Source organism: Brevibacterium sp. HMSC08F02, from assembly GCF_001807555.1.
Classification (GTDB): domain Bacteria; phylum Actinomycetota; class Actinomycetes; order Actinomycetales; family Brevibacteriaceae; genus Brevibacterium; species Brevibacterium ravenspurgense.
Genome location: NZ_KV789345.1, coordinates 1 through 49,300, shown reverse-complemented (window position 1 = coordinate 49,300; position 49,300 = coordinate 1). Strand labels below are relative to the sequence as shown.

At 63.6% G+C, this 49,300-nt stretch carries 44 protein-coding genes and 1 rRNA gene; 26 read left to right on the top strand and 19 right to left on the bottom strand.

Annotated features, from left to right (window positions below; all coding sequences use genetic code 11):
• The first annotated feature begins 375 nt into the window (after positions 1-375).
• Together HMPREF3172_RS01965 and HMPREF3172_RS10355 are read left to right on the top strand one after the other, a co-directional pair.
• Entirely contained in the window at positions 376-1,161 is a 786-nt protein-coding gene (locus HMPREF3172_RS01965; RefSeq protein WP_070515011.1) for an exodeoxyribonuclease III, read from the top strand.
• 12 nt (positions 1,162-1,173) lie between these two features.
• Positions 1,174-2,031, top strand: a complete 858-nt coding sequence (locus tag HMPREF3172_RS10355; RefSeq protein WP_141741553.1) for a hypothetical protein — start codon at positions 1,174-1,176, stop codon at positions 2,029-2,031.
• A gap of 72 nt (positions 2,032-2,103) precedes the next feature.
• On the opposite strand, the gene clpB is transcribed toward HMPREF3172_RS10355, so the two are convergent.
• Complete coding sequence (clpB, locus tag HMPREF3172_RS01955; RefSeq protein ID WP_070515007.1) at positions 2,104-4,701, bottom strand: ATP-dependent chaperone ClpB; 2,598 nt, start codon at positions 4,699-4,701, stop codon at positions 2,104-2,106.
• Between the two features lie 129 nt (positions 4,702-4,830).
• On the opposite strand from clpB, the gene HMPREF3172_RS01950 reads away from it, so the two are divergent.
• The 4 genes from HMPREF3172_RS01950 to HMPREF3172_RS01935 all read left to right on the top strand — a co-directional run bounded on the left by HMPREF3172_RS01950 (position 4,831) and on the right by HMPREF3172_RS01935 (position 9,790).
• The gene (locus HMPREF3172_RS01950; protein ID WP_070515006.1) at positions 4,831-5,652 is read left to right on the top strand and encodes an enoyl-CoA hydratase; all 822 of its coding nucleotides are present in this window, start codon (positions 4,831-4,833) and stop codon (positions 5,650-5,652) included.
• A 53-nt stretch (positions 5,653-5,705) separates the two neighbouring features.
• Positions 5,706-6,626: an NAD-dependent epimerase/dehydratase family protein gene (locus HMPREF3172_RS01945; RefSeq protein WP_070515004.1), complete on the top strand. Its 921-nt coding sequence runs from the start codon at positions 5,706-5,708 to the stop codon at positions 6,624-6,626.
• Positions 6,627-6,818: 192 nt separating this feature from the next.
• Positions 6,819-8,264 (top strand): APC family permease, encoded by a 1,446-nt coding sequence (locus HMPREF3172_RS01940; protein WP_070515002.1) that lies wholly within the window; start codon positions 6,819-6,821, stop codon positions 8,262-8,264.
• A 2-nt stretch (positions 8,265-8,266) separates the two neighbouring features.
• Positions 8,267-9,790: a serine hydrolase domain-containing protein gene (locus HMPREF3172_RS01935; protein WP_070515001.1), complete on the top strand. Its 1,524-nt coding sequence runs from the start codon at positions 8,267-8,269 to the stop codon at positions 9,788-9,790.
• A 50-nt stretch (positions 9,791-9,840) separates the two neighbouring features.
• Here the strand turns inward: HMPREF3172_RS01935 and HMPREF3172_RS01930 are convergent, their stop codons facing one another.
• The 6 genes from HMPREF3172_RS01930 to HMPREF3172_RS01905 all read right to left on the bottom strand — a co-directional run bounded on the left by HMPREF3172_RS01930 (position 9,841) and on the right by HMPREF3172_RS01905 (position 15,135).
• The gene (locus tag HMPREF3172_RS01930) at positions 9,841-10,359 is read right to left on the bottom strand and encodes a hypothetical protein (protein WP_070514999.1); all 519 of its coding nucleotides are present in this window, start codon (positions 10,357-10,359) and stop codon (positions 9,841-9,843) included.
• A 228-nt stretch (positions 10,360-10,587) separates the two neighbouring features.
• Positions 10,588-11,406, bottom strand: a complete 819-nt coding sequence (locus tag HMPREF3172_RS01925) for a MetQ/NlpA family ABC transporter substrate-binding protein (protein ID WP_070514997.1) — start codon at positions 11,404-11,406, stop codon at positions 10,588-10,590.
• Positions 11,407-11,450: 44 nt separating this feature from the next.
• Entirely contained in the window at positions 11,451-12,206 is a 756-nt protein-coding gene (locus HMPREF3172_RS01920) for a methionine ABC transporter permease (protein ID WP_061941505.1), read from the bottom strand.
• Complete coding sequence (locus HMPREF3172_RS01915; protein ID WP_070514995.1) at positions 12,203-13,204, bottom strand: methionine ABC transporter ATP-binding protein; 1,002 nt, start codon at positions 13,202-13,204, stop codon at positions 12,203-12,205. Before HMPREF3172_RS01915 ends, HMPREF3172_RS01920 begins: the two co-directional genes overlap by 4 nt.
• 105 nt (positions 13,205-13,309) lie before the next feature.
• Positions 13,310-14,254, bottom strand: a complete 945-nt coding sequence (gene pheA, locus HMPREF3172_RS01910; protein ID WP_062022599.1) for a prephenate dehydratase — start codon at positions 14,252-14,254, stop codon at positions 13,310-13,312.
• Positions 14,251-15,135, bottom strand: coding sequence for a DUF5926 family protein (locus HMPREF3172_RS01905; RefSeq protein WP_070514993.1), 885 nt, complete (start codon positions 15,133-15,135; stop codon positions 14,251-14,253). Before HMPREF3172_RS01905 ends, pheA begins: the two co-directional genes overlap by 4 nt.
• Before the next feature lie 107 nt (positions 15,136-15,242).
• On the opposite strand from HMPREF3172_RS01905, the gene HMPREF3172_RS01900 reads away from it, so the two are divergent.
• The 6 genes from HMPREF3172_RS01900 to HMPREF3172_RS01875 all read left to right on the top strand — a co-directional run bounded on the left by HMPREF3172_RS01900 (position 15,243) and on the right by HMPREF3172_RS01875 (position 21,599).
• Entirely contained in the window at positions 15,243-15,830 is a 588-nt protein-coding gene (locus tag HMPREF3172_RS01900; protein ID WP_070514991.1) for a GNAT family N-acetyltransferase, read from the top strand.
• A 67-nt stretch (positions 15,831-15,897) separates the two neighbouring features.
• On the top strand, positions 15,898-16,341 hold the full coding sequence (locus tag HMPREF3172_RS01895) for a thioesterase family protein (protein ID WP_070514989.1): 444 nt from the start codon (positions 15,898-15,900) through the stop codon (positions 16,339-16,341).
• Positions 16,342-16,526: 185 nt separating this feature from the next.
• The gene (locus HMPREF3172_RS01890; protein WP_256173106.1) at positions 16,527-18,104 is read left to right on the top strand and encodes an ABC transporter substrate-binding protein; all 1,578 of its coding nucleotides are present in this window, start codon (positions 16,527-16,529) and stop codon (positions 18,102-18,104) included.
• A gap of 8 nt (positions 18,105-18,112) precedes the next feature.
• Positions 18,113-19,057 (top strand): ABC transporter permease, encoded by a 945-nt coding sequence (locus tag HMPREF3172_RS01885; protein WP_061941491.1) that lies wholly within the window; start codon positions 18,113-18,115, stop codon positions 19,055-19,057.
• 2 nt (positions 19,058-19,059) lie between these two features.
• On the top strand, positions 19,060-19,953 hold the full coding sequence (locus tag HMPREF3172_RS01880) for an ABC transporter permease (RefSeq protein ID WP_256173104.1): 894 nt from the start codon (positions 19,060-19,062) through the stop codon (positions 19,951-19,953).
• The gene (locus HMPREF3172_RS01875) at positions 19,953-21,599 is read left to right on the top strand and encodes an ABC transporter ATP-binding protein (RefSeq protein WP_070514986.1); all 1,647 of its coding nucleotides are present in this window, start codon (positions 19,953-19,955) and stop codon (positions 21,597-21,599) included. The genes HMPREF3172_RS01880 and HMPREF3172_RS01875 overlap by 1 nt, the downstream gene beginning before the upstream one ends.
• 83 nt (positions 21,600-21,682) lie before the next feature.
• On the opposite strand, the gene dctP is transcribed toward HMPREF3172_RS01875, so the two are convergent.
• Genes dctP through HMPREF3172_RS01860 form a run of 3 tightly spaced genes read right to left on the bottom strand, consistent with a single transcriptional unit; the run spans position 21,683 to position 25,100 of the window.
• A complete protein-coding gene (gene dctP, locus HMPREF3172_RS01870; protein WP_070514984.1) occupies positions 21,683-22,984 on the bottom strand; it encodes a TRAP transporter substrate-binding protein DctP in 1,302 nt (433 codons plus the stop codon).
• Positions 22,984-24,510, bottom strand: coding sequence for a TRAP transporter large permease (locus HMPREF3172_RS01865; protein WP_070514982.1), 1,527 nt, complete (start codon positions 24,508-24,510; stop codon positions 22,984-22,986). The genes dctP and HMPREF3172_RS01865 overlap by 1 nt, the downstream gene beginning before the upstream one ends.
• Positions 24,507-25,100 carry a TRAP transporter small permease gene (locus HMPREF3172_RS01860; RefSeq protein WP_070514981.1) on the bottom strand — a complete coding sequence of 198 codons (594 nt, stop codon included), beginning with the start codon at positions 25,098-25,100 and terminating at the stop codon, positions 24,507-24,509. The genes HMPREF3172_RS01865 and HMPREF3172_RS01860 overlap by 4 nt, the downstream gene beginning before the upstream one ends.
• 251 nt (positions 25,101-25,351) lie before the next feature.
• Between HMPREF3172_RS01860 and HMPREF3172_RS01855 the strand changes: the two genes are divergently transcribed.
• The 5 genes from HMPREF3172_RS01855 (at position 25,352) to HMPREF3172_RS01835 (ending at position 30,035) form a co-directional block, all read left to right on the top strand.
• The gene (locus HMPREF3172_RS01855; protein WP_070514979.1) at positions 25,352-26,596 is read left to right on the top strand and encodes an acetyl-CoA C-acetyltransferase; all 1,245 of its coding nucleotides are present in this window, start codon (positions 25,352-25,354) and stop codon (positions 26,594-26,596) included.
• Positions 26,597-26,764: 168 nt separating this feature from the next.
• Positions 26,765-27,556, top strand: coding sequence for an electron transfer flavoprotein subunit beta/FixA family protein (locus HMPREF3172_RS01850; protein WP_026022851.1), 792 nt, complete (start codon positions 26,765-26,767; stop codon positions 27,554-27,556).
• Between the two features lie 33 nt (positions 27,557-27,589).
• The gene (locus HMPREF3172_RS01845) at positions 27,590-28,540 is read left to right on the top strand and encodes an electron transfer flavoprotein subunit alpha/FixB family protein (RefSeq protein WP_070514977.1); all 951 of its coding nucleotides are present in this window, start codon (positions 27,590-27,592) and stop codon (positions 28,538-28,540) included.
• Between the two features lie 97 nt (positions 28,541-28,637).
• Positions 28,638-29,735 (top strand): YihY/virulence factor BrkB family protein, encoded by a 1,098-nt coding sequence (locus HMPREF3172_RS01840; protein WP_070514975.1) that lies wholly within the window; start codon positions 28,638-28,640, stop codon positions 29,733-29,735.
• A gap of 63 nt (positions 29,736-29,798) precedes the next feature.
• The gene (locus HMPREF3172_RS01835; RefSeq protein WP_061941477.1) at positions 29,799-30,035 is read left to right on the top strand and encodes a YtxH domain-containing protein; all 237 of its coding nucleotides are present in this window, start codon (positions 29,799-29,801) and stop codon (positions 30,033-30,035) included.
• Between the two features lie 103 nt (positions 30,036-30,138).
• Here HMPREF3172_RS01835 and HMPREF3172_RS01830 read toward each other — a convergent pair whose 3' ends face one another.
• The 3 genes from HMPREF3172_RS01830 to HMPREF3172_RS01820 all read right to left on the bottom strand — a co-directional run bounded on the left by HMPREF3172_RS01830 (position 30,139) and on the right by HMPREF3172_RS01820 (position 32,743).
• Positions 30,139-30,675 carry a hypothetical protein gene (locus HMPREF3172_RS01830; protein ID WP_141741552.1) on the bottom strand — a complete coding sequence of 179 codons (537 nt, stop codon included), beginning with the start codon at positions 30,673-30,675 and terminating at the stop codon, positions 30,139-30,141.
• A 17-nt stretch (positions 30,676-30,692) separates the two neighbouring features.
• Positions 30,693-32,174 carry a cardiolipin synthase gene (gene cls, locus HMPREF3172_RS01825; RefSeq protein WP_070514971.1) on the bottom strand — a complete coding sequence of 494 codons (1,482 nt, stop codon included), beginning with the start codon at positions 32,172-32,174 and terminating at the stop codon, positions 30,693-30,695.
• Between the two features lie 110 nt (positions 32,175-32,284).
• Complete coding sequence (locus HMPREF3172_RS01820; protein WP_070514969.1) at positions 32,285-32,743, bottom strand: MaoC family dehydratase; 459 nt, start codon at positions 32,741-32,743, stop codon at positions 32,285-32,287.
• Positions 32,744-32,859: 116 nt separating this feature from the next.
• Between HMPREF3172_RS01820 and HMPREF3172_RS01815 the strand changes: the two genes are divergently transcribed.
• Positions 32,860-33,567 (top strand): NUDIX hydrolase, encoded by a 708-nt coding sequence (locus HMPREF3172_RS01815; RefSeq protein WP_141741551.1) that lies wholly within the window; start codon positions 32,860-32,862, stop codon positions 33,565-33,567.
• Positions 33,568-33,632: 65 nt separating this feature from the next.
• Here HMPREF3172_RS01815 and HMPREF3172_RS01810 read toward each other — a convergent pair whose 3' ends face one another.
• From HMPREF3172_RS01810 to HMPREF3172_RS01800, 3 genes are read right to left on the bottom strand one after another with little or no spacing between them, the layout of a single operon-like run.
• Positions 33,633-34,379, bottom strand: coding sequence for a TSUP family transporter (locus tag HMPREF3172_RS01810; RefSeq protein ID WP_070514965.1), 747 nt, complete (start codon positions 34,377-34,379; stop codon positions 33,633-33,635).
• Positions 34,379-35,599, bottom strand: a complete 1,221-nt coding sequence (locus HMPREF3172_RS01805; protein ID WP_070514964.1) for an alpha-hydroxy acid oxidase — start codon at positions 35,597-35,599, stop codon at positions 34,379-34,381. The genes HMPREF3172_RS01810 and HMPREF3172_RS01805 overlap by 1 nt, the downstream gene beginning before the upstream one ends.
• Before the next feature lie 52 nt (positions 35,600-35,651).
• Complete coding sequence (locus HMPREF3172_RS01800; protein ID WP_070514962.1) at positions 35,652-36,983, bottom strand: MFS transporter; 1,332 nt, start codon at positions 36,981-36,983, stop codon at positions 35,652-35,654.
• 85 nt (positions 36,984-37,068) lie between these two features.
• Here HMPREF3172_RS01800 and HMPREF3172_RS01795 point away from each other — a divergent pair, with 85 nt between their 5' ends.
• The 8 genes from HMPREF3172_RS01795 to HMPREF3172_RS01760 all read left to right on the top strand — a co-directional run bounded on the left by HMPREF3172_RS01795 (position 37,069) and on the right by HMPREF3172_RS01760 (position 46,745).
• Positions 37,069-37,638, top strand: coding sequence for a dienelactone hydrolase family protein (locus HMPREF3172_RS01795; RefSeq protein WP_070514960.1), 570 nt, complete (start codon positions 37,069-37,071; stop codon positions 37,636-37,638).
• A gap of 134 nt (positions 37,639-37,772) precedes the next feature.
• Positions 37,773-38,801, top strand: coding sequence for a 3-oxoacyl-ACP synthase III (locus HMPREF3172_RS01790; RefSeq protein ID WP_176746118.1), 1,029 nt, complete (start codon positions 37,773-37,775; stop codon positions 38,799-38,801).
• 33 nt (positions 38,802-38,834) lie between these two features.
• Positions 38,835-41,564: an alpha/beta fold hydrolase gene (locus HMPREF3172_RS01785; protein WP_070514958.1), complete on the top strand. Its 2,730-nt coding sequence runs from the start codon at positions 38,835-38,837 to the stop codon at positions 41,562-41,564.
• Positions 41,564-42,538 carry an NAD-dependent epimerase/dehydratase family protein gene (locus HMPREF3172_RS01780; protein ID WP_176746117.1) on the top strand — a complete coding sequence of 325 codons (975 nt, stop codon included), beginning with the start codon at positions 41,564-41,566 and terminating at the stop codon, positions 42,536-42,538. Before HMPREF3172_RS01785 ends, HMPREF3172_RS01780 begins: the two co-directional genes overlap by 1 nt.
• 301 nt (positions 42,539-42,839) lie before the next feature.
• The gene (locus HMPREF3172_RS01775; protein WP_070514953.1) at positions 42,840-43,577 is read left to right on the top strand and encodes a hypothetical protein; all 738 of its coding nucleotides are present in this window, start codon (positions 42,840-42,842) and stop codon (positions 43,575-43,577) included.
• Positions 43,578-43,744: 167 nt separating this feature from the next.
• Entirely contained in the window at positions 43,745-44,284 is a 540-nt protein-coding gene (locus tag HMPREF3172_RS01770) for a peptidoglycan-binding protein (RefSeq protein ID WP_370919337.1), read from the top strand.
• A gap of 34 nt (positions 44,285-44,318) precedes the next feature.
• Entirely contained in the window at positions 44,319-44,678 is a 360-nt protein-coding gene (locus tag HMPREF3172_RS01765; protein ID WP_308313783.1) for an ArsR/SmtB family transcription factor, read from the top strand.
• Between the two features lie 111 nt (positions 44,679-44,789).
• Positions 44,790-46,745, top strand: coding sequence for an acetate--CoA ligase (locus HMPREF3172_RS01760; RefSeq protein WP_070514951.1), 1,956 nt, complete (start codon positions 44,790-44,792; stop codon positions 46,743-46,745).
• 94 nt (positions 46,746-46,839) lie between these two features.
• Here HMPREF3172_RS01760 and HMPREF3172_RS01755 read toward each other — a convergent pair whose 3' ends face one another.
• The 3 genes from HMPREF3172_RS01755 to rrf all read right to left on the bottom strand — a co-directional run bounded on the left by HMPREF3172_RS01755 (position 46,840) and on the right by rrf (position 49,209).
• Positions 46,840-48,117 carry a pyridoxal phosphate-dependent aminotransferase gene (locus HMPREF3172_RS01755; protein ID WP_256173100.1) on the bottom strand — a complete coding sequence of 426 codons (1,278 nt, stop codon included), beginning with the start codon at positions 48,115-48,117 and terminating at the stop codon, positions 46,840-46,842.
• 17 nt (positions 48,118-48,134) lie between these two features.
• Positions 48,135-48,851, bottom strand: coding sequence for an SIR2 family NAD-dependent protein deacylase (locus HMPREF3172_RS01750; protein WP_070514949.1), 717 nt, complete (start codon positions 48,849-48,851; stop codon positions 48,135-48,137).
• 244 nt (positions 48,852-49,095) lie between these two features.
• A 5S ribosomal RNA gene (gene rrf / locus HMPREF3172_RS01745) occupies positions 49,096-49,209 on the bottom strand.
• Positions 49,210-49,300: the final 91 nt, after the last annotated feature.

Genomic DNA, 49,300 nt, shown 5'->3' with positions numbered 1-49,300 from the left:
CGCCACGAACCTCAGGAAAACCACGAGGTGCCGCACCCCTGGCACCGGACCTCACCTCGGCGACACCCACCAAACGATCGAAGGCCCGGCCGTCAGTGGCCGGGCCTTCGGAGCACTCCCCTCGAGTACCTGGACGCATCCCCATACGTCCGTGATGTCCGCTCGATCCCCACCGAGCCGACGTGATCAAGCTTACATAAATAATAATTCCTCTGCATGCATATTTTCACGATACGGACATTATTTTTGGAAATTCGCCTTTTTCGCAGGCCAGACGGCTGTTCTTCAGGCCCTCTCATGCTTTCCACAGACCCGCGCACGTTTCCTGATAACAAGACCCGTGACCGTGTCAGTGCAAGCCGTTAGGGTGGACTCGTGCGAATTGTGAATTGGAATGTCAACTCGATCCGAGCCCGAGCCGAGCGCATCGGGGCTTTTCTTGACCGCTCAGACGTCGACGTCTTGGCCATTCAAGAACTCAAGTGCCGTGACGACCAGTTCCCGGAAGACATCTTCTCGTCCCGCGGCTACGAAGTCGCCTACCACGGCCTCAACCAGTGGAATGGCGTTGCCATCGCCAGCCGCGTGGGCCTGGAGAACGTCGAAATCGGCTTTGCCGGAATGCCGGAATTCAATGAAGCACTCGAGGCCCGCGCACTGTCCGCCGACACGGGCGGGGTGCGCGTCTATTCGCTCTACGTGCCCAACGGTCGGGAACTCGACCACCCGCACTACCACTACAAGCTCGATTGGCTGGGCCACCTGCGCGATGTCGCAGCGAACCGGCTTGCCGCAGACCCCGACGACCGCTTCGTCATGGTCGGCGACTTCAACGTCGCCCCGCTCGACGAAGACGTCTGGGACATGGAGGCATTTGACGGTCTGACGCACGTGTCCGAACCCGAACGCGAAGCGTTCCGCAGCCTCACCGACGCCGGCCTGCAGGAAACCACCAGGCAGTTCAATCCGGGCCCCGGCGTCTACACCTACTGGGACTACCAGCGCCTGCGCTTCCCCAAGAGGGAGGGCATGCGCATCGATTTCCAACTGGCCTCACCGGCTCTTGCCGCCACCGCTGTCGATGCCCACATCGACCGCGAAGAACGCAAGGGCAAAGGAGCATCTGACCACGCGCCCGTTTGGGTGGACTACCGCATCTGACAGGGAGTTCTCATGCCAGCTCAGCCGCCGACAAACCCACCGCCAGGACCCTACGGACATAGGCCGCAGCCGCCACAACACGGCGGTGGTGGGCAGCCCCCGCAGTACGGCGGCGGCCATCAGCCCCAATACCAGAGCGGCGGTGGGCAGCCGCAGCACCACACCGGCGCGCCGCAGGCGTCACCCTACGGTGGCGGCCAGCAGCATCCCTACCCCGGCGGACCACAGCCTTCGCCCTTCGGGGCACCTCCACCTCCGCCTAAAAAGAAGAACACGGGGCTGATCATCGGGCTTGTCGGCGGCGGACTGGTCCTGGTGCTCATCATCATCGGCGCGCTGGGGCTCGGCCTCTTCGGCTTCTTCGCCTTCAAGAAGGACCCGGTAGCAGAACCCGCACCCGGCACCTCGTCACCTGACAGCAAACCGGCACCTCTGCCGGAGAACACAGGAGACCCCAACGACCCGGGATCGCAGGACGATGGTGACGCGCCTCCCCCGGGCAGCGATATCGCAACCAGCCTGGGAAAGCTCAAAGCCGGTGACTGCGTAATCAACCTTTCCACTGCCGGCCCACCGGCAACCGTGCCCTGCAGTGAACCCCACGTTCACCAGATCTTCTCGGTCGGCCGAACCTCCGACCAGTCGGATACCTATCCCGGCTACAGCGCACTGAGCAAGGACGGCGAAAGCTACTGCAAGTCCGCGCGCTTCGAACTCGACACCGATCGCGCTGTCGCGGACGACCTCAAAATGGTCTTCTTCACCCCCAATGCAACGGGCTGGAAGGACCCCGACAACAGGCACATCGTCTGCGCGGTCCAGCGCCAGGACGGCTCAAAGATGTCCGAGGACTACAGCAAGACCGCCTGACCTGCTTCTGAAACACAGGAAAAGAGGGGCGCGGAGAATTTCTCCGCGCCCCTCGCGTGTGAACAGCCCGCGTCAGTCGGCGTGCTCGACCGGAACGATCGACAGACCACCGGATTCGGCGGTGTCGACGCGCACGGTGTCGCCATCGCGCACTTCGCCGGCCAGGATTTCCTTGGCCAGGCCATCGCCGATCGTGCGCTGCACCAGACGGCGCAGCGGGCGAGCGCCGAACGCCGGATCGTAGCCTTCCTGCGCCAAGTAGTCCGAAGCAGCCGGCATGATGTCCAGAACGATGCGGCGGTCGCTCAGACGCTGCTGCATCGCATTGATCTGCAGGTCGACGATCCGAGCGAGGTCCTCGCGGCTGAGAGCGTCGAACATGACGACGTCATCCAGACGGTTGAGGAACTCCGGTTTGAACGCGGTGCGCACCACGTCCATGACCGACTCTTCCTTCGTCTTGGCATCGAGAGTCTGGTCCACCATGAACTGGCTGCCCAGGTTCGACGTCAGGATGAGCACCGTGTTGCGGAAGTCAACCGTGCGGCCCTGACCGTCGGTCAGGCGGCCGTCATCCAGCACCTGCAGCAGAATGTCGAAGACGTCCGGGTGAGCCTTCTCCACCTCGTCAAGCAGGACCACCGAGTATGGCCGGCGGCGGACCGCCTCGGTCAGCTGACCACCCGTTTCGTAGCCGACATAGCCCGGGGGCGCACCGACCAGACGAGCCACCGAGTGCTTTTCGCCGTATTCGGACATGTCGATCCTGATCATGGCGCGCTCGTCATCGAACAGGAAGTCAGCCAGGGACTTGGCCAGTTCCGTCTTGCCGACACCGGTCGGACCCAGGAACAGGAACGAACCCGTGGGACGGTTGGGGTCGGAAACCCCGGCGCGCGCACGGCGGATAGCGTCCGACACGGTCTCAACGGCCTTCTTCTGGCCGATGAGCCGCTTGCCGATGTGCTCTTCGGCGTGCAGCAGCTTCTCGCGCTCACCTTCCAGCAGACGGCCGGCGGGAATGCCCGTCCACGACGACACGACTTCGGCGATGTCGTCGGCCGTAACCTGCTCGCCCACCATCTGCTTGGTCTGGCCGGCTGCCGATTCGGCTTCTTCTGCCGCGGCGATCTCCTTTTCGACCTGCGGTATTTCGCCGTACAGCAGGCGCGAAGCAGTTTCGAGGTCCGTGTCACGGCGCGCGATCTCCGCCTGACTGCGCAGATCGTCGAGTTTCTGCCGCAGTTCACCCAGGCGGTTCAAACCCGCACGCTGTGATTCCCACGCAGCGGTCAGACCGGACAGGGTTTCCTGCTTGTCTGCAAGGTCTTCGCGCAGAGCGGCCAGGCGTTCCTTCGAGGCTTCGTCGGTTTCGGCCGACAGGGCCATTTCCTCCATTTTGAGGCGGTCAACATCGCGCTGCAGCTGGTCGATTTCGACGGGTGCCGAATCGATTTCCATGCGCAGGCGGCTGGCGGCCTCGTCAACGAGGTCAATCGCCTTGTCCGGCAGCTGCCTGTCGGTGATGTAGCGGTTCGACAGCGAAGCGGCGGCCACGAGAGCCGAGTCTGCGATCGTCACCTTGTGGTGAGCTTCGTAGCGCTCCTTCAGACCGCGCAGAATCGCAATCGAGTCCTCAACACTCGGTTCACCGACGAACACCTGCTGGAACCTGCGCTCCAGAGCGGGATCCTTTTCGATGTTCTCGCGGTACTCATCGAGCGTCGTCGCACCTACCAGCCGCAGTTCGCCGCGGGCCAGCATGGGCTTGAGCATATTGCCCGCATCCATTGCGGAGTCCCCCGTGGCACCTGCGCCGACGAGCGTGTGGATCTCGTCGATGAAGGTCACAATCTGGCCTTCGGAGTTCTTGATCTCCTCAAGAACGGCCTTCATGCGCTCTTCGAACTCGCCGCGGTACTTGGCACCGGCGACCATGGCCGACAGGTCGAGGCTGACCAGCTGCTTGCCGCGCAGACTTTCAGGGACGTCGCCTGCGACCATGCGCTGCGCGAGACCTTCGACGACAGCGGTCTTACCCACACCGGCTTCACCGATGAGCACCGGGTTGTTCTTGGTGCGGCGCGACAGAACCTGGATGACCCGGCGGATCTCAGAGTCACGGCCGATGACGGGGTCGAGTTTGCCGTCGCGGGCCTGCTGGGTCAGGTCGAGGCCATACTTTTCGAGAGCCTGGAAGGTGTCTTCCGGGTTTTCGCTGGTGACCTTGCGACCACCGCGAACCTCCGGAAGAGCGGCCAGCAGTGCATCGCGGGAAATGCCTTCGGCACTGAGCAGCCGACCGGCTTCACCGGAATCAGCGGCGATACCCAGAAGGAGGTGTTCGGTCGACACGTACTGGTCGCCGAGTGCCTGCATTTCCTTTTCAGCACTGCTGATGACCGACAGTCCGGCGCGTGAAAGCTGCGGCTGGCTGACGGAGGATCCGCTGGCGGACGGCAGTCCGGCAACGATGGCCTGGGCACGGCTGCGAATCTCCTGGGGGCGTCCACCCAGGTGAGTGATGAGAGCGCCGGCAATGCTGTCTTCGCCCTCGAGCAGAGCAGCGAGGAGGTGTGCAGGCTCAACCTGCGAGTTTCCGCGCTCCGCGGCGTCCTTGATCGCGGTGGAAAGAGCCACCTGCGACCGTGACGTGAATTTGGTGTCCATGGGGACACCTCCCTTCGTGCAAAACTACGTTCATACAGGTAACTTCAATAAGGTTGAGTCTATTCCACTCAACCCATAATTTCTGACATATTCTTTCCGCACCGACACGGACTTTGGCAGACTGAACACATGTCTGAAGAACTGGTCACGCTCGAATACGACGGCCCCGTTGCCTTCGTAACCCTCAACAGCCCCGGAAACCGCAACTCCATGTCGCGGAAGATGATGCACGAACTGATCGACGCCTTCCGCACGGTCGGCAAGGACACCGACGTACGCGCCGTTGTGCTGGCGTCCACCGGCAAGGTGTTCTCCGCCGGCCACGATCTGCGCGAAGTCCAGGGCAGCGACCACGCAACACAGCAGAACATCTTCGACACCTGCACCCTGCTCATGCGCATCATCCAGTCGATTCCGCAGCCGGTCATTGCCGAAGTGCAGGGCCTGGCCACCGCTGCGGGCTGTCAGCTGGTGGCCACGTGCGATCTCGCGGTGGCTTCCGAAAGCGCTTCCTTCGCCACACCCGGTGTGACCATCGGCCTGTTCTGTTCCACCCCGATGGTGGCCCTGTCACGTGCGGTCAACCGCAAGGCTGCCATGCGGATGCTCCTGACCGGCGAGCCGATGAAAGCCGAAGAGGCATTCCAGCGCGGCCTTGTTTCGCACACCGCACCGGCATACGCCCTGCGCGAGCGCACACTCGAAGTGGCCCGCACGGTCGCCCAGTCGTCATCGACCACGGTCTCAATCGGCAAGCGCGCCTTCTACGAGCAGATCTCCCTGAGCGCAACCGAGGCCTATTCGCGCATGGGCCGGGTCATGGCCGACAACGCCGTGCTCAACGACGCCCAGGAGGGCATCACCGCTTTTCTCGAAAAGCGGTCCCCCGAATGGAGCCACGACCATTCCGAGGCCGAGGGGCTGGTCAGCAAGAACGTCGACCGCGACTAGGCGACACTCGCGGCTTCCCGGGCAAAGCGGTCTAAGCGCGCTAACCTACGCGTATGACCGTTCTTGTCACCGGCGCTTCCGGATGCATTGGGCGCGCCGTCATCTCCGCACTGCGCGCAGCCGGCCACACTCCGGTGAGCGCTGGGACGTCTGCACCGCTCGATGATTCCGTCGAACACATCGAATGGGACATCCGCACACCCGCTGATAACCGTTTCGCCGGGCGTGACTTCACCGCTGTCATCCACGCTGCCGGAGTGAGCGGCGCTCACCTGTCGCGGGACGATGCCCACGGCACCAATGTCACGGGGACCCGCAATGTTCTCGATGCCTTCCCCAAGGCGCGTTTCATCTACCTGTCGTGCGCCGATGTCTATGATCCCCGCCGCGGCTACAAGGACCTGTACGAAGAGCGTGGCCCCGCGGAACTCGACTGCTTCACCACCGAGTACGAACGCTCCAAGGTCGAAGCCGAAAACGTCGTCACCCGCCTGCGCCCGGACGCCCTCATTCTGCGCCCCGCCCCCGTCTACGGACCCGGCGACAGGCGCAATTTCCCCTTCATTCAGTCGCTTGCCAGCAAGAAGGGACTCGTCGAACTTCCGGGAGGCGGCCGCCAGAAAACAGCGCTGGCCAGTTCCGACAATGTGGCCGCCGCCGTGCTCGCAGGTCTCAAGCACCCCGAGGCCTACGGGCCGATCAATGTGGCCGACCCCGAACCCTATGTTCTGCGTGACGCCATCAACACGTTCATGGCACGCGCGGGGCTCGTGCCGTTCCGCTTTGACGAGCGCGCCGCCGACCTCGCCCTGACGACAGCGTGGATGCGCGAAAAGACCGGCCGCAAGCCAAAAGACGGCCTCGACCGCTTTGCCGTGCGCAAGCTCTCCCAGTCCCGCAGCCTCAACCTGGGGCGCCTGAGCAGACTCCTGGGAGTTGAGCCGGTTCAGGGGCTTGCCCGCAGGGACAGCTGAACCGCCCCCGCCCCGCCATAGCACCACACAGGCCCAGCCTCCGGAGCAAAGCCCAGCAGGCACCTCGTGCCCCGTCCTTCTACCGCCGTGAGACACATTGGCGCAGGTCACAGCGGTAGCCGTAGCATGAAGTGAACCAATCGTCTGGCGCTGCGGCACTGAGAGCCCGGCGCTCTTCCCCGGAAGGACATCGTGGCTGAACTCAAAAAGTCGCTCGGTCTTTTCCAGCTTCTGGCTTTCGGCGTGGCCGGCGTCATCGGAACAAGCTGGATCTACACCAACTCGAAACTCATGGACGCCTACGGCGCCGGCGGTATGGTCTTCGGCCTGCTGCTCGGCGTTCTGCTGGCCTCCTTTGTTGCTCTGGCATATTCAGAGCTGACGTCCGCTTTTCCTCGTGCCGGCGGTGAGGTCGTTTTCTCCTACACCACCATGGGTCGCGGCCCCGCCTTCTTCACCGGCTGGATGCTGTTGGGTGCCTACGTGTCGTCGCTGGCGTTCTACGTCACGGCTTTCGGTTTCCTGCTGAGCAACTTTGTGCCGGCCATGAAGACGATGCCGCTTTACACCATCAACGGCGAAACCGTGTATCTGCCGGTTCTGGCGGTCGGCGTCATCCTCACTCTGCTGATGTTTGCGCTCAACTGGTTCGGCGTTGAGATCGGCGGGCGCGTGCAGATGTTCATGTTCGCAGCGATTGTGCTGATCGGCGCAGCACTGATCGTTGTGGGCTTCGCCACCGGTTCGCCTTCGAACTTCTTCCCTGCCTACGCCGAGGGCGCCGCCCCGGTGTCTGACACTCTGCGCTTCATCATTCCGGGCATGACCTTCCTGGCGGGCTTCGGCCTTGTTGCCGTCCTTGCCGAAGACGCAAAGATATCGCCGAAGCGGGTGGGCCGTGCGGTGGTCCTCACCGTCATCACCGCGGGCCTGTTCTACACCGCGGTTCTTGCCGCAACCGCGTGGGTTATGCCGTGGCAGGACGTCGCGAAGATGGACCTGGGCACCGTGTCGGCGTTCACTGAGGCCGGCTTCCCCGTTCTGGGCACCGGTGCCTACGCAATCGCGTTCCTGGGCCTGCTCACCAGCTTCCTCGGCCTGTTCGTAGCCAGTTCGCGCATCATCGTGGCCATGGCCCGCGGCCAGCTGCTCCCGCCGAGCCTCGCCGTCATCAACCCCAAGCGGCAGACTCCCGGCCGCGCTCTCATCGTGACGACCGTTGTCACTCTGGCTCTGGGCTGGCTCGGCCCGGGTGCCGTCGTGTGGTTCCTCGACACTGGCGGCGTGTACCTGGGTGTTGTGTGGTTCATGGTGGTGATCGCCAAGTACCTGCTGCCGCGCAAGTACCCGAATGCGGTTCGCCGTTCCAAGCTGTCGTTCCTGCCCGCGCTCGGTGGTCTGGGCGCTATCGGCGTCATCGTGTGGGCGCTGGTTCCCGGAACATCGTCGTCGCTGGTGTGGCCGGCGGAGTACATCATTCTGGGCGCGTGGATGCTTCTGGGCATTGTCATGTACGTCTTCGCGGCCAGCCGCCGCACGATCGGCTACGACGCAGGTCTGCATGAAATCCTCGGTGATTCCTATGCCAACCTCCACATTGACGACGCCGGGGCCGAAACTTCGAAGAAGGAGCTGTGAGAATGCTTTCGCAGACTGCACGCGAAGCCATTGTTCACACCATCCGCCAGGAGACCACCCGGGTGCCGGAAACGGCGTTCGGGATCATTTCAGACGGTCAACTTCACGAGGTGGAGGGCCGGGACCGGATCTTCCGGGTCGCCTCGATCACGAAGTCGTTCACGGCAGCTGCCCTGACCGGTTTGGTCAGGGGTCTCATTCCGGGAAAGCCGGTGAGGATGGACGATCCTGTTCTCGACTGGGCGCCCGAACTCGCCGAGGCGGGGTGGGCTGAGGACGTTGTCATCGACGACCTGCTGCGCATGTCATCGGGCCTGCCGACGGACGATCCCTGGGCAGACCGCCAGGAGTCGATGTCGCACGAGGGCTTCCTGCGGCTGCTCGGGGAACCAGTCATTCGCGACTTCCCCGCGGGAACGGCCTACCGCTATGCCAACCTCGGCTATGCGGTCGCCGGACTCATCATCGAGCGCGCCGCGCAGAAACCCTTCGCACAGCTCATTGACGAAGTCTTCCTCACTCCCCTGGGTATGACGTCCTCAGGTTTCGATGTTCGCAAACTCGATGCGGATCGGCTGGTCACGGGATACCGGCGCAACCGCGATGGCGAGCTCGAACCGCAGGCCGTTTCGCTGCCCGGCGCGTTTTCGGCCATCGGCGGGCTGGCTTCGACCGTGGGCGACCTCGCCGTGTGGGTGCAGGCGCAGATCGACGCTGTCAGCCCTGGTGGCGACGATTCGGCTTTCCGTGCGATAGCCGCAGCCACGGGCGAAGACACTCCCCGGCGGGTACGCCTGTGGCGGCGAGTGCTGGCCGACCAACAGCAGCCGGTGCGAGCCATGGAAATCACGCACGGGACGTCTGAAGCCGCTCATGGCGGCCCTGAGCTCTTTGCCGTCAGCGGCGGCTACGGCCTGGGCCTGCGCTGCTATTTCGACACCCGCTTCGGCAGCTTCGCCGGGCATTCCGGCGGCTACCCCGGTTTCGGCCTGCACATGCGATGGCACGCGGCCACCCGCACGGGAGTCATCCTGTTCACCGCGCTGACCGGCTACCCTACGGAAGCCGTCACCGCCAAGGCCCTCGAAGCTGGGCTCGCCGTGCAGCGCCACGAGGCCCCCTCCAGCCCCGTGTGGCCGCGCGCAGAGGCACCAACCGCGACCCCCACGGGGCCGGGAGCAGGGATGGTTTTCCCCGTTCGCTCTGTCAGCGCATTCGGACCCAGCGATCGCGCTCTGGAGCTGGTCCGCATTGCTGAGAACATGATCCGCACCGGCGACGACAGTGCGGCTGACGGGGTTTTCTCCATGAATGTCGACCTCGACCAGCCGCGCCAGGAGCGCCTAGCGGCGTGGGCGGCAGCCCGCGAGCACACGGGAGACACCGAAAAGTCGCTCATCGAGCCTCACTTCACAGGCGCCTCGTCAGCTCAGTGGACCGTGACCGGAACGCTCGGCAGCCGCACCGTGACGATGACGCTCAACCCCTACGAGCAGATCCAGGGGCTGAGCATCAAGCTGCACTGACAGACCGGCGTGAGCTCAGAGCCGGGTGTTGAGTCCTGAAGATGATCCGGCTATTCCTGGGCTTTCACCTCAGCGTCTGCACGTTGAATCAGCACTTCAAGTCGATCAGAATTGGAGTGCAGTTTCTCGACGACGGCTTTCAGTGGTTCGCAGGTTTCAGCTTCGATGGCTTTAACAAACTTCAATCCGAAACTGGCGTCAGGATTTCGTCCCAGATCTCGATTAGAAAGAAGTTCGGACCTGAGGGCCTCAATTGCGCCAGGACAATTATGTAATGTGCGCAATAAGATAATGTCCTCCGCGTGTGGCACATCCACGAGATCCAACAAATAAAGGTGGGATATCTCAATAGATGCCGCTAGTTTTTGTATAGGCTCCAAGCGATCAAGCCACTGCTCAATGAAACGATGGCAGAGAGCTGAGTCGTTGGGCGCGATTTTCTCCTCAAGAGCCTCTCGCACATGAGCAATTGACATACCCTCCGAAAGTTTGAGCGCATCAGAAAAATTATCATACGGTGCTGCCGAGATCTCACGAGCCAGCTGACTCTTACTATCTAACCCATCCATTACTAATCTCCCCTCCTTTCAATGCGTAGGCGACCACAACAGTATGCCTCTTCCCTTTATATTTATACTTGTAGACGGCTTGCTTTGCACCACCTCCCTTATAGGGCGAATACTTGCTGTTTTGACTTTGCTCCCTACTTTCTTCCTTCAGCCCGTAGGGAGCACACAGAAAGGGGCCGCGGGAAAACTCCCGCGGCCCCCTTTCCGTCGCTTCTGACAGCGAGTGTCTTACTGAACGTTCGGCAGGATGAGGCCGTCCCACTTTTCGTTGATGAAGTCAGCCATGTCCTGCGAGGTCAGGATCTTGTGGAGCTTCTGAATACGCTCGTCATCCTTAAGCTCGGGACGAGTGGCAAGCACGTTGTAGTACTTCGAACCCTCTTCCTCGGTCGCGATGATGGTGTCCTTCGTCAGCTTCGCCGGGATGGCGTAGGACGAGGTGACAAAGGCGGCGTCATCGTCTTCAAGCGTGCGCGGAAGGCTCGCGTTGTCGACTTCCTGGAACTTGAAGTTCTTCTTGTTCTCGGTGATGCCGTCGGGCTTGGTTGCTCCGTCCTCAATCTTGATCGCGCCGGCTTCCTGCAGCAGTTCAAGGGCGCGGCCCTCGTTGGTGGGGTCGTTCGGGATCGACACGACAGCACCATCAGGGAGTTCGTCGAGCGACTTGTACTTCTTCGAGTGGAAGGCAGCCGCCGGCAGGTAGATTTCGCCAACCGATTCGAGGTCACCGCCGGCTTCCTCGTTGTAGGTGTCGAGGAAGTCCTGGTGCTGGAACAGGTTCGCATCAATCGAACCGTCCGACAGTGCAGGGTTGGGAGTGTTGTAGTCGTTAAACTCGACGAACTCGACGTTGATGCCTTCCTTTTCGGCGAGTTCGTCAGCCACGTGGGTGAGCATTTCACCGGCCGGGACGGCCAGAGCGCCGACCTTCAGCGGGGTGTCAAGCGATGCGTCTTCCGCATTCTGTGCACCGCCGCCGCAGGCGGACAGTGTGAGGCTGAGAGCAGCGACTGCGGCGATGATGCCGCGGCGAGCCGATACCTTCATGTTTCTCCTTAGGTGGGTTTTTCTGTGTGTTTGTCTGCGCGCCGTCAGATCTGACGGCTGAAGAAGCCGCGGTGGCGGGGCTTGGCGCGCCCGTACCGCTTGGCAATAAAGCTCAGGGCCGTCTGGATGATCTGCACGAGCACGAACAGGATGATGATGACGGCGACCATGTGGATCGGCGAGTACATCTGGTGTCCGTACGTGATCGCAACCTGGCCCAGACCACCGCCGCCGACCGTGCCGACCATCGCCGAGAAGTTGATGATCGAGGTCAGGGTCGTCGCTGTGCCCAGAATGATCGACGGTGTCGCTTCGGGCATGATGACGCGGCGAATGGTCAGCCACCGGGACGCGCCGAGGGATTCAGCGGCTTCCAACAGGCCGGGATCGACTTCGCGCACCGCGATTTCGACCATGCGGGCGAAGAACGGGATGGCCACCAGCGTCAGCGGAACCGTTGCAGCTTCCGTGCCGATGAACGTCGCCCGACCGGTCAACACCTGCATGACGAAGCGCGTTGTGGGAATGAGCGCGATCATGAGCACGATGAACGGCACGGAGCGGCCGACGTTGACGACGAATCCGAGCACCCAGTTGATGATTGCGCCCAGCCAGCGCTGGCCGAACGGTGCAGCGAGGAAACCGTCCTTTTCGGTTGCCACAAGCACAATGCCCAACGGCAGCCCCACCAGGAGGGTGAAGAACATTGCCACCGACCCCATGAACAGGGTTTCCTGGGTGCCCTTCCACAGCACGCTGAACAGCTGAGGCCAGAAATCGGGGTTGTTGATGTCGGTCATGCCGCACCCCCCTGTTCCTGCGCACGCCAGGCCACGAGTCCCCGCGAACGGAAGTTATCGACGACCGCCTCGGCCTGCCGAACATCACCGGGCACCGCCAGGCGGGTGCGGCCAACCTGCTTGCCGTCAACGGTTTCCAGAGCCGCCCCGAGGATCGACACGTCGATGTCGAGTTCGCGAGCGAGTTTGACGACCGCACCGTCGGTGGCTTCGCTTCCGAAGTAGGTCACGTCGACGATTTCGTGTCCCGGAACCGGCGCGTAGGCGCCGACGGGGAACAGTTCGTCTGCAATCCGACTGCCGGGCGAGCTGATGAGCTCCGGCAGAGTTCCGGTTTCCTGCACAGCACCGTCTTCCATGAGCGCTGCGGAATCGCAGATGCGCTTGACGACGTCCATCTGGTGGGTGATGAGGAGGACCGTCAGGTTGAGTTCGACGCTGAGCTTTTTGATGAGGTCGAGAATCGACCGGGTGGTTTCCGGGTCGAGCGCACTGGTGGCCTCGTCGCTGAGCAGAACTTTGGGCTCAGCTGCCAGCGCCCGGGCGATGCCGACGCGCTGGCGCTGTCCGCCGGACAGCTGGCGGGGATGGTGGTCTGCGCGGTGAGACAGGCCCACGAGCTCGAGGACCTCCCCGACTCGCTGGCGGCGCTTGGCGCGCGGCTGGCCGACAGCTTCGAGCGCGAAGTCGACGTTGTCGGCCACGGTGCGGTTGCCCACGAGGTTGAAGTGCTGGAAGACCATTCCGATGTCGTGGCGCGCTTCCGAAAGCCTGCGCCCGCGCAGGGAGCTGATGGGGTGATCCCCCACTGTCACGGTCCCGCTGTCAGGACGTTCAAGCGCATTGACGCAGCGCAGAAGAGTGGACTTGCCTGCGCCGGACTGGCCGACAACACCGAAAATGCTGCCCTGCTCAACGTGCAGGGAAACATCGCGCAGCGCGTGGACCGCGGATTCCCCGCTGCCATAGGTGCGACTGACACCGTCGATTGTGATCATGAAACCTCCGGCGACGATTGTGGGCCACCGGATGAGGCCTCATGAAATCATGTGACGGTTTAAGACAGCGCTGTGGCGGAGATTACACGCGCGTGTTTGGCCTGCTCAGCTGAGGTAGGAGCGGATTCCTTCAACCCACGCGTCGGCCGCCTCGAAGCAGTCTGCGGTCATTCGCGGATCCACCGGCTCGACCGAGGACTCCGCCGCTGGATAGGACCCAAGGAACTGCACACGCCTGGCAAGCCTGTGCACACCGGCGAGCGCCTCCGAAATCCGCGGTTCAGCCACGTGCCCCACGAGGTCGAGCGAGAACTGGTACAGGCCCAGTCCGTCGCCGGTCGGCCGCGATTCAATGCGGGCGAGGTTGACTCCGCGAGTGGAGAACTGTTCGAGCAGTTCGAGCAGCGATCCCGCACGGTCTGATGCCAGTGCTGCGACGATCGTGGTCTTGTCTGCCCCCGTGGCCGGAGGCATTGCGGCAGGCTTGCGCACCAGAACGAAACGAGTGACGGTGTCGTGACGGTCGCCGATGTCATCGGCGAGGACCTCAAGCCCGTACCGCTGGGCGGCAAGAGCCGGGCATACGGCCGCCTGATAGTCACTGCCGTCTTCGGCGGCGGTCTGTGCGGCGGCAGCGGTGCTCGAAGCCGGCACGTAGGTTGCACCGGGCAGGTGCCCAGCCACCCAGCCGCGTGTCTGTGCTTCCGCGTGGGGGTGCGTGCCGAAGGCAGTGATGTCGCTCAGCTGCGTTCCGGGGCGCGCCGCGAGAACAAAGCGGACGTCAATGAGGGTTTCCGCGACAATCTGCAACTCTCCGTGCCGGGTGAGCGCATCAAGCGTTGCGGGCACCCCGCCTTCGACCGAGTTCTCCATGGGCACAACCGCCCCCGAAAGGTCGCCGGCGGCCACCGCCGCGAGCGCTTCGTCCACACTGTGTGCGGGGATGCGCTGCGCGTCGGCAAAACCGCGATCGGCGATCAGGCGCAGGAGCGCGGCTTCCGTGAAGGTTGCCGCTGGGCCCAGGAACCCGAAGCGCAGGGTGTCTGTCATCGGATGGTCAGCTGACGCGACACGACTCCGGCACGCGCACGGCGCTCATCAGCGCTGAGCGGTTCCGTGTTCTTCAGCGCCTGGGCCAGGATTTCGGCGAATTCGCCGAGGACAGCGTCGACGTCGTCAGCCGTGACATCGCTGCCGACTTCCCACACCGGGATGACGATGCCCTGTGTGCGGAAAGTGCCCAGGTAGCGGCCGATGCCGCCGAGGGTGTTCTTACCGTCGGCGTGCAGGCGAGCCAGGGCGTCCATGACGGTGTCTTCGTTTTCGCCGATTGCCCAGCGGACGTAGCGGCCGTCACCCATTTCGGTCCAGTAGGCACCCTCGGCTTCGACGAGCTTGTCGGTGGGGCTGATGAGGTTGTTGGCCTGTTCGATGGCCGCCTGGGTGTCTTCGTCACCGTCAAGCGAACCGTCCTGCGGAAGCCAGTAGTCGAAGGTTTCGTGGACGCGCACCTTGAACGGAGCGTCAAGGTCGAGAATGTCCTGCAGGCGCGGGCCCTGGCCGGGGCTGCTGGTCGCGGCGACGAAGCCGCCGGGTTCCATGTCCTTGACTTCCAGCAGAGCCGCTGCGAGGTCGCGCGAAGGGTCTGGGCTGGACACAGCCACCTGAAGGCCCCCGAGGATCACGCCGTCGTGGCGCTTGTGCGCCTGCCAGGCGGAAGGAAGGAGTGAGGCGATGACGACTTCGTCGCCGCCGAATTCGTCTTTCAGCTTGGCCGTGGCGGTTGCCGCCGGCACGAGCTCCTTGAGGCTGACGATGTCGACCTCAAACGGCAGACCCTCGTAGGGGCGAGGAACAAAGGCTGCGGCCTGGGCTTTTGCGAGGCGCTTGGCAATAACGTCTTTTGATGACTTCCTGGACTTCTTTCCCATGCCGCACAGTCTACGTGTGCACTGGCGCTGCTTATACCACTGGGCGCTCAGAACCTGAGGGGCAGGCCCCGCCTCAGTGCACGCGGCTCACGCCGTAATCTCGAAGCATGCTGTACCCCGGACTGCAGGCAGATAAGGTCGCCGCGCGACACCGCCGCTACGCGGAGGCGCTCATGGCGGCCAGCTTCACCTTCGAGCTGCTCACACCCGAACTCAGCGATGACGTCGAAGCACTCATCACGGGTCTTGCGCCAACGCCCGACCCAGATTCGAAGACGCTCGTGCCGTTCCACGTGGGAGAGCAGGACGCAGGTCTCGTAGCGCTCAACGACGCCGGTGAGATCGTCGCCGCTCTCGTTGTCACAGCCGTTGACTTCAGCTCCGGCAACCAGCAGGAGCAGACCCCCACAGCACTGTTTATCCGCGGCCTGGCAACCGATCCGGACTTCCGGGGCAAAGGCCTGGGCACCGTTCTTCTGGGCATGGCCCCGCAGATCCTCAAACAGGCGGGCCTGCCCACACGCTGCCGTCTGATCACGCACATCCCGCAGGAGCGCGCCACGTTCTTCCACCGCGCCGGCTTCCAGGTGTGGGAGCACGGTACGGAAACCCCGCAGTCCGTGACCGACATGATGGAAACCCTCCTGCCGAAGGTCGCCGACGAACCCTGCCTGACCTTCCGTGAAGTAGCCTGAGCAGACCCGGGCAGCTGGCACCTCGTGATTTCCAGCAGACCCACCCGACCTGCACCCAGGAGGACGCATGACCGCGATCACCCCGTACCGCACCGAGATCAAGCAGGAATGGATCGACTACAACGGGCACCTGTCAGAGGCCTACTACGTGCTCATCTGCGGTTTTGCCACGGATCAGCTCATGATCGACATCGGGTTGGATGAGGAGTACCGCAAGAGCACGGGATGTTCGCTCTACACGGTTGAGACCCACCTGCGGTATCTGCGGGAAATCGGCTTGGGCGCGGAAGTCGATGTACGTCCGCGCGTGGTCGGCGTCGCCGGCAAGAAGCTGCACATCGCCTACGAAATGTTCCACGGCAATGACCTCCTGTTCACAGAGGAAGTCATGTGCCTGCACGTCGACCAGAAGGCCGGACGCGCTGCCGACTTCCCCGACGAGGTGCTGAAGCGCCTGCAGCCGCTGATCGAAGAATCGCCCGCCTGGCTGGGCCGTTCAATCTCGATGTGAGGCTCCAGCGCTGATCTTTGATACGCACATCGCGCCTGAAAGCAGCGCCCGTCGGACGGAAACGGCCGGCGGGCGCTTTTCGTGCAGTGACTTCCGAATGGCCGGAAGCCTCACCCGCGAAGCCGCCTATCGTGTTACCGTGATTTTCGCCAAGGTAACTCAGATAATGTGAAAGCAGGCGGATGATGGCGACCAAAAACGGCACAGAGCTCTTTGGCCGTCGTATCAGCCGTCGCCGCCTACTCGGAACAGCAACAGCCGTCGGTGCGGCCGGCATGCTCAGTGCCTGCGGCGTGAATACGACTCCTGAGTTCGACCTGTCCAAACCCGTCAAGGGCGGCAGACTGCGGGTGGGGCTGACAGGAGGAACCTCAGCCGACACCGTGGATGCACACATCTCTGTCAACACCACCGACATCTGCCGCCAGCAGAATATGTACGAGGGCCTCATCGCCCGCGGCCACGACTACGAAGTCGAATACCGCCTGGCCACATCGGTAGACCCCAACGAAGACGCAACCGTGTGGACGGCCAAGCTGCGCGAGGGCGTGAAGTTCTCCGACGGTCGCGAAATGACTGCCGAAGACGTCATCGCCTCCTATGACCGCATTCGCGACCCCGACGACCCGAAGACGAACGCGGCCGTGCTCTCAACGCTCGACACAATGCACGCCAAGGGCAAATACGAAGTCGAGTTCCGCTTCAGCGCACCCAACAGCGTCTTCGACGACCCCATGTCGCACTACGCCACATCAATCGTCCCGGCCGACTACGACCCGAAGAAGCCCGTCGGCACGGGTCCGTTCATGCTCAAGTCCTTCGAACCGGCACTGTCGACCGTGCTGGAGCGGAATCCGCACTACTGGGACGGAACACCCCACCTGGATGAAATCGAACTGCTGAACTTCAACGACACCGACGCCGTCATCAACGCCCTGCTGTCCAACCAGGTGGACTGTGTGGCACAGATCCCCGTGTCGCTGGTCGAGGTCATCGAAGCTGACGAGCGCATGAAGATCCTCAACTCCGAGACCGGCATGTGGCTTCCCTTCACCATGCGGGTGGACAAGGCGCCGTTTGACGACAAGCGCGTTCGCCAAGCCTTCCGCTTGGCTATTGACCGCGAGCAGATGGTCAACCAGGTGCTCTCCGGCTACGGCCAGGTGGGCAACGACATGTTCGGCGTCTACGACCCCGACTACCCCAAGCAGTTCCCTCAGCGGCGCCGCGACGTCGAGAAGGCCAAGAAGCTGCTAGCTGAGGCCGGGCATCCCGACGGTCTCACGGTTGAGCTGGTCACCGCGCCCATCCAGTCCGGCACTGTCGAAGCCGCCCAGGTCTTCGCCCAGCAGGCCCGCGACGCCGGCATCGACATCAAAATCCGCCGGGTGGACACCACCACATTCTTCGGCGACAACTACCTGAAGTGGGATTTCGCGCAGTCGTTCTGGTACACCCGCAACTTCGCCCCGCAGGCGGATCAGTGCCTCATGGACAATTCGCCGTTCAACGAAACCAACTGGGCCAGCGAAAAGACAAACGACATCGTCAAGCGAATCCAAGCCGAAACCAATCCCGAAAAGCGCAAGAAGATCATCCAGGAGGGCCAGAAGCAGCAGTACGACGAAGGCGGATACATCATCTGGGGCTTCGCCAACCAGGTCGACGCCTACCAGAAATACGTCGGCGGCCTGAAGGAAGACGCCACCGGCATCCCGCTTTCCGGTTTCCGGTTCCGCGACGTGTGGATTGCGCAGGCATAGGCGACACCATGGCACAGCTCATCTTCAAACGACTGCTCATCAGCATTTTCGTGCTGCTGGCGATCTCCGTCATCATCTTCGCGGCCACCCTGCTCCTGCCGGGTGACCCCGCCCGGGCCATCCTCGGCCAGCAGGCCACACCGGAAAGGCTCGCCGCACTGCGCGAGCAGATGGACCTCGACAAGCCGGCCGTCGTCCGGTACTTCCTGTGGCTGGGAGGCCTCTTCACCGGAGACTTCGGCACGTCAGCGGCCACCGGCGGTCCGGTTTCACAGCTGCTGGCTCCGCGCATCGGCAATTCGATCATCCTCATGCTGCTGGCAGCCGTCGTGTCCGTCCCGGTCGGCCTGTTCTTCGGCATTGTGTCGGCCATTCACCGCGGCAAGCGCCGCGATTCGGCCATCACGTGGGTCACGCTGATCCTCGCGGCCATGCCGGAGTTCGTTGTCGGTGTTGGCCTCATCACCATTTTTGCAACGACAGTCTTCCCCATTCTGCCGGCAGTGACGATGTCTCCGCCGGGAACACCGGTCTGGAAGCTGCCGCTGCAGCTGATCCTGCCCACACTCACCCTGGCCTTGGTCGTCGCACCGTATATCGCCCGCATGATGCGAACGACAATGGCGGAGGTGCTTGACTCCGGCTACGTCGAAATGGCCAGGCTCAAGGGCGTTCCCGAACGCACCGTCATCCTGCGCCACGCAGTACCCCACGCCATCGGCCCGGTCGCGCAGGTCATCGCCATCCAGCTGGCCTGGCTGGCCGGCGGCGTTGTGGTCGTGGAGTTCCTCTTCCGCTACCCCGGCATCGGACAGGCGCTCATCGACGCGGTCACCTACCGCGACGTCCAAGTGGTTCAGGCCATCACCCTGCTCGTGGCAATCGTGTACATCGTGGTCAACCTGTTGGCTGACATCGTCGGCATCGTCACCAACCCGAAGCTGAGGAAGTGATCATGTCAGATCAGCAGAGCCTCACGCCGGCAGACGAAGGCGTCAAAGAATCCCTCAGCCGTCCCCCGCACGTCCTCAAGCGCATCTGGGCGCAGCGCGAGGGCAAGATCGGCGTGATCATCACCGTTACCGTCGTGGCGCTGGCACTCCTCGGACCGCTGCTGGCAGCGCCCATCACGGGCGTGACCCCGTACGAGTTCGTCGGCAAGCCCTTCTCGAATCACGGACTGTTCGGCACTGACAACCTCGGCCGCTCGGTCGGATCGCGCTTCCTTGCGGGCGGCCTGCTGCTGCTCGTCTACTCCGTTCTGGCAACGGCGCTCGGCATGCTCGTCGGCGCCGTGTTCGGCATGCTCGCCGCCTACGCCGGCGGGGCCGTCGATTCGCTCATCATGCGCATCAACGACGTGTTCCTCGCCGTACCGCAGCTGGTCTTCGCCCTGCTGGCCGTGACGATCGCCGGGCCGAAGGGCTGGGTGCTCGTGCTCGTCATCGGCCTGACCCACGCTCCCCGCATTGCCCGCGTAGCCCGCTCCGCAACCCAGAGCGTCATCAGCGAGGACTACATTCGGGCGGCGGAAATGTACGCGGTGCCGCGCTGGAAGATCATCGGGCGCGAAATCCTGCCGAACATCACCGGTCCCATGTCCGTCGAAGCCGGTCTGCGCCTGACCTACTCGATCGGCGCAATCGCATCGCTGTCCTTCCTGGGGCTGGGCATGCAGCCGCCGCAGGCCGACTGGGGCCTGATGATCAACGAAAACCGGATCGCCCTGACCGTCCAGCCGTGGGGAGTTCTGCTCTCCGTCATTGCCATCGCGGTTCTGACGATCGGCACCAACCTGCTGGCGGACGCGATTGCCCGCGCCACGGCCTCGACGAATGTGGAGCAGTGATGACGAAACATCCCAATGTTCTCGAAATGCGCGGCCTGCGCGTCGAAGCCGTCGGCGGCAAGGAGATCCTCCACGGCATCGACCTGACGGTTCGCCGAGGTGAAATGCTCGGACTGGTCGGCGAGTCCGGCTCGGGCAAAACCACCGCGGGCCTTGCTGCTATGGGGCATTTCCGGGCAGGTCTGCTGCAGACCGGCGGAACGTCCACGATCTACCCGAACACGCCCAGCGAAGGCCGCGAGAAGATCGTGGTCGAAGAGCTGAACGATGACGAAACCCGGTTCCTGCGCGGCGAGCGCATCGCCTACATTCCCCAGGACCCCGCGCTTTCGCTCAACCCCGCGATCCGCGTGGGTGACCAGATCCGAGAAGTGCTCGACATCCACGGCTACGGGGATTCCGAACGGGAGCGGGCTGCCCGTGTTGCCGAAGTGCTCGAAGACGTCGGCCTGCCTTCGGACCGGGAATACCAGAAACGATGGCCGCACCAGCTGTCCGGCGGTCAGCAGCAGCGCATCGGCATTGCGATGGCGTTCGCCATGTTCCCCGACGTCCTCATCCTCGATGAGCCGACCACCGGCTTGGACGTGTCCACGCAGGCTCACGTGCTCGACACGATTCAGCAGATGACCAAGCGACACGGGGTTGCCGGCATCTACATCACCCACGACCTCGCCGTCGTCGCCGATGTCACCGACCGCGTGGCCGTCATGCTGCGCGGCGACATCGTCGAGGAGGGCCCGGTCGAGCAGGTTCTGCACGACCCCCAGCACCCCTACACGCAGCGACTGCTGGCATCGGTGCCGGACCTGGCTGGCCGCAAGACAATCGGCGGGACAGATGCGAGCACCGCAAGCGGCGGCATCCCCACCGCGGCGGAAGCCGACGCTGCCGAGGTTCCAGCCCTCGAGGTCCGCGATCTCAAGCTCTCCTACGGTTCGAACATGGTGCTGCGCGGCATCAACATGGAGCTTAAGCCGGGGCGATGCACCATGCTCCTGGGTGAATCGGGCTCCGGGAAGACCACGCTGTCACGCTCAATTGCGGGCCTTATCGACCACTACACCGGCTCGGTGAGTCTAGACGGTGATGTCCTGCCGAACAGCACCCGCAAACGCTCCGTCAAACAGCTCCAGGGCCTGCAGTACGTGTTCCAGTCGCCCTATTCTTCGCTTAACCCGCGCCGCACGATCGGCGAATCGCTGACGGTTCCGCTTGAGATGAACCGCGACCTGACACCGGCGCAGCGCCGCGGCTTTGTCGAGGAGGCACTTGACGCGGTGCGGCTGGGCCGGACGTTCTACGACCGCCGGCCCGGCGACCTTTCCGGCGGTGAGCGTCAGCGCGCGGCGATTGCCCGTGCGCTCGTCAACGCACCGAATGTGCTGGTGTGCGACGAGGTCACGAGCGCCCTCGACGTGTCGGTTCAGGCTTCGATCATCGGCCTGCTGCGCCGGCTCAAGGTGGAACGCGGTCTGGCAATGCTGTTCGTCACCCACAACATCACACTCGCCCGGCACATTGCCGACGACATTGCGGTGCTCAACAGGGGCGAAATCGTCGACTTCGGTCCCGTCGACGAGGTTCTGCGCTCACCTTCGCACGCCTACACGAAGGCGCTCCTGGAAGACGTCCCCACCCTCTGAACCAAGCAGCCCGCAGCAGAATTGCCCGACGCGACGATAAAGGGCGGTGTGCACTCAGCACGCCGCCCCTTACAGTCCGCGCTCTATGACTTCGCGTCTTCTTTTCCGCTGATGCCGCCGGGTCGGTGCGGCAGAATGACTTCTTCGTACACGGCTTGGCCGAAAGGCACGTAGTCCGTTTCCGGGTCGTACCACTCATCCATCGTGCCGAACTCACCCCCATCGGTGTAGCCGAGCTCGTCGGCTTTCTTCTGCCATTTTTCGAGCACTTCGGCGAAGCGCTTCTCGGTTCCCTGCTCGAGCAGACCGGCCTCTTCGACGTTGCCTGCAAGCTCCCGGTTGAACGCTTTGAGTTTCGCCTGCAGCGGCTTTTCCAGCGGTTCGATCTTTCCACCCTGGGCGTGGATCGTCTTGACGGCCAGGTGGTTGCCGCCGATTGAGCGGTCCATCTGTCCCTGGAAGGACCCGCTGTAGCTGTCGAAGATGATCTGCCTGTACGCCAGCGGCAGGGTGCTGAACCGCTGTCCGGCGATGACCGCACCAACCGCACGGGGTGCCGAGGTGTCTGTCAGGTATCCCGTGTACTGCGCCACTTCGAACAGCCCGGCTTCTGCCGACGGCACCATCTGTCCCAGGGTGCAGTCGATTGTCTTGCGCTGCAGGGCTTCGTAGGTTTCCGTGTAGTCCAGGGACAGCGGTGTGCCGCCGAGTGCTTTGACGTAGCCGACCTGCGAGCGCGAGCCCACGCGGATTTGGCGGCCGCCGTAGTCGTCTGTCCCGAAGCCGTCGGTGTTGCACTGGCTGGAGTAGCTGCCCGAGGCGGAAACCGGGTTGAGCGGGTACACGCCCTTCTTTGCGTACTGCTCCAGCACTTTCTGGGAGCCCCAGCCAATCTCAGTCGAGGCGGCATTGGCGACCATCTCGCCGACGAATGGCGACGGGTCGGCTTCTGACAGCAGGTCGCCGACCGCCCCTGCTGCGGGGAATTCCTGCGGCAGATAGGCCGGCAGCGTGTAGGCCAAATCGAGGCGGCCGTCCGCCAGTGCGTCGAACACTTCGCCGTAGCCGGCAATCGCCTGTCCGTAGACGATTTTGATCGTGATCTTGCCACCGGAGCGTTCGCTGATTTCCTGCGCCCACTGAGGGGCTGACTCAATCTCTTTGAGCTTCGGCGAGGCTTCCGACGGCTGGTAGGTCAGCGTGACGGGAGGGAGGTCTGCAATCGCCTCGAGCACCTCGTCCTGGGAAGCCCCGTAGGCGTAGCCGGTGCCCGACCCCTCCCCTGACAGCGCGCCTCCGGCAACCGAACCGGCGCACCCGGTCAGGACCACAGCCCCAACGGTGCAGACCGCGGCGAGCATCCTCATCGTGCGGGAGCGTGTCATCATCGTCCTCCTGCGGACTCAAGCAGGCCGGGCAGCCATTCGGCGACCTGCGGAAACGCGATCATGAAAACCAAGAACAGCAGCGGGATCGGCAGGAACCACACGAGCGACCGGAAAACATCGCCCAGGGTGATCTCAGTGCCGAGGTTGACGTCCGGTTTCTTCGCAATCGTGTGCACGATGTAGGACAGGATGCCCACCGGCGGGGTGATCATGCCGATTTCACCGAGCAGCACCACGAACACCCCGAACCACAGCGCGTTCACGCCCATCGCCTCAACAGCCGGAAGCAGGATCGGCACTGTCAGCAGCATCATCGCCAGGGTGTCGAAGAACATGCCCATCACCAGGTAGACCCCGATGAGAACCACGAGGAAGCCCACGCGCGACAGTCCCAGACCGGTGACGAAGCCGGTGAGGATCTCCGCCAGGCCCGTAATCGCCAGCAGGCGGGTGAGCATTTCCGCCCCGATCATGATGAAGAAGATCGCGGCGGACGCGCTGACGGTGGTAAGCGCGGCCCTGCCAACACAGGCAAAGGGCTTGTTTCCACGCTGCTCGATGAGGGTGAGGATGAGAGCCGTGAGTGCCGCTGCGGCGCCGGCTTCCGTCGGGGTGAAAGCACCTGAGAACATACCGCCGAACAGCACCACGAGGATGACGGGGAAGCCCCACACTTCACCGAGCGAGCTGAGCCGCTGCGCCCATGTGGCGGAGGGACCACGATCGCCGCCCCTGCCCACGAGCTTTGGCGACACGATGCCGAGCAGAAGGATGAACAGCGCGACGAACACCGCAACCAGCAGGCCGGGCACCGCACCGGCCACCAGCTGTGGGCCGACGGGGACCGAAGCGATGCCGGCGTAGACCACCAGAAGGATGGACGGCGGAATGAGGTTGCCGGGCAGACCCGCAACAATGACCGAACCGAGCGCTACCCGCTTGTCGTAGCCGGCGCGCAGCATTTCCGGAATCGCGGCCCGTCCCAGGGCGTAGGTCATGCCGATTGTCGACCCTGACACTGACGACAGTCCAGCACCGGCCGCGGTTGTGCCGATTGCCAGACCGCCGGGCAGCCATGAGAACCAGCGGTCGGTAGCCCGGTAGATCTTCTGCGTCAGCCCCGACTGCGACAGGAGCATGCCCATGAAGATGAACAGCGGCAGCACCGAGTAGGTCCATTTCGCGGTGGCCGTGTACGGGGTCGTGGCGAGGATGTTGACGGTCGCGGGAATCCCGGAAAGACCGTAGACGCCGATGATCGACGGGATGGCAAGCGCTGCTGCCACGGGAACCCCGAGGAACATGAGCACCAGCATCATTCCGATGCACCACGCGCCGGCAATCGGCGCGGTCGGCGACAGGAAGAAGCCGACAATCGTGCCTATCAGCAGCGCCGTGCCGACGAGCATGACTCCCATGCTGCGCGGCCTGAAGCGCGTGTTGCGCGGAAGGAACGAGGTGCCGGGACCGGCGCTGATGCGCGGTCGGCCGGCTTTTTCGGGCAGGGGTGTTGTCATGGTCATGACCGAACCTCCGTGCTGCGCTGCTCGGTCTCGCCGTGCTCGACCCCTTCGGCGTGCTCGACTTCCGCGATTTCCTTTTCGACTTCAGAAACGTAGACCTGTTCAGGTTCGTCTGACAGCACAGCGCGGAAATAGGTGATGGCCTCAAGGACGCAGATGAGCGTCATCAGTCCGAACACAACGGGCAGGAGGAAGAACACCGGCCACGTGATGATCGTGGTCACCCCGGCTGTCGCTCCGAGCTCCATCTGCTCGACTGCGCGGTGCAGGCCGAACCACGCAAAGCCCGCACACACTGCCGCTGTGGCCAGACTCGCCAAGAGCATGCACCAGCCGGCGGCACGAGCACTCATGCGGTCCAGCAGAAGCGCCACAACAATGTGCTCGCGCTGCAGCTGAGCGACCGGTATGCCCAGAAGGGCAATGATCGGCAGATACCAGAATCCCGCGATCTCATTCGTGCCGTAGATGGGTGTGGAGAAGAAAAAGCGCGCAAGCGCGTTGATGACGACGTGCAGCATCATGACGATGATGACGAGCGCAGTGATGACACTCAGCACTCTGCCGAGCAGCTTTGACAGCTGTTCCATGCGCAGACCCCTTCATTGCGGTCAACGGAAACTTGAGTCATCCTCTCAGACAACCTGGCCGAGCGGAACAGCTCTGCGAAAGATTCTTGACATTCGATACACAACGGAGACAACAGCAAACCCGCAGATCAGGCGGGGTGCGCTTATAACGTTGCCGCAAAATTTCAAACGATCGTTCTACCCGGTGTCGCGCAGAGTGCCCCAGCCCTCTATTGTGGGGAGCGACACAGAACAGAACCCAAGGGGATTCATTGACCGACATCGTGATCTGCTCACCCGTCCGCTCCGCGGTCGGCGCTTTCGGCGGGCAGTTCAGGGACATCCCCGTCGAAGACCTCGCCTCTGAGGTCATCGCGGGACTCATGAAGACTTCCGGTCTGCCCGGTGACGCTGTCGACGACGTCATCCTCGGCAACTGCTATCCCACGACGGAAGCCCCCGCGCTCGGCCGCGTGGCAGCACTCAACGCGGGACTGCCGCTGAACGCCGGCGGTTCGCAGGTTGACCGCCGCTGCGGCTCCGGGCTCTACTCGGTTCTCCTGGCGGCCGGCGAAATCGCCACGGGAGCAGCCACAGTCGTCATCGCCGGCGGCGCTGAATCCATGAGCCGCGCACCGTTCTACACCGAAGAGATCCGCTTCGGCGTGAAGACCCCCGGCATCAACCTCAAAGACGGACTCACGCGCGGCCGCACCACCGCCGGCGGCAAAAACCACCCCGTCCCCGGCGGCATGATCGAAACCGCCGAAAACCTCCGCGCCGACTACGGCATCGACCGGGCAGAACAGGACGCCCTGGCAGTCGAATCCCACCGCCGGGCAGCAGCCGCCGTTGAGGGCGGGCGCTTTGCCGACGAAATCGTGCCGATCACAATTCCGGCGGACCGCAAGACCCCCGAACATCAGGTGACGGCCGACGAACACATCCGGCCCGGCACCTCGGCAGAAAAACTCGGAAAACTGCGTCCCATCATGGGCAGGCAGGACCCGAACGCGACCGTGACCGCCGGCAACGCGTCCGGCCAGAACGACGGCGCGGCAGCGTGCATCGTCACCACCCTCGACAGGGCACACGAACTCGGACTCACTCCGCTGCTGCGCCTGGTGTCGTGGGCACAGGCCGGGGTTGACCCCACCCGGATGGGCATCGGCCCCGTCCCAGCAACAGCTTCGGCCCTCGCCCGGGCCGACCTCAGACTTGCCGATATCGACCTCATAGAACTCAACGAGGCCTTCGCCGCCCAGGCACTCGCGGTCACCCGCGAGTGGGGCTTTGGAGAGTTCCCCGCAGACGGCGAAATACCCGAATCCAGCGACTTCTCACGCATGAACGTCAACGGATCCGGAATTTCGCTCGGCCACCCGGTCGGTGCGACAGGAGGGCGGATTCTAGCAACCCTGGCGCACGAAATGCACCGTCGCGACGCCCAGTACGGGCTCGAAACCATGTGCATCGGCGGCGGACAGGGACTGGCCGCTGTGTTTGAGCGGATCTGAGGCGGCAGCCGGGGACCATGTGGAACACGCCACAGGATCTCGGCGCAGCCAAACCAGAGAAAACGGTAAGAAAAACCTTGTTTTTTGATTGATACGATCGAAGAACAGCACCTTCGAACAACCGAAGATCGCGGGAAACCGCGAATCCTCAGGAAGGATGACAACCCCATGCGGATTGTTACTTTTGTGAAGTACGTTCCGGACGCCGCCGGCGATCCCGAATTCCTCGATGACAACACCGTCGACCGCGAAAGCGACGGCCTGCTGTCGGAGCTCGACGAATACCCCGTCGAACTCGCACTGACCCTCGCCGAAGAAGCAGACGATGCCGAAGTCATCGCCCTGACCGTCGGTCCGGACGACGCTGTCGACGCTGTCCGCAAGGCCCTCCAGATGGGTGCAGACTCCGGTGTTCACATTGTCGACGACGCCATCGCAGGCTCGGACGCTCTGGCCACCGCGAAGGTTCTCGCCGCCGCAGTCAAGAAGGTCGAAGAAGAAGAGGGTCCGGTCGACCTGATCCTCACCGGCTTCGCATCGACCGACGGCAACACCTCGGTTGTTCCGACCCAGGTTGCCGAACTGCTCGGCTTGCCCGCCGCCACGGTCGTTTCGGCCGCTGAGCTCGACGGCCAGACCATCAAGGCCCGCCGTGACGGCGACTCCTCATCGCGCACCATCGAAGTGCAGCTGCCGGCTCTGGTTTCGGTCACCGACCAGACCAACGACCCGCGCTACCCGTCCTTCAAGGGCATCATGGCCGCCAAGAAGAAGCCGCTGGAAGAGTACGATCTCTCCGAACTCGGCCTCGACGAAGGCGAAGTCGGCGCTGCCGGCTCCTACACCGAAGTTGTTGAGATCGCTGCCGCTCCGCCGCGCCAGGCCGGCGAAATCGTCACCGACGAAGGCGAAGGCGGAAACCAGCTCGTCGAGTGGCTCGCCTCGAAGAAGCTCGTCTGATCCCTGCCCATACCGAATCTCTAAGGAAGATTTATGTCTGAAGTACTCGTACTCGTTGACCACGTGGGCGGAACCGTTCAGAAGTCCACGTTCGAACTCCTCACCGCAGCAGCTCAGCTGGGCGAGCCCGTCGCCGTTTTCGTCGGCTCGGACGCTGACGCCCAGACCGCTGCCGCTGACCTCGGCAAGTACGGCGCAGCGAAGGTCCTCGTCGCATCTGACGCTTCGCTGACCGAATACCTCATCGCCCCGCAGGGTGAGCTCGTCGCTTCGCTCGTCGAGTCGCGTCAGCCGGCTGCCGTTCTCGCTTCGGCTTCGACCGACAACACGGAAGTCCTGGCCCGTTCGGCTGCGAAGACCGGCTCCGGTGTCATGGCCTACGCTTCGGACCTCGATGGTGAAGGCCAGGCCACCCAGTCGGTGTTCGCCGGTGCCTACACCGTCAAGTCGAAGGTCATCAAGGGTGTTCCGCACATCCTGGTCAAGCCCAACTCGGTCGAAGCTGTTGAAGCTGCCGGCGCGGGTGCGGTTGAAGCTGTTGACTTCGCCGCCTCGGACGCTGCCAAGACCGCCAAGATCACCGCTGTCGAAGAAAAGGCAGCCTCCGGCCGTCCCAGCCTGACCGAAGCAGCAGCTGTTGTTTCGGGTGGCCGCGGCACCGGTGGTGACTTCGGTCCGGTCGAACAGTTCGCTGACGCCATCGGCGCGGCCGTCGGTGCTTCGCGCGCCGCTGTTGACGCCGGCTGGTACCCGCACTCCTCGCAGGTGGGTCAGACCGGTAAGGTCGTCTCCCCGCAGCTGTACGTGGCAGCCGGCATTTCCGGTGCGATTCAGCACCGCGCAGGTATGCAGACCTCGAAGAACATCGTCGCCATCAACAAGGACGACGAAGCTCCCATCTTCGAGCTGTCGGACTACGGCGTTGTCGGTGACCTCTTCACCGTTCTGCCGCAGGCTACAGAAGCAGTGAACGCACGCAAGTGATGTGACTGCTCCCAGCCAACGGGCGCCTCGTCTCCTCTGACGAGGCGCCCGTCGCCGTTTCTGTCCCCTTGCGGGGTGCGCGAGTAGAGTGGGGCGTGTGTCTGACCGCAGTGATCTGTTTCCCCGCCGCCCAAAAGCGAAGCTGACCGGCACCTCGTGGGCTTACGCCTGGGCGCGCACGATCCAGCGGTTCAGTGACGACCGGCGGATGGATTCGGCGGCGACACTCAGCTACTACTTTCTTCTGTCTGTCATCCCGGCCCTCGGCGCCGGGATTTCCATGCTGACGGTGTTCGGCCAGGGGCCGACGACGGTCGAGGCGATCCTCAATGTGTTCGAGCAGGCCACCGGCTGGTCACGCCTGCAGAGTCTGTACGATCCGCTCATGTCGATGGCGCGGTCGTCGGCGAACCTTCCTGTTTTCATCGGCGGCATCATTCTGTCCCTGTGGTCGGCTGGCCGCTATGTGCGCACTTTCGGGCTCATGGTCAACGAGGTGTTCGAGGTGGCCGAGGGCCGCACCTGGTGGGTGCTGCGGTTCCAGTCGTTCCTGGTGACCCTGCTGCTGATTCCGCTCATCATCGCGATTTTCGGTCTGCTGACGGGCCGGACGGACTGGCTGGAGTTCTTCAACCCGCCCGATTCTGCGCTTCTTGCGTGGAAGGTCGCCCGGTTCCCGCTGATCGTCCTGTTCATGTTCTTCACGATCGCGGTGCTCGGCGCGTGGACGTCCAATGTGAAGCGGCCGCAGCGCAATCCGCTCACGGTCGGCGCCGGTGTGGCTCTTGTCGCGTGGCTTCTGCTGACCGCGGGTGTATATTTCTTCGTCATCACGGTCGGCTTCGCATCGGCCTACGGCGCTCTGTCGATTCCGTTTGTTCTGCTCACGTGGCTGTGGCTGACGAACCTCGCACTTGTCTTCGGCATCCAGTTCGACTGCGAAATGCTGCGAGCCCGCCGCCTACAGTCGGGCATCCCCGCCGAATCTGACATCCTCCTGCCGCCGAAGGCCACCGGCAGGATCATCGGGGTGGAGCGGCGTGAGTTCATGCTGTCCTACCTGGGCGCACAGCTGCGCCGCTCTGAAGGCCGGACCGTGGGCAAAGTCGAATACGCGTCGTTCCTGGCTGATCCGACGCTGCGCAGACTCAAAAAGCTGCGTCTGCGCTTCGGCTCTGGGCGAAGCCGAGATTAACCCCGGCGGCGGCCGGTTTCTGCTCTAGACTGGAAGTGATCACCCACTACAACAGGAGTGAAAATGAAGAAGCGCTACGTACTTCTGGCCGGCCTGGCTGTCGGATTCGTCCTCGGTTCCCGCAGCGGACGCCAGACATACGACAAGCTCAAGTCCGAAGCCGAAAAGGTGTGGAACAGCCCCGACGTTCAGGCGGGAGTTCAGCAGGTCACGGAAACGGTCCGCGAGCAGGGCCCGGAAGTTGCCGAAAAGGTTCAGGAAACCGTACGCGAAGGCGTTGAGAAGGTCCGCAACAGCTGACTTTCTCCCTCAGCGGGTGCGGAGGCGGCCATTGGCCGCCTCCGGCCCGCTTTTCTGTGCCCGCACGCAGCCGAGCAGTTCAGCCCAGGCGAGCGGCGCCTCGTCAGTCTTCGAGGTGTTCGGCGGCCTGCACCACCGTGTTCACCGAGCCGAGAGTCGAAATGAGGGCGGGGTCGAGGTTTTCCCCGGTGCCCGGATCAGCGGCATCGACCATGGCGATCACCAGCTGCGCCCCCACCCCGGACTTCGCCAGGGCGAGCGCGTCAGTGGTCATTCCGCCGCGGATTTTGAACTGGCCCAGTCCCACCGCGGTGCGGGTCTGTGCTTCGGCCAGGAAAGCGTCCCGGTCGACCTTGCCGGATTCGATCTGTTCTTTCAGCACGACAGGTTCGCGCAGCCACACATCGGGATCAAGCACACCCACAGCGGGAAGCTCATTGAAAAGGTCAAGGATCTGAGCGTCAGAACCTCCGGCGTCGTACCACTCTTCGAGCTTGCGCAGAGCGTCCAGCCCGGGACCGTTTTCAAAAGGACCCCCGTGCACCGACGGGTCGAAGAAGTCATCGGGAGCTGCCTCGGCAAAGCGCGGGTGGCTGCCGGAACGGGTGGGAACGGGATTGCTGCCGGTGAAGAGCTCCATACTCGGACGATAGCGGTTTACAGCAGCGAAGAGGTCAACCGGCACACGTTTTCCATGTACTTAACACCCAGGGGACGCTGACGCCACACCTCAAGTTCAAGTTCTTCCGACGTCGATGCGTATTCGGCCCGTTCGAGTTCGTACATCCGCGACGCGAAGTCTTCCGACACGATGAGCACTGAGAGCTCCATGTTCATGGTGAAGGAGCGCTCGTCCATGTTCGATGATCCGATGACGGTGATGTCGTCATCGACGATGATGAACTTCGAGTGCAGAACCGTCGGCGCCGGATAGCGGAAAATCCGCACACCGGCCTCAATGAGTTCGTCGTAATAGGATTCCTGCGCTTTCTGCGCAATGTAGTGATTGGACTGTTCAGACACGTAGATCCGCACGTCCACCCCGGAATGCCCAATCGAGACGAGCGCCTGTTTGAGGGACTCGTCCGGCACAAAGTACGGCGAGCAGATGACCAGCTGTTCGGCTGCGTTGTAGATGAGGTGGTTGAACAGCTTGAGGTTGTTCTCCAGTTCAAAGCCCGGGCCGCTGGGCACAACCTGGGCGGCAAGCCCACCGGATTCCGGCGCGTGCAGTTCGAGTGTGAGCTCTTCGGACAGGATGACACCGGTTTCGGCGTACCAGTCGGTTCCGAACACTGCGTCGAGTTCTCGCACCACGGGGCCGCGGCAGGCAATGAACTGGTCTTTCCACTGATAGCCCCGCCGCAGATTCGAGCGCTTGTTGTAGGAAGGGTCGATGATGTTGAGCGATCCCGTGAACCCGAGCGTGCCGTCGACAACCAGCAGTTTGCGGTGGTTGCGCAGGTCGGGCCGCTGGTATTCACCTCGCCACGGGCGGATGGGCAGGCTGCGGTGCCAGTCGATTCCGGATTCATCGAGCATCTTCACAAGCTTCGAATAGCCGGGAAAGCCGAGCGAGCCGATGTGGTCGATGAGCACCCGCACCGTCACACCGCGTTCGTGGGCACGAAGAAGAGCGTCGAACAGCGTCGCGGAGGTCTGATCGTAGGCGACGATGTAGAACTCGAAGTGGACGTAGTGTTCGGCCTCATCTACCGCCTGGGCCATCTGCTTGATCGCCTCACGAGTTTCCGGCATGAGGTCGATTTCGTTGCCGTACACCAGCGGCAGTGCGCCCAGCGAAGAGTTGAGCCGGGCGGCTGTCAGGTGCGCTCGGCGCAGGCCCTCTTCCGTGCCGATGACCGCTTGATTGTCGGTGGTCTCCCGGATGAGGTCGGACACTGTCTGCTGTCGGCGGCGTCTGCGCTTGGGAAATTTGGCGCGCCCCAGCATCAGGTAGACGGCAACGCCGACGTACGGGATCAGGTAGATGGCCAGCAACCACCCGAGCGCTGAAGACGGCTTGCGCCTGTACGGCACCCAGCCGAGCACCGCCAGGCGGATGATGAGGTCGGGAATGAGGGCCAGCAGAACGCGCCACAGGGGCCACGACGAGTCGATCGAGAACAGCCAGTCCATAGGGCCCGAGTATCACTTCCTGTGTGCGGTGCGTCGGGTCGACACAGCTGGTGCCGGCGTAGCCGCCGGCAGCGGCTGCACCAAGCCGAAGCGGGTCAGCCCGAAGCGGGTCAGTCCGCCGGGATCATGATGGTGACGGCCTCGGCGATGCATGCCGGCCGTTCTTCACCTTCGATTTCGATCGTGTGTGTCATGACCACCTGAATGCCGGAGCTTTTGACGTTCACTTCGGTCAGCTCCACGGTATCGCGCAGGCGCGCACCGACGCGGACCGGGCTGGGGAACCGCACTTTGTTGCAGCCGTAGTTGATCTTCGCCTTCATGCCGGTGACGCTGACAGCTTCGGATGACAGCAGCGGAATGAGCGACAGCGTCAGGAAGCCGTGGGCGATCGGTGCACCGAAGGGGCCTGCCGCGGCGCGGTCGACGTCAACGTGGATCCACTGGTGGTCGCCGGTTGCATCGGCGAAGGCGTTGATGCGCTGTTGGTCGACCGTGATCCAGCCGCTTGATCCGAGAACCTTGCCGACGTTGTCCTGAAGGCCTTCCAGGCCGTGGATTTCGAGCACCGCTCCTCCTTTGTGTCCGTGCGTCACCCCTGTGTGGCGCACGTTCCCATCCTAGGACCGCGGGCGGCTGTGCGCACTGGCGAATTATGATCGAGTTTCAGCGACAGGGAGGTCTCATGGCTGGCACACCCGTGACTGGGGCTAGTGGCCCAGTGCCGATTCGACCCGCAGTGAGCGTGCTCGCCCTGCGCGGCCGCCCAGCCGGTGGGCTCGAGGTGTTTGTTCAGCACCGCCGCACGAGCATGGACTTCGCTGCAGGTGTTGTCGCCTATCCGGGCGGCAGGGTTGATCTGATTGACTTCTCACGAGGCGCCGCCGACTTCCGCTGTCCTGTTGCCCAGGAGCACGCGCGCCTGTGGGGTGACGCGGTGGATTTGAGTTTTGGTCCCGGTTCGGCGGGGCACCAGCCCGGGCAGGATGAGGCGGTGCCGGCGGCGGTTCTGCTGGCGGCCGCACTGCGGGAACTGGAAGAGGAAACGGGTGCTGTGGCAGCACCCGAGGCGTGTGTGCCGTGGGACGTGTGGACCACTCCCCCGGGTTATCCGCGTCGTTTTGACACGTTCTTCTATGCGCTCGACGCGTCTGATCTGCACTTGGAGAACACGACGACGGAAGCCTCTGTTGGCCGATGGGCTTACACCGGGGATCTTCTGGAGCAGTTCTACGCCGGTGACATTCGCCTGTGGCGGCCCACGTATTCGCTGCTGCGCTCGGTTCACGAACTCGGTGATCCGTCTGAGATCAGCGCGGGGCGGGGCATTGTGCCGGACCGGCCGGACAGCAGCACAGCAGATGATAAGCACCACCGGAAGTACGGACTGTAGTTTCGCGCGGACTGCGCACGCTGCCGGCAGTCTCGCCGGCTGTGCGGGGGCGTTAGGGCCGTCGGCTACAGCAGGATGATGCCGCGGACCACGGTGGCGAGCGCACCGAGGGTCACGAGCACGACGGCCACGCGGCGCATGCCGGCGGCCGATACTCGTCGGGCTGCCGCACTGCCTACGGCAACACCCGCAATGACGGCGGCAACGAGTGCGGTGAAGAACCACCATGGCGGCAGGCTTTCAACAACTTCGACTCCCGCGATGAGCTTCGTGGTGACCGACAGGATGGCCAGCACCATGAAGGTTGGCTGCATGGTCGCGGCGAAGCTGCGCTGGGGCCAGCGGGACACCCGGGCGTAGATGACCATCGCGGGGGCGGAAACACCCGCCGTCGTGTTGAGGAAGCTGGCCGTGATGCCGGTGGCCGCGGTCAGTGCGCTCGATGACACCTGGGGCAGGCGCGGTGCGCTGAAGGTTGTCATGAGAGCAATGAGCACGATGCCGCCGATGAAGATCGTGAGAATCGCCGGGTTGGCGTCGCGGACCAGCAGCGCGGCCGGCCACGCTCCGAGCACAGCGAAACCGGCAAGGAACCCGAAGCGCTTCCAGTCGACTTCGCTGAGAACCGCCAGGCCGATCAGCAGTCCGGAGATGATCGTCGCCGTGTTCGTGACGAAGACGCCCAGCTGCGGGCCGGCCAGCAGGGTGAAGACGGGGGCAGCGACCAGGCCGACGCCGATTCCGGAGATCCGCTGAAGAGCGGCTCCGCAGAAAACGGCGATGAGGCCGATGACGATCGCTGCCGTTGTCATCAGCTGCGGGTGATCCTGCTGACCATGTCGGGGTTGAGGTCGCGCAGTGACTGTGCGCCCATGAGCTGCATCGACACGATGATCTCCTGGCGCAGCAGGTCGAGCACCTTGTTGACACCCGCCTCGCCGGCGGCCATGAGGCCGTACAGGTAGGCCCTGCCGATGAGCGTGAAGTCAGCGCCGAGCGCCAGGGCGGTCACAATGTCCGAACCGCGCATAACACCGGAGTCCAGGATGATGTCGACATCGTCACCGGCGGCTTCGCGCACCCGCGGGAGCGCATCCAGGCTGATGGGCGCCTTGTCCAGCTGCCTGCCGCCGTGGTTGGACACGACGAGGCCGTCAGCGCCGGCGTCGAGCGAACGACGCGCGTCGTCTTCTGTCAGGACGCCCTTGACGAACAGCTTGCCCGGCCACTGTTCGCGGATCCAGCGCAGGTCGTCCATCGACAGCGTGGGGTCGAACATCGAGTTGATGAGGCTGGGCAGGTCGCTGGTCTTGCCCGACAGGGTTGCGAAGGACAGCGGGTCGGACGTGAGGAAGTTGAACCACCATTCCGGACGGTAGGACGCGTCGAAAACCGTGCCGGCTGTGAGCTTCGGCGGGACGGTCATGCCGTTGCGGACATCGCGCAGACGCTGCCCGGCAACCGTTGTGTCGACGGTGACGAGCAGCGTGTCGAAGCCGTTTGCGGCCGCGCGCTTCAGCAGATCCTGGGACACTGCGCGGTCAGCAAACAGATACAGCTGGAACCACTTGGCCGCTGCCGGCGCTGCCGCGGCGACGTCTTCGATTGAGCGCGTGCCCATGGTCGACAGGGTGAACGGAACGCCGAAGCGCTCCGCGGCCCGCACACCGGCGATTTCGCCCTCGGTCTGCATCATGCGGGTAAACCCAGTCGGCGCAATTCCGACGGGCAGGTCGAAAGTACGTCCGGCAACCTCCGCACTGAGATCGACATCAGCTGAGCCGGCGAGGATTGCCGGCGTCAGTTCGATGTCGTCGAAAGCTTTGCGGTTGCCGTCGTAGGTCAGTTCAGCCTGCGCGGCTCCGTCAACGTAGTCGAAGGCGGCCGTGGGTGTGCGCCGCTTGGCGATCTTCCGCAGATCGTAGATGTCGCCCACGCGGGACAGGCGGGCCCGACGTCGATTGAACTCAACGTCGAACTGCAGGAGCGGAGCAAGGTCGGACCACCGGGGAATACGTCGCGTAACAGCCATAGTCGAATAGTACCCACGGCCCAACCGGCGCTTCGGGTGTGCTCCGGCGAACTCAGACCAGGGCCGAGTTTTCGTTGTCGCCCATCCGCCCGGACAGCAGGATTGCGACAGCCGAGATCAGTCCGCACAGCATGAGGTAGCCGACTGCCAGCCACAGACCGCCGCCGGCTGCGCTGATGAGCATGGCCACGATCATCGGCGAAAAGCCCGCAATCAACGCCCCGTTGAGTTCGCGCACAAAGGACATGCCGGACAGGCGCACGTGCGCGGGGAACAGGTTGGCAAGCAGGGCTCCCTGCCCGCCCGAGGTCCCGGTGATGATGAGTCCGTAGCCCAGGGCGATCGCCAGAGCGGACGGACCGAATTCGCCGGTCTTGAGCAGCAGGAAGATGGGCCAGCTGAGGACGACCATCATGAGGCTTGCCGCCGCCATGACCTTCGATGCGCCGATCCTGTCGGCAAGCATCCCGCCGAACGGGGTGGTCACCACTGCGACCGCTGAGCCGATGACAACCGCCAGCAGCGCCTGGGGCCGGTCGAGTCCGCCTTCAATGCTGAGCATGAAGCCGATCGAGAACGTGGCGAGCGTGTACTGCATGGCGTTGTGGCCGACGATCGACAGGAAGCCCACCACAATCTGCTTGGGGAAGTTCTTCAGAACGTACTTCAGCGGCATCGTGGTGTCGCGCTTCTTCTGCTCTGCCAGTTCCTGCGCGGCCACGTACTCCGGGGTTTCCTCCAGGCGGCGGCGAATGTAGAACGCCACGAGGAACAGGACGGCGGAAACAAGGAACGGAACGCGCCAACCCCAGCCGAACAGCTGCTCTTCACTCAGTCCGCTGACGATGAAGAACGCGGCAGTCGCCAGGGAAATGCCGGCCGGCGGGGCGGCCAGGACAATACCGGTGAAGAGTCCACGCCGGCGCACCGGCACGTATTCAGCCACGAGCGTTACGGCACCGGACAGTTCGGCACCGGCGCCGAAGCCCTGCACAAAGCGCAGGAGGATCAGCAGGATCGGGGCGAGCATCCCAACCTGCGCGGCGGTGGGCAGCAGGCCCATGCCGACGGTCGCGCCGGCCATGAGCACGATCGTGAGGATCATGGCGGTCTTGCGGCCGCGCGTATCGCCCAAATGTCCGATGACGATTCCGCCCAGGGGGCGGGCGAGGAAGCCCACGCCGAAGGTTGCCAGGGCTGCGAAGGTTTCTGCGCTGCTGGCATCGGACGGGAAGAACAGCGGACCGATGATCATGCCGGCGACCGCGCCGTAGAGCGCGTAGTCGTACCACTCGATGATGGTGCCGAGGACGGATGCTGTCACTGCCCTGCGGGCTCCGGGAGTCATCTTCTCCGGGGCCGAGGTGGAAATCGTCTGGGTCATGATCCTCTGTTCTTCTGTGTGTGGGCTGGGCGACTGGCGCCCCGCCGGCGTGATTATGTCACAGCTCACGTTTAGACTCGGCACCATGGCACAGATCGTTCTCTTCCACTCAGCACTCGGCCTGAACGACGGCATGCACCGCATTGCCGGTGTGTTCTCCGAAGCCGGCCACACGGTGCACATGCCGGACTTCTACGACGGCAATGTCTTCGACAACGTTCCCGACGGCATCGCCTACCGCGACGAGATCGGTTTTCCGGCACTCGCCCAGCGGGCCTCCGGCGCGATTGACGGACTGGGGCTTGACGGCCCCATCTACTTCGGCGGATTCTCCCTTGGGGCTGCCATGGCGCAGTCCTTCGGCAAACGCCGCCCGCAGGCCGCCGGCGCATTTCTGTGCCACGCCGGCGGCGTACCGAAGCCCACGTCGTGGAACGGCGACTGCTGGCTGCAGATGCACTACACGGAAGGCGACGAATGGGTTGATGCTCAGCAGGCTGAGACGCTCATCGAATCCGCCCGGGCCGCCGGTGCGCAGGCGTCGGCACACGTCTACCCCGGCAGCGCGCACCTTTTCGGCGACCCAACCGCGCCGGAATACAGCCCGGAACTGGCACAGAAGATGTGGGACACCATCCTGGCGACCATTCGCTGACGCCTGCAGTCAGATAGCTGACCCCGGACACGCGGTCAGCGGCCACCCATTAGGATTGATTGGGCACTATTCATTCATCCAACGGAGCCGCGCGCACTTGTCGTCCGGTTCTGGGAACCAGGGACTGGACGCTGTTGAACGGAAACACGACGCTTCGGCACGAGAACACATCGCTTCTGAGTGTCTCGGAAGTGACTGCACCCATCGAAGTGACGTCTGCTTTCTACGACGAACAGCTGAAGTCCACGCTTGACCGCTTAGGGCTGCCCGAAGGTCTCCTGCAGCGGGTCGCGGGTGTCAATTCGCGCCGCAACTGGGCAGAGGACTCCGGCGGGTTCGTCGAAGGCGGCATTGCGGCCGGCAAGAAGGCACTCGCTGAAGCCGGCATCGAAGCCCAGCAGATCGGGCTGATGATCAACGCGTCGGTCACGCGTGCCAACCTCGAACCGTCTGTGGCGGTGTCCATTCACGACGGCATCGGACTTCCGTCGTCGGCCATGAACTTCGACATCGCCAATGCGTGCCTGGGCTTCGTCAATGCCATGGCAGTCGCCGCAACCATGATCGAATCCGGCGCCATCGAATACGCGCTCGTCGTGGCCTCCGAAGATGCCTCGAAAGTGCAGCGGGCCACCCTCAACCGCCTGCAGCGCGAAGGAATCACCCGCGCCGAATACCTCGAGGAATTCGCCTCCCTGACCCTGGGCTCAGGTGCGGCGGCCGCCGTTCTCGGACGTTCAGACAAGCACCCTGAGGGCCACCGGATCCTCGGCAGTGTGACGCGTGCGGCCACGTGGAATCACAAACTGTGCGTGGGCGACCACGACGGCATGTTCACCGACACCGCGGGCCTGCTGTCCAACGGCATGCAGCTGGTCACCTCGGCGTGGGAAGAAGCCCACGAAAACGGGTGGGACTGGACCGACATGGACCGCTACATCATGCACCAGGTGTCCGATGTCCACGTCAACGCGATCACGAAGGCCGCGAAGATCCCCATGGACCGGGTTCCGAAGACGTACCCCGAGCTGGGCAATGTGGGCCCCGCGTCTCTGCCGATCACACTTGCCCGCGAAGTCGAGTCGCTCAAGTCCGGTGACCGTGTTCTGGCAATGGGCGTGGGCTCAGGCCTCAACACGTCCATGACGGAGATCATCTGGTAAACACCACCGGCACACTAAGAGGAGAGAAGCTCATTGCCGACTGAAAACAGCCCTCTTCCAGCCGCTGCCGCGCAGCTGCCGCCGAATCTTCCCGAATGGGACCCCCGGTGGTCCCGCCTGGTCACGGTCGGCGAGCACACCTTCCACGTTCTCGACACCGCCGATGCACTCAGGGACATCGGTGCAGAACCCGCCGGCACGATCGTCGCCGTACACGGCAATCCCACGTGGTCCTACATGTGGCGCAGGCTCGCACAGGCATCCATCGATCTGGCGCAGGCAGGCGGCACCGCGTGGCGGATCATTGCTCCCGACCACCTGGACATGGGCTATTCAGAGCGCGTCGCGCACCCGGTTCCCACACCGCACGGCACCGGCTATTTCCGTCTGGCCGACCGCATCAATCAGCTTGACGCGCTCATCTCTGAGCTTGTCGACGACAGCCTCCCGCTGGTCACACTCGGCCACGACTGGGGTGGGGTCATTTCGCTGGGTTGGGCAGCCCGCAACACCGACCGCATCAGCGCGGCCATGAGCCTCAACACCGCCGTGCACCAGCCGGAGGACGCATCCATCCCGGCACCTCTGCGGGCGGCGCTGGCAGGCCCCCTGCTGGCCGGTTCGACCGTGTACACCGACGCGTTCATCCGCACCACCCTGCGCTTGTCGAAAGACATCTCGGATCCTCTTCGCCGCGCCTATCGCAGGCCCTACGCGTCAGCGCAGCGCCGCGGCGGTGTGGGCGGCTTCGTCGCAGACATTCCGGTGGACGAAAACCACCCGTCCCACGCCGAACTGCAGCGCGTCGGCGCTGACATCGCCCGCATGACCAATCCCGCGCTTCTCATGTGGGGTCCGAAAGACCCCGTCTTCTTGGAGCGTTATCTGCGCGATCTTCGCGAGCGCCTGCCGCAGGCGGACATCCACCGCTTTGAGAAGACCTCCCACCTGTTCGTCGAAGACGTCCCGTACTGGGAAACCATCTTCCAGTGGCTTGACGCCAACGTGAGCGGACAGAATGAGGGTCCCTCCACCTCGGCGGAAGAAAGCGGTCCGGCCCAGCAAGAAGGACCCGAACCAGACTTCGTGTTCTCAGCACTCGATGCCAAGCGGCACGAACGCTCAATCGCGAGCGTCGACATGTCAGCCAAACCAGCCCAGGCAGTGTCCTGGGCACAGCTGGCAGGTGTTGTCGACAACATTGCTGCAGGGCTGAAGGCGATGGGTCTGCGCAAGGGCGACCGGGTCAGCCTGCTGATCGAACCGGGCAACAACCTCACGGCGGCCGCCTACGCGGTCCTCAAGGTCGGCGGGGTTGTCGTCGTCGCCGACGCGGGCCTGGGGCCGGCCGGCATGACCCGGGCGGTCAAAGCCGCCGACCCGCAGTGGATCATCGGCGAAACTCCGGGGCTGACCCTGGCACGGGCCGGAGGGTGGCCCGGCCGCCGCATCTCCGTTCTGCCGCTGCCGAAGCTGCGCGCGCGAGCGCTGAAGGTCGAAACCTCAATCACGGCGCTGTCGCGGACCGTTGTGCGCGACCGCGACGCGATTGCCGTGCCGGAACTCGATGACGATGCGGCGATTCTCTTCACCTCCGGCTCCACCGGACCGGCGAAGGGCGTGCGCTACACGCACCGCGGTCTTGGCGAGCTCATGCGCATCCTCGGCGCCGAATTCGATGTTCGTCCCGGCACGGGGCTGGTTGCCGGCTTCGCGCCGTTTGCTCTTTTGGGTCCGGGGCTGGGCGCGGTGAGCGTCACGCCGAACATGTCGGTGACAAAACCCGCCACTCTCACGGCTTCCGCTCTGGCCGATGCCATCATCGAGGCCGGCTGCACCATGGTGTTCGCTTCACCTGCCGCCTACACAAACGTCGTCAAAACCGCCGTCGCTCTGAGTGATGAGCAGCGCGAGGCCTGCGCGGGCATTGAACTGGCGCTGTCTGCCGGAGCTCCCGTGCCGACCGTGCTCATGGAGCAGATCGCGGAAGTCTTCCCGAACGCGCAGATCAATTCGCCCTACGGCATGACGGAGAGTCTGCTGCTGACCAACATCGACTTCCCCGGCGCCGTCGAGGCCGAGGCGGATGCGGCTGACCCCGAATCCTCAGTTGTCGGCGGGGTCTGTGTGGGAAGGCCGATCGGCCCGGTCGACTTCAAGCTCGCCCCGCTCGATGCCGAGGGCAAACCCAGCGAACACACGATTGCCCTGGAGGACGGCATCGGCGTGCTCAGTGAGTTCGTCGTGTCCGCCGCTCACCTCAAGGACGGCTACGACCGTCTGTGGAAGACCGACGCCGATGCTCGCCGCGATGAGCACGGCGGTGCGAAGGCATGGCACCGCACGGGCGATATCGGCCGTTTTGACGCCAAGGGCCGCCTGTGGCTGGAAGGGCGCGTCCAGCACGTAATCGCCGGTCCCGCCGGCCCCATCGGCCCGGGTGCCGTGGAGTCCATTGCCGAACGCACCGACGGGGTGACCCGCTGCGCGGCAGTCGGCGTGGGCCCGGTGGGCACACAGGCTCTCGTCGTGGTGCTTGAACCGGGTGGTCCGCAGGACCTGCAGCCGGGTCTTGCCTCGCAGCCGATCATCGATGACATCCGCGCGGCAGTTCTTGACCGCATGGGCCTCGATGTTGCGGCGGTTCTCGTCGCGCCCGAATTCCCCACTGATATTCGCCACAATTCCAAAGTCGGCCGCTCTGCGTTGGGCGCGTGGGCATCCCGCGTGCTTTCCGGTGCGCCGGTGGGAAGGAGCGTCTGATGAAGGTTCTCATCACCGGTGCATCCGGTCTTCTGGGCAGTTCTACGGCGCGTGCGCTCATTGCGCAGGGCCACGAGGTCACCACTCTGCAGCGCCGTCCCTCCGGAGTTGAGGGCGCTCGTGACATTCAGGGCTCCGTCACGGACATTGAGACTGTTGACCGTGCTGTTGCCGGGCAGGATGCTCTCATCCACATGGCCGCGAAAGTGTCGATGGTCGGAGCTCCCGAAGAATTCGAAAAGGTCAACATCGAAGGCACCGCGAACATTGTGGCCCGCGCCCAGCAAGCCGGCATCGGCCGCATGGTGCACATTTCATCACCGTCTGTTGCCCACTCGGGTGATTCCCTTGTCGGCGACGGTGCGGGTCCTGCCGATCCCGAGGCCGCCCGCGGCGAGTACGCCCGCACAAAGGCCGCCGGCGAACGTGTGGCCCTTGCCGCATCGCACGATGAGTTTCGGGTGCTCGCCCTGCGCCCCCACCTCATGTGGGGTCCGGGTGAACCGCAGCTGACCGAACGGATCATCGACCGCGCCGCCCAGGGCAGGCTGCCGCTGCTGGGCTCGGGCCTGGCAATGGTCGACACCCTCTACATTGACAACGCGGTCGATGCGATCGTCGCCGCGCTGTCTGCCGTGGAGCACACGCACGGGATGGCTCTCGTGGTGACGAACGGCCAGCCGCGTCCCATCGGCGAACTCATGCGCCGGATTGCCGTTGCCGGCGGTTCGGCCGAACCGACCCTGCGCGTTCCCGTGGGGGCTGCGAAAGTCGCCGGCAAGGTCATTGAAAAGGTGTGGACGGCCGGTGATTTCGACGACGAACCGCCGATCACCGAGTTCTTGGCCGAACAGCTGTCCACCGCTCACTGGTTTGATCAGCGGACCACGCACAGTGTTCTGAACTGGACGCCCGCGGTATCGATTGAAGAGGGCCTGCGCAGGGTCGCCGCCCACTACGGCGGAACCGCATAGACCCTGTCTGCGCGGAGGGGCTCGGCACTTATGCCGGGCCCCTTTTCTATGCCCGGACACGAGGTGGAGAACAGGACTGCGCGGCACACGGCACCGCCCTGCCTCACCAAACTTCACACATCCGGGATTTCGGAACTTTGCGCAGGGTAATTTTGGGCGCCGAACTACATGAGTGTGTTTCAGCAGGTCACAGAGTTACTTACATAGATGTAACGCTTCTGATTTTTCGGCGTGTGAAACTTGACAGATTTTTCGCTACAGTTTCGGGAGCTCGAATCTTCCACTTCCCGAAACGAGGATCATGCGAATCATCTACACGACCGCCACCGCACTCGGCTGCGCAGCGGCAAGCTCCCTCCTCTTTGCAGGACCGGCCAGCGCCCTCAGCGGCAATGTCATTGACCACAACGCCCCGCAGGCCGGCAGCAGCCCCCAGGGCGGCACCTCGGAAGACAGCGGCGAGTACACCTCGGTCGGCGGCCCGGCCACCCAGCACGTGACCCCGGAAGAAGCCGACAAGGCGCGCAAGGCCCAGCAGAAGAAGGCCCCGAAGCCCGCACCCAAGCCGGCCGAAAAGAAGGCTCCCGCCAAGAAGGCGGCGAAGCCCGGCCCGCAGCCCAAGGGAATCGACCGCGACCAGGCCGAGAACGCACGCATCATCATCGGCGTCGGCAAAGGCGCAGGCATGAGTGACGACGCGATCATCATCGCGCTCATGACCGCCAAGCAGGAATCAGACCTGTACAACATCAACTACGGCGACAAGGACTCCATCGGCCTGTTCCAGCAGCGCCCCAAGTACGCGTGGGGATCGAAGTCGCAGATCATGGACCGCGTGTACTCCGCAAAAGCCTTCTACGGCGTCAACCCGAAGGTGAAGAACCCCGGGCTCAAGCAGATTTCCGGCTGGCAGAAGATGAGCAAGAACGACGCCGCCCAGGCTGTCCAGCGCTCTGGCTACCCGCACCGCTACGCGCAGTGGGAAGGCCTGGCCACCGCACTGCTGAAGGCCAACAAGGACGCACCGGCAATCAGCTGACACGTGCGCTGGGCACTGGCCGCCGCTTGGGGAAGCAGTTCGGCAAGTGGTGCCCAAACGCCTAAAGTGAGGGCGTGACACGCAGAAAGACAGGACGCAGACGGCCATCCGGCCGTAAGGTTCGGCGCCGCACAGGGGAAGGGCGCCGACACCTCCGCAGCACTGTCATGGGCGTGGCAGCCGGACTTTTCGCTCTGGGGCTCTTCGCCGCGGGCACCGCAATAACGGGGGCCCTCTCAGACCCCGACCAGCGGCAGGCAGCCAAAGAGAAGGTGTCAGAGAAACTGGCCCCCACCTCGGCCTCGGCCTTGGATTCCGGCCAGATGGAAATCGCGCAGACCATCATCGACATCGGGCGCGAACATTCGATACCCGACGCGGGGATCGAGATCGCACTCATGACCGCAATGCAGGAATCGTCATTGCGCAACCTACCCTACGGGGACCGAGACTCGCTCGGGGTTTTCCAGCAGCGCCCCTCCCAGGGCTGGGGAACCGACAGTCAGGTGCTCAGCGTCCACCACGCCACGACCGCGTTCTACGGCGTCAACCCGAAGGTGAAGAACGCCGGACTCACGCAGATCTCCGGCTGGCAGAAGATGAGCAAAAACGACGCCGCCCAGACGGTGCAGCGCTCCGCCCACCCTGAGGCCTACGCGAAGTGGGAACCGCTGGCCGCCGACATCCTCGCGGCCGCGCCGAAATGAAAACTGCAGGCAGGCCTGGAATACACTGGTGCGCATGGCACGTGACGCATACCCGCACCTGAAGTTCGATGACGACGGCGAACTCCGCATTCCAGACGACCTGACGGACGCTCAGGCCATTGAGCTCACGGCCGATATCTTCAAAGTCCTCGCCACCCCGTCGCGCCTGCGGATCCTGCTTGCGCTGTCCCACTCTCCGCTGACGGTGTCAGAACTCGTGCTGCTGACCAACCTGTCGCAGCCGCTGGTGTCACAGCACCTGCGCACGCTGCGCAATCAGCGCCTGGTCAGCGTCAAGCGCTCCGGCCGCGAAGCCCACTACGAAGTGACCGACCACCACGTCACCCACATCATTCAGGACGCCCTGGCCCACTCGGCCGAACTCTGCGACTGACTGCCCCTCTCCACTGGCCTGCCCAGCCGGAGGCACGGTCCGAAAACCTCAGGAGTATGGTGGTCTACATCACCGCACTCAACGTGAGGCGCACCACACACAGGGGGCATCATGACCACCGCACACAAAGAAAACGCCTACGAAACCGCCGCGCGCCGCGCAGTGGAGGACCGCGAAGCCTTTTGGCTCGAAGCGGCAGAGGGAATCGACTGGGACACCAAGCCCACCCGCGCGCTCGACGATTCGCGCGCACCGCTGTACCGCTGGTTCCCCGACGGCGAACTCAACGTCTGCTACAACGCGCTTGACCGCCACGTCGAAGCCGGCCGGGGTGAGGACACCGCACTCATCTACGACTCCCCCGTCACCGACTCCAAGCAGAAGATCAGCTACCGCGAACTGACAGACACCACGGCACGGTTCGCCAAAGTGCTGCAGGACAAGGGCGTCGAAAAGGGCGACCGCGTCATCATCTACATGCCGATGATCCCGCAGGCGGTTGTCGCAATGCTCGCCTGTGCGCGCATTGGTGCGGTCCACTCGGTTGTCTTCGGCGGGTTCTCCGCCCGCGAACTCGCAGTGCGCATCAACGACCTCAAGCCCAAGGCCATCGTGTCGGCATCCGGCGGCATCGAACCGTCGCGGAAAGTCGAATACAAGCCCATGGTCGATGCCGCCCTTGACGAAGTCGAGCACGTTCCGGCACTCAGCATCGTCTACCAGCGCGACCTGATCCCAGCCGAGGTCAAGGGCGAAAACGCGACCACCGCCTCGGGAGCCCAGTACAGCGAATACTCCTTTGACGAGCTCATGGAGCAGACCCCCACCGGTGCGGCACCCGTGGCCATCAAAGCGACGGACGAACTGTACGTGCTCTACACGTCCGGCACCACGGGCAAGCCGAAGGGCATTGTGCGCGACGCCGGCGGCTACGCAGTGGCGCTGACGTGGTCGATGAAGAACCTCTACGACCTGCACCCCGGCCACACCATCTTCTGTGCATCCGATGTCGGCTGGGTGGTCGGCCACTCCTACATCGTGTACGCGCCGCTGCTGTCAGGTGTCACCACCATCGTGTTCGAAGGCAAGCCCGTCGGAGTGCCGGATGCCGGCACGTTCTTCCGGGTGGTCGACGAATACGACGTGCGCCTGTTCTACGGCGCCCCGACCGCCATGCGCGTCATCCGCAAGGAAGACCCCGAAGGCGAACTCATGGCCAAGCACCCCATGCGCCACCTGCGCGCGTGGATCCAAGCCGGAGAGCGCCTCGACCCCGAAACCTACAAGTGGACGACCGAAAAGCTCGCCGAGGCCACTGGCCGGGACATTCCGGTGTTCGACAACTGGTGGCAGACCGAAACCGGGTGGCCGATTGCGGCCAACCCCATCGGCCTGCACGAATACCCCATCAACCCGGGCTCGCCCGCCATGGCGGTTCCCGGCTACGACGTGCGGGTTGTCGACGCTGCCGGAAACGAAATGGAACCGGGGGAAGAAGGCCTCATCATCGTCAGCCTGCCGCTTCCGCCCGGAACACTCGCAACCGTGTGGGGTGACGACGAACGCTACGTCGATTCGTACCTGTCGTCGATTGAGGGCGCCTACCTCACCGGTGACGGCGGATGTGTCGACGAAGACGGCTACGTCTACGTCATGGGCCGCACCGACGACGTCATCAACGTTGCCGGCCACCGCCTGTCCGCGGGCGCTCTGGAAGCAGCTGTGGCATCCCACCCGGCGGTTGCCGAATGCGCTGTCATCGGCCTGTCCGACCCGGTGAAGGGCCAGATTCCACGAGCCCTGGTGGTGCTCAAGGCAGGGCACGAAGACGTTGATCACGCAGCACTGGAAAAGGAGCTTGTCGCTCAGGTGCGCGTTGAAGTCGGGCCGGTGGCGGCATTGAAGTCGGCGACTGTCGTCGAGGCTCTGCCGAAGACCCGCTCCGGTAAGATCCTGCGCAAGACAATGCGCGAAATCGCCGAGGGCAAAGCAGACGCGGCTGTCCCTTCGACGATTGAGGACATGGCGGTTCTCGACGCCATCCGCCCCTCGCTGCGCCAGGACTGAACGCTGAACCGGTTCTGGTGACCCCAGAACCGGCACGAAAAAGGACGAGGTGGAGCTCCGCCTCGTCCTTTTCTCACCTGGTCTGAAGGTTCGGTCAGGCCCCGTGGCGCGCCTGGAAGCGTTTGATGCGCTCGAGTGCTTCGACGACGGCCTCATGGCCCGCGGCGAGTGAGATGCGCACGGCATGGTCGCCGTGGACGCTGTCGAAGTCGCTGCCGGGAGACACGGCCACGCCCTCTTCTTCCAGAAGTGCTGCGCACCAGTCGATCGCGTTGGCGAAGTCACCGAGCACCGGGGTGATCGTCGCGTACATGTAGAACGCACCATCGGCCGGGGCAAGCCCCGTCCAGCCGAGTTCGTCAACGGCATCGAGCACGGCCTGGCGGGCGGCGGCGAAGCCCTCAACGGCCTTCGCACCCTCTTCGTAGGCTGACTCTGAGAAGGCTTCAACAGCAGCGAACTGGGACGGCACGGGGGCGCACAGCGTGAGGTTGCCTGCGAGTGCCTTGATGGGTTCCACGAGTTCTTCCGGGACGATCATCCAGCCCAGACGCCAGCCGGTCATACCCCAGTACTTGGAGAACGAGCTGATGACAATGGCTTCGTCAGAGCATTCGACCGCTGTTGTGCCGACGGAATCGCCGAATGTGATGCCGTGGTAGATCTCATCCGAAATCAGGCGCACCCCTTCACGATCGCACCAGTCGGCGAGTTCTGACATGTGGTCGGCGTCGATCATGGTGCCGGTCGGGTTGGCCGGTGAAGCCACCATGACACCGGACAGGGGCGCTTTTTCGTGTTCTTCTTCCAGCATTTCGACGGTTGGCTGGAAGCGGACTTCTTCACCGCAGTCGAGTTCGACCACGTCGATGCCGAGTGCCTTGAGAATGTTTTTGTAGGCGGCGTAGCCGGGGCGGGCAAGTGCAACCCTGTCGCCCACGTCGAAGCAGGTGAGGAACGACAGCTGGAAGGCACCGGAAGAGCCTGCCGTGACAATGAACCGGCTGGGGTCAATGTCGATGTCGTACCAGCGCTTGTAGTGGCCGGCCAGCGCTTCGCGCAGGGGTGCGATGCCCTCGACCGGCGAATACCCCAGGTCGGTGCCGTCGAGGACAGCGTCGGCGGCACGCTTGCGGACGGCACTCGGAGCGCCCTGACCCGGTTCGCCCACACACAGCGAAATGACATCGCGCCCTTCAGCTCGCAGCTGGGCCACGCGACCCAGGATGTCGAGGACCCTGAATCGCTGCACTTTGGATACGCGGGCAGAAACAGCTTCGCGGGGCGCGGCGACCGGGGCGCCCTCCCCCAGAGGATCGGCGGTGGCCGCCACGTGAGACAGAGCGGATTTAGATGACGACGTTGGCTTCATGCCTCTATAGTGCCAGGTCAGCCGAGAAGTTCATCCAAGACCCGCGGCACCGTCTCCTGCAGGTCACCGCGGACCACCTCTTCTGCGTATGGGTCGAATGGAGTTGGCTCAGCGTTGAGGATCAAACCGCGGGCGCCCGCCTCGATTGCCATGGGGAACATGTGCGCCACGGGAGTGACTGACAGTGAGGTCCCGATGGCGATAATCCAATCGCAGTTTTCAGCCGCTTCGAATGCTGCTTCTATGACATCGGTCTTCAGCATTTCTTCGAAGAGGATGGTCGTCGCGCGGGTGATACCGCCGCACTGAGGGCACGAAGGGTCAGGTTCGCCGTCTTTGACCCGGCGAATCTGATCTTCCATAGGGCCGGTGGCGTCACAGTCTTCACATTGCCAGGTACGTGCGCTTCCGTGGACTTCAAGAACCTTGTCGGGGCTGGATCCTGCCAGGGTGTGCAGACCGTCGGTGTTCTGGGTGACGACGGCTTTGACGTCGGCCTGATTCTCAGCTTGTGCAATGCGGTGGTGAGCTTCTGTTGGCGATGCCGCCCAAATGCCCGATTCAAGGCGCATCTGCCAAGCACGCTCCCGCACTTCGGGGCTTTTCAGATACCAGGACAGAGTGGACATGCGCTCTGCAAGAGGATCACGCGTCCACACACCCTGTGGGCCGCGGAAGTCGGGTATGCCGGCAGCTGTGCTCAGGCCGGCTCCGGTTAGAAAGGTGATGCGCATTTCCTGCCTCCTCACTTCACAGCTCCCAGCCTACTGCGGCGAATAAGACGCGGGTGAGGGTCATGTGAGCGTGCAGACGAAAACACCCCAAGCATGCTGGGATACTCGGGGTGCAAAAGGAAGAGGCGCCAGCGGCGCTCATGAAAAAGTCTCTGTAAATGGGTGAAGGCCCTGCAGGTGCCCCGGGGAGCAAGTTAATGCTCAACCCGCGGGGGCAACCTGTCAGGGCCTTCGTTATGGGTGATTGCGGCGGTGTCTTACTCTCCCACACATGTGTGCAGTACCATCAGCGCTGTCAGGCTTAGCTTCCGGGTTCGGAATGGGGACCGGGCGTTTCCCTGACGCTTTTACCACCGCAAAATCTTTGGGTGTTATTGAAATACGTTTGTGTGTGGACGCGATCACCAAGTGTTTGTTGTTGGTGTTTGTTGTGTTACTCGCCTTGGCAC

Excerpts from the sequence above, each read along its gene's own strand:
- HMPREF3172_RS01850 (WP_026022851.1), top strand. The coding sequence starts at position 26,765 with ATGCGGATTGTTACTTTTGTGAAGTACGTTCCGGACGCCGCCGGCGAT.
- HMPREF3172_RS01875 (WP_070514986.1), top strand. The coding sequence starts at position 19,953 with ATGACGAAACATCCCAATGTTCTCGAAATGCGCGGCCTGCGCGTCGAA.
- clpB (WP_070515007.1), bottom strand. The coding sequence starts at position 4,701 with ATGGACACCAAATTCACGTCACGGTCGCAGGTGGCTCTTTCCACCGCG.
- cls (WP_070514971.1), bottom strand. The coding sequence starts at position 32,174 with ATGGACTGGCTGTTCTCGATCGACTCGTCGTGGCCCCTGTGGCGCGTT.
- HMPREF3172_RS01900 (WP_070514991.1), top strand. The coding sequence starts at position 15,243 with ATGCTGTACCCCGGACTGCAGGCAGATAAGGTCGCCGCGCGACACCGC.
- HMPREF3172_RS01800 (WP_070514962.1), bottom strand. The coding sequence starts at position 36,983 with ATGACCCAGACGATTTCCACCTCGGCCCCGGAGAAGATGACTCCCGGA.
- HMPREF3172_RS01760 (WP_070514951.1), top strand. The coding sequence starts at position 44,790 with ATGACCACCGCACACAAAGAAAACGCCTACGAAACCGCCGCGCGCCGC.
- HMPREF3172_RS01780 (WP_176746117.1), top strand. The coding sequence starts at position 41,564 with ATGAAGGTTCTCATCACCGGTGCATCCGGTCTTCTGGGCAGTTCTACG.
- HMPREF3172_RS01880 (WP_256173104.1), top strand. The coding sequence starts at position 19,060 with ATGTCAGATCAGCAGAGCCTCACGCCGGCAGACGAAGGCGTCAAAGAA.
- HMPREF3172_RS01775 (WP_070514953.1), top strand. The coding sequence starts at position 42,840 with ATGCGAATCATCTACACGACCGCCACCGCACTCGGCTGCGCAGCGGCA.
- HMPREF3172_RS01765 (WP_308313783.1), top strand. The coding sequence starts at position 44,319 with ATGGCACGTGACGCATACCCGCACCTGAAGTTCGATGACGACGGCGAA.
- HMPREF3172_RS01920 (WP_061941505.1), bottom strand. The coding sequence starts at position 12,206 with ATGACCGACATCAACAACCCCGATTTCTGGCCTCAGCTGTTCAGCGTG.
- HMPREF3172_RS01810 (WP_070514965.1), bottom strand. The coding sequence starts at position 34,379 with ATGACAACGGCAGCGATCGTCATCGGCCTCATCGCCGTTTTCTGCGGA.
- HMPREF3172_RS01905 (WP_070514993.1), bottom strand. The coding sequence starts at position 15,135 with ATGGGAAAGAAGTCCAGGAAGTCATCAAAAGACGTTATTGCCAAGCGC.
- HMPREF3172_RS01895 (WP_070514989.1), top strand. The coding sequence starts at position 15,898 with ATGACCGCGATCACCCCGTACCGCACCGAGATCAAGCAGGAATGGATC.
- HMPREF3172_RS10355 (WP_141741553.1), top strand. The coding sequence starts at position 1,174 with ATGCCAGCTCAGCCGCCGACAAACCCACCGCCAGGACCCTACGGACAT.
- HMPREF3172_RS01915 (WP_070514995.1), bottom strand. The coding sequence starts at position 13,204 with ATGATCACAATCGACGGTGTCAGTCGCACCTATGGCAGCGGGGAATCC.
- HMPREF3172_RS01860 (WP_070514981.1), bottom strand. The coding sequence starts at position 25,100 with ATGGAACAGCTGTCAAAGCTGCTCGGCAGAGTGCTGAGTGTCATCACT.
- HMPREF3172_RS01830 (WP_141741552.1), bottom strand. The coding sequence starts at position 30,675 with ATGGAGCTCTTCACCGGCAGCAATCCCGTTCCCACCCGTTCCGGCAGC.
- HMPREF3172_RS01930 (WP_070514999.1), bottom strand. The coding sequence starts at position 10,359 with ATGGATGGGTTAGATAGTAAGAGTCAGCTGGCTCGTGAGATCTCGGCA.
- HMPREF3172_RS01885 (WP_061941491.1), top strand. The coding sequence starts at position 18,113 with ATGGCACAGCTCATCTTCAAACGACTGCTCATCAGCATTTTCGTGCTG.
- HMPREF3172_RS01845 (WP_070514977.1), top strand. The coding sequence starts at position 27,590 with ATGTCTGAAGTACTCGTACTCGTTGACCACGTGGGCGGAACCGTTCAG.
- HMPREF3172_RS01755 (WP_256173100.1), bottom strand. The coding sequence starts at position 48,117 with ATGAAGCCAACGTCGTCATCTAAATCCGCTCTGTCTCACGTGGCGGCC.
- HMPREF3172_RS01835 (WP_061941477.1), top strand. The coding sequence starts at position 29,799 with ATGAAGAAGCGCTACGTACTTCTGGCCGGCCTGGCTGTCGGATTCGTC.
- HMPREF3172_RS01865 (WP_070514982.1), bottom strand. The coding sequence starts at position 24,510 with ATGACCATGACAACACCCCTGCCCGAAAAAGCCGGCCGACCGCGCATC.
- HMPREF3172_RS01750 (WP_070514949.1), bottom strand. The coding sequence starts at position 48,851 with ATGCGCATCACCTTTCTAACCGGAGCCGGCCTGAGCACAGCTGCCGGC.
- HMPREF3172_RS01945 (WP_070515004.1), top strand. The coding sequence starts at position 5,706 with ATGACCGTTCTTGTCACCGGCGCTTCCGGATGCATTGGGCGCGCCGTC.
- HMPREF3172_RS01770 (WP_370919337.1), top strand. The coding sequence starts at position 43,745 with ATGGGCGTGGCAGCCGGACTTTTCGCTCTGGGGCTCTTCGCCGCGGGC.
- HMPREF3172_RS01795 (WP_070514960.1), top strand. The coding sequence starts at position 37,069 with ATGGCACAGATCGTTCTCTTCCACTCAGCACTCGGCCTGAACGACGGC.
- pheA (WP_062022599.1), bottom strand. The coding sequence starts at position 14,254 with ATGACAGACACCCTGCGCTTCGGGTTCCTGGGCCCAGCGGCAACCTTC.
- HMPREF3172_RS01925 (WP_070514997.1), bottom strand. The coding sequence starts at position 11,406 with ATGAAGGTATCGGCTCGCCGCGGCATCATCGCCGCAGTCGCTGCTCTC.
- HMPREF3172_RS01815 (WP_141741551.1), top strand. The coding sequence starts at position 32,860 with ATGGCTGGCACACCCGTGACTGGGGCTAGTGGCCCAGTGCCGATTCGA.
- dctP (WP_070514984.1), bottom strand. The coding sequence starts at position 22,984 with ATGACACGCTCCCGCACGATGAGGATGCTCGCCGCGGTCTGCACCGTT.
- HMPREF3172_RS01805 (WP_070514964.1), bottom strand. The coding sequence starts at position 35,599 with ATGGCTGTTACGCGACGTATTCCCCGGTGGTCCGACCTTGCTCCGCTC.
- HMPREF3172_RS01890 (WP_256173106.1), top strand. The coding sequence starts at position 16,527 with ATGGCGACCAAAAACGGCACAGAGCTCTTTGGCCGTCGTATCAGCCGT.
- HMPREF3172_RS01950 (WP_070515006.1), top strand. The coding sequence starts at position 4,831 with ATGTCTGAAGAACTGGTCACGCTCGAATACGACGGCCCCGTTGCCTTC.
- HMPREF3172_RS01935 (WP_070515001.1), top strand. The coding sequence starts at position 8,267 with ATGCTTTCGCAGACTGCACGCGAAGCCATTGTTCACACCATCCGCCAG.